General features: G+C 30.5%; 44 protein-coding genes and 1 tRNA gene. 22 read left to right on the top strand and 23 right to left on the bottom strand.

Features of this window, described 5'->3' with window-relative positions; genetic code table 11:
* The first annotated feature begins 34 nt into the window (after nucleotides 1-34).
* Entirely contained in the window at nucleotides 35-958 is a 924-nt protein-coding gene (locus tag AC1XJX_RS11825) for a LysR family transcriptional regulator (RefSeq protein WP_482004190.1), read from the top strand.
* A gap of 81 nt (nucleotides 959-1,039) precedes the next feature.
* Here the strand turns inward: AC1XJX_RS11825 and AC1XJX_RS11820 are convergent, their stop codons facing one another.
* The 5 genes from AC1XJX_RS11820 to tamL form a co-directional block, all read right to left on the bottom strand.
* Nucleotides 1,040-3,295, bottom strand: coding sequence for a polyribonucleotide nucleotidyltransferase (locus tag AC1XJX_RS11820; RefSeq protein WP_482004189.1), 2,256 nt, complete (start codon nucleotides 3,293-3,295; stop codon nucleotides 1,040-1,042).
* A gap of 254 nt (nucleotides 3,296-3,549) precedes the next feature.
* A complete protein-coding gene (gene rpsO / locus AC1XJX_RS11815; RefSeq protein ID WP_482004192.1) occupies nucleotides 3,550-3,819 on the bottom strand; it encodes a 30S ribosomal protein S15 in 270 nt (89 codons plus the stop codon).
* Nucleotides 3,820-3,972: 153 nt separating this feature from the next.
* Complete coding sequence (accD, locus tag AC1XJX_RS11810; protein ID WP_482004188.1) at nucleotides 3,973-4,830, bottom strand: acetyl-CoA carboxylase, carboxyltransferase subunit beta; 858 nt, start codon at nucleotides 4,828-4,830, stop codon at nucleotides 3,973-3,975.
* Nucleotides 4,831-5,055: 225 nt separating this feature from the next.
* Nucleotides 5,056-6,123, bottom strand: a complete 1,068-nt coding sequence (gene fbaA / locus AC1XJX_RS11805; protein ID WP_482004187.1) for a class II fructose-bisphosphate aldolase — start codon at nucleotides 6,121-6,123, stop codon at nucleotides 5,056-5,058.
* A 125-nt stretch (nucleotides 6,124-6,248) separates the two neighbouring features.
* The gene (gene tamL, locus AC1XJX_RS11800; protein ID WP_482004186.1) at nucleotides 6,249-8,774 is read right to left on the bottom strand and encodes a translocation and assembly module lipoprotein TamL; all 2,526 of its coding nucleotides are present in this window, start codon (nucleotides 8,772-8,774) and stop codon (nucleotides 6,249-6,251) included.
* A gap of 191 nt (nucleotides 8,775-8,965) precedes the next feature.
* Between tamL and AC1XJX_RS11795 the strand changes: the two genes are divergently transcribed.
* Nucleotides 8,966-9,685: a TrmH family RNA methyltransferase gene (locus AC1XJX_RS11795; protein ID WP_482004185.1), complete on the top strand. Its 720-nt coding sequence runs from the start codon at nucleotides 8,966-8,968 to the stop codon at nucleotides 9,683-9,685.
* Between the two features lie 2 nt (nucleotides 9,686-9,687).
* On the opposite strand, the gene porT is transcribed toward AC1XJX_RS11795, so the two are convergent.
* Together porT and ubiE are read right to left on the bottom strand one after the other, a co-directional pair.
* Entirely contained in the window at nucleotides 9,688-10,419 is a 732-nt protein-coding gene (gene porT, locus AC1XJX_RS11790) for a type IX secretion/gliding motility protein PorT/SprT (RefSeq protein ID WP_482004184.1), read from the bottom strand.
* A 4-nt stretch (nucleotides 10,420-10,423) separates the two neighbouring features.
* Nucleotides 10,424-11,149: a bifunctional demethylmenaquinone methyltransferase/2-methoxy-6-polyprenyl-1,4-benzoquinol methylase UbiE gene (gene ubiE, locus AC1XJX_RS11785; protein WP_482004183.1), complete on the bottom strand. Its 726-nt coding sequence runs from the start codon at nucleotides 11,147-11,149 to the stop codon at nucleotides 10,424-10,426.
* A 136-nt stretch (nucleotides 11,150-11,285) separates the two neighbouring features.
* Here ubiE and trkA point away from each other — a divergent pair, with 136 nt between their 5' ends.
* From trkA to AC1XJX_RS11770, 3 genes are all read left to right on the top strand, one after another.
* Nucleotides 11,286-12,635, top strand: coding sequence for a Trk system potassium transporter TrkA (trkA, locus tag AC1XJX_RS11780; protein ID WP_482004182.1), 1,350 nt, complete (start codon nucleotides 11,286-11,288; stop codon nucleotides 12,633-12,635).
* A 1-nt stretch (nucleotide 12,636) separates the two neighbouring features.
* The gene (locus tag AC1XJX_RS11775; RefSeq protein WP_482004181.1) at nucleotides 12,637-14,130 is read left to right on the top strand and encodes a TrkH family potassium uptake protein; all 1,494 of its coding nucleotides are present in this window, start codon (nucleotides 12,637-12,639) and stop codon (nucleotides 14,128-14,130) included.
* 497 nt (nucleotides 14,131-14,627) lie between these two features.
* The gene (locus AC1XJX_RS11770; RefSeq protein WP_482004180.1) at nucleotides 14,628-14,882 is read left to right on the top strand and encodes a hypothetical protein; all 255 of its coding nucleotides are present in this window, start codon (nucleotides 14,628-14,630) and stop codon (nucleotides 14,880-14,882) included.
* Nucleotides 14,883-14,940: 58 nt separating this feature from the next.
* Here the strand turns inward: AC1XJX_RS11770 and AC1XJX_RS11765 are convergent, their stop codons facing one another.
* Together AC1XJX_RS11765 and AC1XJX_RS11760 are read right to left on the bottom strand one after the other, a co-directional pair.
* Nucleotides 14,941-16,125, bottom strand: coding sequence for a pyridoxal phosphate-dependent aminotransferase (locus AC1XJX_RS11765; protein ID WP_482004179.1), 1,185 nt, complete (start codon nucleotides 16,123-16,125; stop codon nucleotides 14,941-14,943).
* A gap of 22 nt (nucleotides 16,126-16,147) precedes the next feature.
* Nucleotides 16,148-17,248, bottom strand: coding sequence for a fatty acid desaturase family protein (locus tag AC1XJX_RS11760; protein ID WP_482004178.1), 1,101 nt, complete (start codon nucleotides 17,246-17,248; stop codon nucleotides 16,148-16,150).
* Nucleotides 17,249-17,390: 142 nt separating this feature from the next.
* On the opposite strand from AC1XJX_RS11760, the gene rsmG reads away from it, so the two are divergent.
* Complete coding sequence (gene rsmG, locus AC1XJX_RS11755) at nucleotides 17,391-18,020, top strand: 16S rRNA (guanine(527)-N(7))-methyltransferase RsmG (protein WP_482004177.1); 630 nt, start codon at nucleotides 17,391-17,393, stop codon at nucleotides 18,018-18,020.
* Here rsmG and AC1XJX_RS11750 read toward each other — a convergent pair.
* From AC1XJX_RS11750 to pruA, 3 genes are all read right to left on the bottom strand, one after another.
* Entirely contained in the window at nucleotides 18,010-19,014 is a 1,005-nt protein-coding gene (locus AC1XJX_RS11750) for a tetratricopeptide repeat protein (protein ID WP_482004176.1), read from the bottom strand. The genes rsmG and AC1XJX_RS11750 overlap by 11 nt on opposite strands.
* A gap of 57 nt (nucleotides 19,015-19,071) precedes the next feature.
* Nucleotides 19,072-20,031, bottom strand: coding sequence for a tetratricopeptide repeat protein (locus tag AC1XJX_RS11745; RefSeq protein ID WP_482004175.1), 960 nt, complete (start codon nucleotides 20,029-20,031; stop codon nucleotides 19,072-19,074).
* Between the two features lie 67 nt (nucleotides 20,032-20,098).
* Entirely contained in the window at nucleotides 20,099-21,727 is a 1,629-nt protein-coding gene (gene pruA / locus AC1XJX_RS11740; protein WP_482004174.1) for an L-glutamate gamma-semialdehyde dehydrogenase, read from the bottom strand.
* Nucleotides 21,728-21,860: 133 nt separating this feature from the next.
* Here pruA and AC1XJX_RS11735 point away from each other — a divergent pair, with 133 nt between their 5' ends.
* On the top strand, nucleotides 21,861-22,604 hold the full coding sequence (locus AC1XJX_RS11735) for an NRDE family protein (protein WP_482004173.1): 744 nt from the start codon (nucleotides 21,861-21,863) through the stop codon (nucleotides 22,602-22,604).
* Entirely contained in the window at nucleotides 22,597-23,589 is a 993-nt protein-coding gene (locus AC1XJX_RS11730) for a DUF6695 family protein (RefSeq protein ID WP_482004172.1), read from the top strand. Before AC1XJX_RS11735 ends, AC1XJX_RS11730 begins: the two co-directional genes overlap by 8 nt.
* Nucleotides 23,590-23,615: 26 nt before the next feature.
* Here AC1XJX_RS11730 and AC1XJX_RS11725 read toward each other — a convergent pair whose 3' ends face one another.
* From AC1XJX_RS11725 to AC1XJX_RS11715, 3 genes are all read right to left on the bottom strand, one after another.
* Complete coding sequence (locus AC1XJX_RS11725) at nucleotides 23,616-24,020, bottom strand: Dabb family protein (RefSeq protein ID WP_482004171.1); 405 nt, start codon at nucleotides 24,018-24,020, stop codon at nucleotides 23,616-23,618.
* A 90-nt stretch (nucleotides 24,021-24,110) separates the two neighbouring features.
* A complete protein-coding gene (gene apaG / locus AC1XJX_RS11720; RefSeq protein ID WP_482004170.1) occupies nucleotides 24,111-24,497 on the bottom strand; it encodes a Co2+/Mg2+ efflux protein ApaG in 387 nt (128 codons plus the stop codon).
* 106 nt (nucleotides 24,498-24,603) lie between these two features.
* The gene (locus AC1XJX_RS11715) at nucleotides 24,604-25,854 is read right to left on the bottom strand and encodes a type IX secretion system plug protein (protein ID WP_482004169.1); all 1,251 of its coding nucleotides are present in this window, start codon (nucleotides 25,852-25,854) and stop codon (nucleotides 24,604-24,606) included.
* 166 nt (nucleotides 25,855-26,020) lie between these two features.
* On the opposite strand from AC1XJX_RS11715, the gene AC1XJX_RS11710 reads away from it, so the two are divergent.
* The 6 genes from AC1XJX_RS11710 to nqrF all read left to right on the top strand — a co-directional run bounded on the left by AC1XJX_RS11710 (nucleotide 26,021) and on the right by nqrF (nucleotide 32,100).
* Nucleotides 26,021-27,373, top strand: coding sequence for a Na(+)-translocating NADH-quinone reductase subunit A (locus AC1XJX_RS11710; protein WP_482004168.1), 1,353 nt, complete (start codon nucleotides 26,021-26,023; stop codon nucleotides 27,371-27,373).
* Complete coding sequence (locus AC1XJX_RS11705; RefSeq protein ID WP_482004167.1) at nucleotides 27,373-28,596, top strand: NADH:ubiquinone reductase (Na(+)-transporting) subunit B; 1,224 nt, start codon at nucleotides 27,373-27,375, stop codon at nucleotides 28,594-28,596. Before AC1XJX_RS11710 ends, AC1XJX_RS11705 begins: the two co-directional genes overlap by 1 nt.
* Before the next feature lie 2 nt (nucleotides 28,597-28,598).
* Nucleotides 28,599-29,345: a Na(+)-translocating NADH-quinone reductase subunit C gene (locus AC1XJX_RS11700; protein WP_482004166.1), complete on the top strand. Its 747-nt coding sequence runs from the start codon at nucleotides 28,599-28,601 to the stop codon at nucleotides 29,343-29,345.
* Nucleotides 29,346-29,348: 3 nt separating this feature from the next.
* Entirely contained in the window at nucleotides 29,349-29,996 is a 648-nt protein-coding gene (locus AC1XJX_RS11695) for an NADH:ubiquinone reductase (Na(+)-transporting) subunit D (RefSeq protein ID WP_482004165.1), read from the top strand.
* A gap of 75 nt (nucleotides 29,997-30,071) precedes the next feature.
* A complete protein-coding gene (nqrE, locus tag AC1XJX_RS11690; protein WP_482004164.1) occupies nucleotides 30,072-30,791 on the top strand; it encodes an NADH:ubiquinone reductase (Na(+)-transporting) subunit E in 720 nt (239 codons plus the stop codon).
* Nucleotide 30,792: 1 nt separating this feature from the next.
* A complete protein-coding gene (nqrF, locus tag AC1XJX_RS11685; protein ID WP_482004191.1) occupies nucleotides 30,793-32,100 on the top strand; it encodes an NADH:ubiquinone reductase (Na(+)-transporting) subunit F in 1,308 nt (435 codons plus the stop codon).
* Between the two features lie 193 nt (nucleotides 32,101-32,293).
* On the opposite strand, the gene AC1XJX_RS11680 is transcribed toward nqrF, so the two are convergent.
* Complete coding sequence (locus tag AC1XJX_RS11680) at nucleotides 32,294-32,602, bottom strand: hypothetical protein (protein ID WP_482004163.1); 309 nt, start codon at nucleotides 32,600-32,602, stop codon at nucleotides 32,294-32,296.
* A gap of 64 nt (nucleotides 32,603-32,666) precedes the next feature.
* Between AC1XJX_RS11680 and AC1XJX_RS11675 the strand changes: the two genes are divergently transcribed.
* Both AC1XJX_RS11675 and AC1XJX_RS11670 read left to right on the top strand, forming a co-directional pair.
* A complete protein-coding gene (locus AC1XJX_RS11675) occupies nucleotides 32,667-33,044 on the top strand; it encodes a Na(+)-translocating NADH-quinone reductase subunit F (RefSeq protein WP_482004162.1) in 378 nt (125 codons plus the stop codon).
* Nucleotides 33,045-34,019: an FAD:protein FMN transferase gene (locus tag AC1XJX_RS11670; RefSeq protein WP_482004161.1), complete on the top strand. Its 975-nt coding sequence runs from the start codon at nucleotides 33,045-33,047 to the stop codon at nucleotides 34,017-34,019.
* On the opposite strand, the gene AC1XJX_RS11665 is transcribed toward AC1XJX_RS11670, so the two are convergent.
* From AC1XJX_RS11665 to gpmI, 5 genes are all read right to left on the bottom strand, one after another.
* Nucleotides 34,016-34,783: a class I SAM-dependent methyltransferase gene (locus AC1XJX_RS11665; RefSeq protein ID WP_482004160.1), complete on the bottom strand. Its 768-nt coding sequence runs from the start codon at nucleotides 34,781-34,783 to the stop codon at nucleotides 34,016-34,018. The genes AC1XJX_RS11670 and AC1XJX_RS11665 overlap by 4 nt on opposite strands.
* Nucleotides 34,784-34,788: 5 nt before the next feature.
* Entirely contained in the window at nucleotides 34,789-35,106 is a 318-nt protein-coding gene (locus tag AC1XJX_RS11660; protein ID WP_482004159.1) for a cupin domain-containing protein, read from the bottom strand.
* A 2-nt stretch (nucleotides 35,107-35,108) separates the two neighbouring features.
* Complete coding sequence (gene map / locus AC1XJX_RS11655) at nucleotides 35,109-35,927, bottom strand: type I methionyl aminopeptidase (RefSeq protein WP_482004158.1); 819 nt, start codon at nucleotides 35,925-35,927, stop codon at nucleotides 35,109-35,111.
* 100 nt (nucleotides 35,928-36,027) lie between these two features.
* On the bottom strand, nucleotides 36,028-36,432 hold the full coding sequence (locus AC1XJX_RS11650; protein ID WP_482004157.1) for a BT0820 family HAD-type phosphatase: 405 nt from the start codon (nucleotides 36,430-36,432) through the stop codon (nucleotides 36,028-36,030).
* Between the two features lie 54 nt (nucleotides 36,433-36,486).
* On the bottom strand, nucleotides 36,487-38,004 hold the full coding sequence (gene gpmI / locus AC1XJX_RS11645) for a 2,3-bisphosphoglycerate-independent phosphoglycerate mutase (protein ID WP_482004156.1): 1,518 nt from the start codon (nucleotides 38,002-38,004) through the stop codon (nucleotides 36,487-36,489).
* Nucleotides 38,005-38,252: 248 nt separating this feature from the next.
* Between gpmI and AC1XJX_RS11640 the strand changes: the two genes are divergently transcribed.
* Entirely contained in the window at nucleotides 38,253-38,648 is a 396-nt protein-coding gene (locus AC1XJX_RS11640) for an ankyrin repeat domain-containing protein (protein ID WP_482004155.1), read from the top strand.
* An 84-nt stretch (nucleotides 38,649-38,732) separates the two neighbouring features.
* On the opposite strand, the gene AC1XJX_RS11635 is transcribed toward AC1XJX_RS11640, so the two are convergent.
* Complete coding sequence (locus AC1XJX_RS11635; protein WP_482004154.1) at nucleotides 38,733-39,137, bottom strand: GNAT family N-acetyltransferase; 405 nt, start codon at nucleotides 39,135-39,137, stop codon at nucleotides 38,733-38,735.
* Between the two features lie 609 nt (nucleotides 39,138-39,746).
* Here AC1XJX_RS11635 and AC1XJX_RS11630 point away from each other — a divergent pair.
* A tRNA-Gly gene (locus AC1XJX_RS11630) sits at nucleotides 39,747-39,819 on the top strand.
* 32 nt (nucleotides 39,820-39,851) lie between these two features.
* Here the strand turns inward: AC1XJX_RS11630 and pepE are convergent.
* Nucleotides 39,852-40,559 carry a dipeptidase PepE gene (gene pepE / locus AC1XJX_RS11625; protein WP_482004153.1) on the bottom strand — a complete coding sequence of 236 codons (708 nt, stop codon included), beginning with the start codon at nucleotides 40,557-40,559 and terminating at the stop codon, nucleotides 39,852-39,854.
* A 119-nt stretch (nucleotides 40,560-40,678) separates the two neighbouring features.
* Here pepE and AC1XJX_RS11620 point away from each other — a divergent pair, with 119 nt between their 5' ends.
* From AC1XJX_RS11620 to AC1XJX_RS11605, 4 genes are all read left to right on the top strand, one after another.
* Nucleotides 40,679-41,479 (top strand): carboxypeptidase-like regulatory domain-containing protein, encoded by an 801-nt coding sequence (locus AC1XJX_RS11620; protein ID WP_482004152.1) that lies wholly within the window; start codon nucleotides 40,679-40,681, stop codon nucleotides 41,477-41,479.
* 84 nt (nucleotides 41,480-41,563) lie between these two features.
* Nucleotides 41,564-42,376 (top strand): carboxypeptidase-like regulatory domain-containing protein, encoded by an 813-nt coding sequence (locus tag AC1XJX_RS11615; RefSeq protein WP_482004151.1) that lies wholly within the window; start codon nucleotides 41,564-41,566, stop codon nucleotides 42,374-42,376.
* Nucleotides 42,363-43,163 (top strand): hypothetical protein, encoded by an 801-nt coding sequence (locus AC1XJX_RS11610; protein ID WP_482004150.1) that lies wholly within the window; start codon nucleotides 42,363-42,365, stop codon nucleotides 43,161-43,163. The genes AC1XJX_RS11615 and AC1XJX_RS11610 overlap by 14 nt, the downstream gene beginning before the upstream one ends.
* Nucleotides 43,164-43,301: 138 nt before the next feature.
* Nucleotides 43,302-43,747: DUF6702 family protein (locus AC1XJX_RS11605; protein ID WP_482004149.1), on the top strand; the 446-nt coding region annotated here is incomplete at its 3' end.

Here is a 43,747-nt window from a genome sequence, read left to right as displayed (position 1 = left end):
TTTATATTTATTATCATATACATAAAAATAATTTATGAATTATACATTGCATCAATTAGAGGTTTTTTTAAAAATTGTCGTGTTACAGAGTGTTACAAAAGCTTCAGAAGCTCTATATCTAACCCAACCAGCTGTCTCAATTCAGTTAAAAAAATTTCAAGAACAATTTAAAATCCCTTTATTTGAAATTGTCGGCAGAAGAATCTATATAACTGAGTTTGGTGAAGAAATTGCTTTTGCTGCACAAAAAATTATTGATCATGTAAAAGCTATCAACTATAAGGCTTTAACTTATGAAGGAGAACTAGCAGGTAAATTAAGAATAGCCATTGTTTCGACAGCAAAATATGTAATGCCCTATTTTTTGACAGATTTTATAAATAATAATAAAGGGGTAGATTTAGTAATGGATGTTACTAATAAGGCATCTGTTTTGCAATCTTTAGAAAATAATGAAGTCGATTTTGCTATGGTTTCTACGATACCCAAAAAATTGAAAATTAATAGGATTGAGCTTATGCAGAATAAATTATATATGGTTGGTGGGAAAGATTTTAAACAATCTGGAACCTTTTTAACTAAAAGTGAATTTGAAAAATTACCACTTATTTATCGTGAGCAAGGTTCAGCTACGAGGTTAGCTATGGAAAAATTTATAAATTCTAGACAAATATCTACCTATAAGAAAATGGAGCTGACATCAAATGAGGCTTTAAAACAAGCTGTTATTTCTGGACTAGGTTATTCAATTATGCCATTAATTGGTTTAAAAAATGCTATCAGTATAGGAGATTTGCAAATTATTCCTGTAAAAGGTCTTCCAATTGTAACTAATTGGAATTTAATTTGGTTGAGTTCCAAAAACATGACAAACGTAGCAAAAAGTTTAATTGATCATATTAATAATAATAAAAAAGATATTACTAAAAAGCATTTTGATTGGTTAGAGAAGTATTAATTTTAAATAAAATAGGTGTTATTTAAAAAAGCCTGTTTCAAATTTGAGACAGGCTTTAAAAATTATAGATTTCAAAAAAACTTAATCTTCTTTTCTGTCTTCTCTCGGTCTTCTGTCATCACGACGATTGTCACGTCCGCGATTATCTCTACCTCTATTATTATCACGTCCACCACGATCATTATTTTCTCTCGGTGGTCTGGCAACATAACCTTCAGGTTTTTCTAATAATGCCTTACGAGATACTTTTTCTTTGCGTGTTTTTGGATCTACACCAAAATACTTCACATTAAAAACATCACCCATATTAACAACGTCTGTAACATTTTCAGTACGTTCCCAAGCTAATTCGCTTACATGTAATAAAACTTCGTTTCCTGGAGCTTGTATATATTCGACAACAGCACCAAAATCTAACATTTTAATAACTTTTACTTCGTAAGTGCCACCAACTTCTGGTTTAAACATTAATGAATCAATTTTGGCCAATACGGCATCTATACCATCTTGGTTTGTTCCCAAAATTTCAACAATACCCTCTTCAGTAATTGGGTCTTCATTAATTACAATAGTTGTTTTAGTAGCTTTTTGTAATTCTTGAATGACTTTTCCGCCAGGTCCAATTAAAGCACCAATAAAGGCATTAGGTATAATTTTAGTTATCATTTTAGGTGCATGAGGCTTAACATCTGCATTTGGTTGTGCAATAGTTTCTACTATTTTTTCTAAAATATGCAAACGTCCTGCTTGTGCTTGTTTTAAAGCATTTACAAGAATTTCATACGATAATCCTTTTACTTTAATATCCATTTGGCAAGCTGTAATACCTTCTGCTGTACCAGTTACTTTAAAGTCCATGTCACCTAAATGATCTTCATCACCTAAAATATCAGATAATACTGCATATTTTCCAGTTTCAGCATCCGATATTAATCCCATAGCTATACCAGAAACTGGTTTTTTCATGGGTACACCAGCATCCATAAGTGCCATAGTACCAGCACAAACAGTAGCCATTGATGATGAGCCATTACTTTCTAAAACTTCAGAAACAACTCTTACAGTATAGGCGTAATCATCTGGGATCATACCTTTTAAAGCACGTTGTGCTAAGTTTCCGTGTCCTACTTCTCTACGAGACGTACCTCTTAATGGGCGCGCTTCACCAGTTGAAAAAGGAGGGAAGTTATAATGTAAATAGAAACGCTCTTCACCTTCAAAAGATGGCATATCTATTTGGTTGGCTTCTCTAGAAGTTCCTAAAGTTACAGTGGCTAAAGCTTGAGTTTCTCCACGTGTAAATATAGACGAACCATGTGTAGATGGTAAATAATCAACCTCACACCAAATTGGTCTGATGTCAGTTGTTTTACGTCCATCTAAACGTAAACCTTCATTTAAAGTTAAATCTCTTACCGCTTTTTTCTCAGCTTTATAGAAATATTTAGAAACCATACCGCCATAATCAGCTAATTCTTCTTCAGTAAAAGTTGCCTTTACTTCTTCTTTAATGGCATCAAAAGCAGCGCTACGTTCATGTTTTGCTGATGCAGCTCTTGCTACAGCATACACTTTGTCATAAGTTAAATCGTGAACTTTTTTTGCTAGTGCTTCATCTTCAAGCTCTGGTTCATATTCACGAGTTTCTTTTTTTCCAAATGCTTCAGCTAACTTTACCTGTGCTGCACATTGTAATTTAATAGCATCATGAGCAAATTTAATAGCTTCAACCATTTCTTCTTCAGAAATCTCATCCATTTCACCTTCAACCATCATTACAGAATCTGCTGATGCACCGATAACCATATCAATATCAGATTGAAGAAGTTGTGCATACGTTGGATTGATAATAAATTGGCCATCAATTCTCCCAACTCTAACCTCAGAAATAGGCGTTTCAAAAGGTACATCGCTTAACTGAATTGCAGCCGATGCGGCTAACCCAGCCATGGCATCAGGCATAACTTCATCATCATGAGACATTAACTGAATCATAACTTGAGTTTCTGCATGGTAATCTTTTGGGAATAATGGGCGTAAAACACGATCTACCAAACGCATTGTTAAAACCTCACCATCGCTAGGTCTTGCTTCTCTTTTAAAGAAACCTCCTGGGTAGCGTCCTGCAGCAGCAAATTTTTCACGGTAATCTACAGTTAGCGGTAAAAAATCAACAGCACTCTGCTGGTAGTTTGATACTATTGTACACAATAGCATACATTTTCCGGATTGTACAACAACAGAACCATGTGCCTGTTTTGCTAATTTTCCGGTTTCGATGGAAATTGTACGTCCATCTCCAAGGTCTATAACCTCTTTAAAAACTTGTGGAATCATAATTTTTTTAAATCTAATTAAACAATGGTCGTTGTGTTGTTGTGTGTAGTTGTTGTGTGTTCGACCAATGAAAAACTATAATTAGCTTCTTCAATTCGAAAATTTATACTCTTTTTCGATAGAGTTGTTATGTATTTAGGCGTTACCCTAAAAGGGTAGGGCTTTACGCTACAATCTTTTGCAAAGGCAAAAGGATTTTCACTTCAATCCCTAACGCAAAAACAAAAAAGAGCCTGAAAAGCCTCTTTTTGTAATTATTTTCTTAATCCTAATTCTTTTACTATCGCACGATATCTTAAGATATCCTTCTTAATTAAGTAATCTAATAAAGAACGACGTTTTCCTACTAGTTTTACCAAAGAACGCTCTGTGTTATAATCTTTACGATTATTTTTTAAGTGCTCTGTTAAGTGGTTAATTCTGTGCGTAAATAACGCAATTTGTCCTTCTGCACTACCGGTGTCGTTTGCACTTTTACCGTGTTTTGAGAAGATTTCTGCTTTTACTTCTTTTGCTAAATACATGCTAATATTTTTGTAAATGATTTTTATGTACACGAAAGTCTTTCTTTCGAGTGCCAAATATACTGCTTTTAAGTTGAAAGTTAAAAGTTAAAAGTTAAAAATCTTATATTGTTTAATACTACTGAAAATCCTGGCTATAAACTAATTGAAAACCTAAGCTCTTAAAGGGTGATTTAATATTAAATCTAAATACTGATTCACTTTGTTTTTTAAGTCTTTACGTAGTGTAATAAAATCAAGAAAACCATGCTCTAATAAAAATTCAGAGGTTTGAAATCCTTCTGGTAATTCTTTACCAGTAGTGTCTCTTACAATTCTAGGTCCTGCAAAACCAATTAAAGCTCCAGGTTCGCTAATATTGATGTCTCCTAACATAGCAAATGATGCTGTTGTACCACCAGTTGTTGGATCTGTGCATAAAGAAATATAAGGAATCCCAGCATCAGCCAACTGCGCTAATTTCACTGAAGTTTTTGCTAATTGCATAAGTGATAATGCAGCTTCCATCATTCTAGCACCTCCTGATTTGGATATAACCATTAATGGTATATTCTTTTTTAAAGAATAATCTGCAGCTCTTGCAATTTTTTCGCCCACAACACTACCCATCGATCCACCAATAAAAGCAAAATCCATACAGGCTATTACTAAATCTTTTCCTTTAGATTTTCCAACAGCACATCTAACGGCATCTTTTAAGTTAGTTTTTTCTTGAGCAGATTTTAAACGGTCTGGATATTTTTTTGTGTCAACAAATTTTAAAGGATCTTTAGATTCTAGATTAGCATCTAATTCTTTAAATTTATTATCATCAAAGAGGATTTCGAAGTATTCTTTACTGCCTATTCTTACGTGATATCCATCTTCAGGACTTACATAAAAGTTTTTTTCTAACTCTTCTGCGTCCACTATTTTGCCAGTTGGTGATTTGTACCACAAACCTTTGGGAGTATCTTTTTTCTCTTCAGTTGTAGTTGTTATTCCTTTTGTTTTTCTTTTAAACCAAGACATATGATTTATAATTTTAAATAAACGATTTTAACAAAATCTTAAAATCGATGGTTTAGTTAGTTATTCTGCAAATGTAAAACATATAAAATTACTTTTTTTATTATTTAAAATCAAAATTTGTAAAACGTCTCTTAAGATTTGTTTCAATAAAAAATAAAATCTCGTTCAAACCTTATTATTCATTAAGTTTAAACGAGATTGTTTTTTAATTTTTATATATAAGTCTTATAAAGTATTTACATTATTTAAATCTTCAAAAGCCTTTTTTAAACGGTCTACAAAAGTTTTTTCACCTTCACGTAACCAAACTCTTGGATCATAATATTTTTTATTTGGAGAATCTTCACCTTCAGGATTACCAATTTGGCCTTGTAAATAATCTTTTTTATCATCCATATAGTCACGAATACCTGCCATAAAAGCATACTGTAAATCAGTATCAATATTCATTTTTATTACACCGTAGCTGATGCCTTCACGAATTTCTTCAACAGTAGAACCAGAGCCACCATGGAACACAAAATCAATATGATTGTGTTCAACGCCGTATTTCTTAGTAATATATTCTTGAGAATTTTTTAAAATTTTTGGTGTTAATTTTACGTTTCCTGGTTTGTAAACACCGTGTACGTTTCCAAAAGCAGCAGCAATGGTAAATTGCGAGCTTACTTTACTTAATTCTTCATAAGCATAAGCAACTTCCTCTGGTTGGGTGTATAATTTTGAATCGTCTACATCGCTATTATCTACACCATCTTCTTCACCACCAGTAATACCTAATTCAATTTCTAATGTCATCCCCATTTTGGACATGCGTTTTAAGTAGGTTTTGCATATTTCGATATTTTCTTCAATAGGTTCTTCAGATAAGTCAATCATATGAGAACTAAATAGTGATTTACCAGTTTCAGTAAAATGCTTTTCACTAGCATCTAATAACCCATCAATCCAAGGTAACAGTTTTTTTGCGCAATGGTCTGTATGTAAAATCACAGGAACACCATATGCTTCAGCAAGAGTGTGCACGTGTTTTGCACCAGCTATGGCACCAGCTATAGCTGCTTTTTGTCCATCGTTATTTAAGCCTTTACCAGCATTAAATTGTGCGCCACCATTAGAAAATTGGATGATAACAGGAGCATTTAAATCTTTTGCCGCTTCTAAAACACCATTGATGGTATCTGAACCTATAACGTTTACAGCAGGTAAAGCGTAATTATTAGCTTTTGCATGATTAAAAATTGCTTGAACTTCTTTTCCTGTTGCAACTCCTGGTTTTATGTTGTGTCCCATATTTTAAGTTAATTTTTTGATTTGTAATAACAAGTTTTCAAAAGTAATCAATTTTTGAATAAGTAGTTTCGATTTTATAGCTTGAAAACATTAAAAGTAGACTAAAACGTTATAGTAAAATTTATCTAGAATGGGTAATTAATACCTATGTTATAAACAGCCTTTGAAAAGTTATAATCGTTAAACCATCTATTTTCATTTTGGTAAGAAGGGTCGTATGTTTTAAAACCAATATCAAACCTAAAAACGAAAAAACTAAAATCATAGCGTAAACCAAAACCAGAACCTATGGCTATATCTTCTAAAGAACTAAAGTTATTAAAAGTAGCACGCTCATCTTCTACATTATCTAAGACATTCCAGATATTACCTGCATCAACAAATAAAGCACCATTTAGATTTCCAAAAAGATTAAAACGTTGTTCTGCACTTAAAGTTATTTTTAAGTTGGCTTCATTAAACTCATTAGTAGTTTCAAAGCTACCTGGCCCTAAGCTATAGGCTGTCCAAGCACGATTATCGTTGGGTCCACCTGCAAAAAAACTTTTTGCAAAAGGGATGTTGTTTGAATTGCCGTATGGAATAGCAATACCTAAAAAACTTCTAATGGCTAATACATTTTTACTGCCTAAATCCCAATGTTTTGTGTAATCTAATTCGGTTTTTATGAACTGAGAATAGGCTACATTAAAAAGTTCGTATCTGTTGTCATTATTCTTTGGTAATCCAATTAATGTGGCTGTACTAGATAACAAATTCCCTGCTATTTCTATTTTTGCTTTAAAAATTGAAAAATCGTTATCAATTAAATTAGTACGTTCATCATTGGTAAAACTTAAACTTGAAGATAAGATTAAGTTATTTTCAGTTAATCGTTGTTTTCTTTCATCAATTCCAGAAACTGTTTTGAATTCTTCATCAGTTTGATTTAGAGAAGTGTTATTTGTTAAAACTTCATTTATAAAAATATCAGTTTCGTTTAATGGATTATTAGCATTTGGTATATTTAAAAAAGCATCATTAGAAATATAATTGATATTCCTTGCTACTTGATTTAAAGTGTTGTATGAATTATCATAAATCCTAAAATAGTTTTCAATATTTAAATTTCTAACGTATTGAATATTAAATATATCAAGTTTGTTAGATACTTTTGAATTGGGATACCAATTATAGCTAAAAGCGCTACTAAAGGTTCGTTTATCTAGACCAATATTTGTTTGACTTGTGGTTGATAAATTGATTTTTGTATTGGGAGACATATATTTTGGGATAATGCCTTCTGTGTAAAATGGTGAAAATAATCTAGGAATGGTTAATTTGAAATCGACACCATATTCATTAATATCGAAAAATGGATCGCCAGCTTGTTTGCCATCTTTAGAAGCGCCAATTGATGCAATTCCAGATATTTCAAAAGTTTCTGCGCCTCGGAATATGTTTCTTATAAGTAAGCTAGGATTTAACGAAAATCCAACAGTTTGAATATTGCTTTGAGATACATCAGTACTAAAACCTAAACTAAACTTTTTTAGGGGTGTTAGCCTAATCGTACTAGAAAGCGTATTATCAAGATTTTCAACATATTCAATGTTAGGGTATTTAAAAGTGCGTAATTCGTTTAAATGTCTATAAGTTCTAGTTCTGTCAATATCTCTAAATATTTCACCAGCATTCATAAAAATAGCATCAGTTAGTGCTTTTGGTCTGTAACGTAATTTATTATAGCTGTATATTTTATAACCATTGTAGGATATGGAATCCTGAAAAGGTTTTCCTCTGTTTTCAAAAGCGTCGTCTGTAATTAAACTAATGTCACTTATTGAGTAAATTTTAAAAGGTTGATAGGTTGTAGAGTCTGTAGTTCTTATAGCTCTATTTTGGATGTTAATATCAACATTAACTTTTTTATGGGTTCCAATGGTATCCATTTCAAAAGTTACATAATCTGGTTTAAAATGATAAATTCCAGAATTTCTCAATTCACTAGAAATTCTATCGCGTTCTTGATTAAAATTAGCCGTTTTATATTGTTCATTCGGTTTTACTAATGTACTTTTTTTGATGTTTTTATATAGGGTATCAATAATGGGTGATTTTATATTTTCATTAATTGAATCTATATAAAAAGCAGGTCCTTTTTCAATTTTATAAACAACTTCAGATTGTTTAGTATCATTTTTTAGGATGTCATGTGTTGTATTTACATCAAACCAACCATTGTTTATATAATAATCTTGAATACGATTAACAGATCTTTTAGTTTTTTCCTCATCAACAATAATAGGAGCTTCACCAGTTTTTTTTAACCATGCATTAAAATCCCTTCGCGATTGTATGTATTTGTTTAATTGTTTTTTTGATAAAAGACGCTCATAATTTTCTTTCTTATTTGGTCTTTTGTTTAAATTATTTTTAATTATAGAGTCTATATTTGGACGTGCTGTATTATAAATATGCAATCGCAAAGGCGTATTTAAAAGTGGGATTTTGATATTTGGTTGCTGGTAAAGAAGGTTGTTTAAAGTTTCACTATTATCCTTTTCACCATCAACTAAAATGGTATTTTTTGTTAATAAATACTCATCTTTAGCAACTCGTTTAGTTGTGTCACAAGATGTGAAACATGTTATGAAACATATTGAAATCAATATTTTTGTGAGTTGTTTGTTCAATTGAAAAGGATAATTAATTTTTATTACTAGTGTTAAAGGTTAAAACTGAAAAGTTTAAAAACTTGCTCAAAAATACATTATTCTATCTGAAATAAATTTAAATATGGCTTCATAAACTTAATCTAAGTAATATTTTCTTTTCTTTATAAAAAAATAATAAAGAAGGCATGCTTTCTAAAAATCAAATAAAATTAATAACGAGTTTAAAGCAAAAAAAATATAGGCAACAACATGGTTTATTTGTTGTTGAAGGAATTAAAACAATTTCTGAATTGCTGAACTCTAATTTTTTGCTTTACGAATTATATACGACAGAACCTTTCAATTTTGATGCCAAAAAAGAAATTTTAATTTCTGATGGAGATTTAAAAAAGATTAGTTTTTTTAGAACTCCGAATAAAGCCTTAGCTATTTTTAAAATTCCTGATTTAAAGCCTATTGAAAATGAGGGATTGATTTTAGCACTTGATGATGTTAGGGATCCTGGTAACTTAGGAACCATCATTAGACTTTGTGATTGGTTTGGAATAACAAATTTAGTTTGTAGCAAAGAAACGGTAGATTGTTTTAATCCAAAAGTAATTCAGTCCACAATGGGTTCTATTACGCGTGTTAATATGAGTTATATTGATTTAAATAATTTTTTAAAAGAAACAGATTTGCCTATTTATGGAGCTTTTATGGAAGGTGAAAATATCTATAAAAAAGAAAATATAAAAACAGGTATTTTAGTTATGGGAAATGAAGCTAATGGTATTTCTGAAAACATAAAAGCTTTGGTTAATGAAAAAATAACCATTCCTAGATTTGGAGATTTACAAGCAACTGAAAGTTTAAATGTAGCGACTGCAACTGCAATATTATTGAGTGAGTTTAAGAGGAAATAAATTTACTGAAACGTAAAATTAATGAATACACCTCTAGTTCTCATGCCTGCAATATTACTTGTCCATGGGCTATTTGGATCTTTGTCTCTAATTAATTCATCATTCATTCCAAAAAGGCCCCGAATAGAAGGAGTAAACTTAAAGTTGTGTAAATAGAAATCAACCCCAAAACCAAGTTCATAAAAAAGTGAGTTTTTAGTTGTTCTAAATTGTCCGTTACTGTTATCTTCAGGATTATCTTGGTTACTAGATAAATTTAAAGCAGTTGAAAAGCCACCAACAATAAATGGTTTAAAATTATTTACACGCTTGGTAGAAATCTTTAATAGCAAAGGGAGGTGAATGTATGTAGATTTTACTTCTCTAACTAAATCAGAACTTCTAACATCTGGTGTGCCATTAAAGTAACTTTCACTGTAATACAATTCTCTTGTAGTAATGAGTAAACCGGGTTCTAAACGTAAATCGATGAAACTGTTTATACGTAAATTTCCTATTAAACCAACATTAAAGCCTGGGCCTCTTTTCACGTTAATATCTCGTAAATCTTCGTTATAATCAAAGTTAAAATCGTAATTGTTAATACCTAAAAAATAACCCCATCGCAATAAGTTGTTATCTGTAGAACCTCTACCTTGATTGGCATCATAAGACACTTTTTCTTTTTTAAAAAGTTGTGCATGTGATGCTTGAAAAACAAATAAAAACAAAATTATTGCAAAAAACTGCTTCATATAATTACTTAGATGATTTATAAATTGTTGCCACGCCAAAGGTTTGTGGAAAATCTTCAACATTAATAAACCCAATTTTACGTAAAATATTGTTTAGTTCCTCACCATAAGGAAAAACAGATGCCGATTCGCATAAATATTTGTAAGCACTTCTGTCTTTAGAAAAAGCTTTCCCTATGAGTGGTAAGATGTTTTTTGTATAAAAATTATATCCTTGTTTGTAGGGCGATTTGGTAGGAACCGATGTCTCTAAAATTACAAATGTACCATTTGGTTTTAAAACTCTATAAATTTCTTTTAAGCCGTTTTCTAAAGTTTCAAAATTACGTACGCCAAAAGCAACGGTTATTGCATCAAAACTGCTGTCATCAAAAGGCATGTTTTCACTATCACCTAAAACCATTTTAATTTTAGAGTCTAAAGCTTTCTTTTTGATTTTTTCCTTACCAATTTCAAGCATGCCACTACTAATGTCTAAACCAATAATATTTTTAGCGCGAGTTTCAGCCAAATTAATTGCTAAATCTCCAGTTCCAGTAGCAATGTCTAAAATACGCTCTGGATTACTATTTTTTACAATTTCAACAACTTTTTTACGCCATTTAATATCTATACCAAATGATATAACTCGATTTAAATCGTCATATTCTCCAGAAATGGTATCAAACATCTTTGTGACCTGTTCTTTTTTTCCTAAATCACTGTTTTTGTAGGGCTTTATTTTTGTCAAAACTTCAATTTTTTTTGCAAAGATAAACTTTTAAAAAAGCTTTACGCAATACCTCTATAATTAATTATAACCTCAAATCTATGTTGCAATGTGTTATTTATAGTATATTTGTGATACTTTTTATGATACTAAAATAATGAAGATTATTATTGCTGGTGCTGGTGAAGTTGGATTTCATTTAGCAAAATTACTTTCTTATGAATCTCAAGAGATTACTTTAATAGATACCAATAAAGATAGTTTAGTTTACGCTGATACACATTTAGATATTAAAGTTATTCGTGGTGATGCCACATCTATTGCCATTTTAAAAGATTCTAAGGTTGAAAGCTCAGATTTATTTATAGCGGTAACTGCTAGTGAAACAACCAATATTACCGCTTGTGTTTTAGCTAAACAGTTGGGGTCTAAAAAAACCATAGCTAGAATTACTAATACCGAATTTATTCATCATAAAGATGAGGTAGGTTTTACTAAATTTGGTATTGATGAGTTAATTTCTCCCGAATCTTTAGCGGCTTCAGAGATTGAATTATCATTAAAACAGTCTTCTTTCAATGATACTTATGAGTTTGAAGAAGGTGCACTTACCATGGTTGGTTTAACGCTATCTAGCTCTGCGTCATTTGTTGGTAAAACAGTAAAGGAAGCAGCAAAAATTTTTCCAGAAATTCATTTTATTCCAATTGCTATTCAGCGTTTTGGAACACAATTTACAATAATCCCAAGAGGTGATACCGAGTTTAAGAGAGGTGATAATGTGGTTTTTATAACTTCAGAAGGGGGTGGTGAAGAATTGTGTAGATTAACAGGTAAAGCAAATAAAGAGATTAAAAATGTGATGATTTTAGGTGGTAGCCAAATTGGTTACAAAACAGCTAGAGATTTATGTGAAAAAGGATTTAATGTTAAGCTTCTTGAAGAAAATAAAGAACGTGCTTTTGATATTGCAGATGATTTGCCAAATGTTTTAGTAATTCACAGTGATGGACGGAATGTTGATTTATTAGATGAGGAAAATATTAGCGAAATGGATGCTTTTATTGCTGTTGGTGCCAATTCAGAAACCAATATCATGTCTTGTTTGGTCGCTAAATCTAAAGGCGTTAGCAAAACAATTGCTTTGGTTGAAAATATGGATTATTTCGAACTATCGCATTCAATTGGTATTGAGACACTCATCAACAAAAAACTTTTAGCAGCCAATAATATTTTTAGATACATCCGTAAAGGGGAAGTTTTAGCTATGACGAAATTAAGCAACATGAATGCTGAATTGTTAGAATTTCAAGTAAAAGCAACATCAGCAATTTGCAATAAATATATAAAAGATGTTGATTTTCCTAGATCTGCTATTATAGGCGGTGTTATTAGAAATGGTATAGGTATTATAGCTTTAGGGAGTTTTAAAATACAAGAAGGTGATAGGGTAGTGGTGTGTAGCTTATTGCAATCAATAAAAGGTGTTGAAAAATTATTCCGTTAGGATGAAATTAAACTACAAAATTATTTTCCATTTCTTAGGATTACTGTTATTATTTAATGGTGGTTTTATGCTCTTATCAGCTCTGATAAGTTTGATATATAAAGATGGCGTTACACTAGAAATATTTTTAGCAGGGATTACCACATTAATAGCGGGTTTATTGGTTATGATTTTTACAAAAAACCATAACAAAGAAATGAATAAACGCGAAGGCTATATTGTAGTAACCTTTGGTTGGATTATTATGTCGCTATCAGGTTGTTTGCCTTATGTTTTAACTGAAAGTATCCCTAGTTTTACAAATGCATTTTTCGAAACTATTTCTGGTTATACAACAACTGGTGCTTCTATTTTAAATGATATTGAAGCTGTTCCAAAAGGTGTTTTGTTTTGGAGAAGTTTAACACATTGGATTGGTGGTATGGGGATTATTGTATTGGCCATAGCAATTTTACCATTGTTGGGAATTGGAGGTATGCAGCTTTTTGCTGCGGAAGCACCCGGACCAAGTGCTGATAAATTACATCCTAGAATTACAGATACAGCAAAGAGATTATGGCTTATTTATTTTGGATACACTGCAGCCGAAACCATTTTATTGCAAGTAGCTGGTATGTCTTTTTTTGATGCTATTAATCATGCACTTTGTACGTTATCAACAGGTGGTTTTTCTACAAAAAATGCCAGTGTAGCTTATTGGAATGGCAATCCAATTATTCAATATATTATCATATTATTTATGTTTCTAGCAGGGACAAATTTTGTTTTAAGCTATTTCGCATTTAAAGGGAAAGTGCAAAAAATTATTCATGACGAAGAGTTTAAATTGTATTTTAAGTTCATTGCTATTTTTACAATTATTGCAGCTTTAATCATATATTTTAGGGCTAATATTTCAGAATCTTCCATACCACATCCAATGGTATGGGGAAGAGCTGAGAGTTCTTTCAGACATGCATTATTTCAGGTTTTATCAATAGTTACTACTACCGGTTTTGTAACTGCAGATTACACATTATGGACCCCGTTTTTAATGGTTTTCTTTTTCGGATTAATGTTTTTAGGTGGTTCTGCTGGAAGTACCTCTGGAGGTGTTAAGGTTGTTAGGCACTTAATATTGATAAAAAATGGCTTTTTAGAGTTTAAACGTACGCTTCATCCAAATGCTATATTGCCAGTTCGCTATAATAAAAGAGCCATATCTGGTGATATTGTATTTAATATTTTAGGGTTCTTTATTCTGTACATGTTGTCATTTATTATTGGATCTTTGGGATTCTCTATACTTGGTATTGAATTTAGATCTGCTATTGGTTTAGCTGCATCCACATTAGGTAATGTTGGACCAGCTTTAGGGGATTTTGGACCGGTAAACAACTATTACGAATTGCCTGCTTTGGGTAAATGGTGGGCGTCTTTTTTAATGCTTATAGGTCGTTTAGAGTTGTTTACAGTTCTTATTTTATTAACACCTTTTTTCTGGAGGAATAGATAAATTAAAATATTAACTAAAATATTTTTTTTAGTTATCGTTTTTGTATAACACTAAATATTAGATAGTTACAAAAATACTATATTATCCACCATATAAAAATACAATTATTTTCAAAAAAACTTTTTACAGTAATACTTTTGCATTTTGGCTGTTATTACACTAAAAATACCCAATTTTATATCAAATGTAAACGTTACTGGTTTTAAAATTAATTGTGTATAATAATTTTTTTACTGTGTCTATCTGGATTTTTTTATTGAATAAAGAATCTTCTAGGATAAAATAACTCAATTTTGAGTCGTTAATTTGTATGTTTATTTTTTTAATTATATTTTTTTTTGGAGATCTAATCTAAAAGAATTATTAATTATTCATTACCAATATTGCTTGCAAATTCTTTTTAAGAAAATATTTTAACCTTTTTTATTCATTATTGAGATTGTAACATTTTGTTCGTATGAACGTCTTCTTTTTATAACAACCAAAAATAATTAATTATGGAATTAGTAATTACACTTCAAGAATTAGAGTCTTTACGTAAAAAAAATGAAGACTTAGTTAGTGAGCCTTTAGGTTTTTTAAATTCTGAATATAAGTCATTAGTAACTGAGAGTTTAAAAAATGTTTCTTCAAAATCAATATTTGGAATTCGTCAACGTGTAAAAAGTAGAAGTTATACTACTTGCTGTCATTCAGGCATAGCTTTAAAGCTATCTTTATTTCTTATTATCATACTTTTAATTTTCAATTAAAGATATTAAAAAAGCCACTAATAAATTATTAGCGGCTTTATGATTATGTTATTTATTTTTAGCTTAAAGCCTCTCTTATACGTTTTATTGCTTCAATAATTTGTTCTTGTGAAGCAGCATATGAAATACGAATACAATCTGGATTTCCAAATGCATCACCATCCACAGTAGCTACTAAGGCTTCTTCGAGCAAATACATTGATAAATCAGAAGCATTATTTATTTTTTTACCCCTAAGCGTTTTTCCGAAGTAATGTGTAATATTAGGAAATACATAGAAAGCACCTTCTGGGATATTGGTTTTAAAGCCCTCAATGTCATTTAATAATCCTAAAATCAAATCACGACGCACTTTAAACTCATCAATCATGTATTGCACTTTAGAAGGAGATGCATTTAAAGCGGTAATAACAGCGCGTTGTGCAATACAATTAGCACCACTTGTAATTTGGCCTTGCATTTTGTTACAAGCACGTGCTATTTTTTCAGGCCCACCAATATAACCAATACGCCATCCAGTCATTGCAAAGGCTTTAGAAACCCCGTTTACTGTAATGGTTCTATCATACATATCTTCAAATTCAGCTATACTCGCATGACCTTCACCATAATTTATATGTTCGTAAATTTCATCCGAGACCACATAAATATTAGGGTGTTTTATTAAAATATCTGCTAAAGCTCTTAATTCTTTTTTACTGTAAACAGAACCGCTTGGATTACATGGAGAACTAAACCAAATCATCTTAGTGTTTGGTGTAATGGCAGCTTCAAGTTGAGAAGGTGTCATTTTAAAATCGGTATCTATTGAAGTTTTTACTTCAACAGGAATACCATCATTTAGTTTTATTAAATCTGCATAACTTACCCAATATGGGCAAGGTAATATAACTTCATCTCCTTTGTTTGTTAATACCGCAGCTATATTTGCCAAAGACTGTTTCGCTCCGGTAGAAACTACAATTTGCGCAGGAGTATATGTTAAATTATTGTCTCGTTTAAATTTAGTTATTATGGCGTCTTTTAAATCAGCATAGCCGTCAACAGGTGAATATGAGTTGTAATTTTCATTAATTGCTTGAATAGCTGCATCTTTAATAAAATCAGGAGTATTAAAGTCTGGTTCTCCCAAACTTAAACCAATAATATCTTTTCCTTCGCCTCTAAGTTCGCGTGCTTTTGCAGCCATAGCTAACGTTGCAGACGTAGCCATGTTTAAAATTCTATCTGATAGTAATTGCATTAAATTATAATAAATAATTTGGTTAGACTTGTAAAGCTGGTTTCATTCCCATCTCTCTTAAGTATTTAAAATGAGCAATAATAGCCTTACGGGTTGTTTTATATTCGTTGTATGGTAAGTTAAATTCTTTCGCAGTTTCTTTAACTATTTTTGATATTTTAGTATAATGTACATGACTTATATGTGGAAAAATATGGTGCTCTACTTGATGGTTTAATCCACCAGTAAACCAATTAACAATTTTATTATTTGTACTAAAATTAATAGTTGTTTTTAATTGATGAATAGCCCAAGTATTTTTCATGGTACCATCTGGTTCTGGTAATGGCATCTCAGCATCTTCCATAACATGAGCTAGTTGAAAAACAACACTTAAAATTAATCCTGCAGTGTAATGCATAACAAAAAAACCTAATAAAATTTTCCACCAAGAAATTTCTAAAAACATCATAGGTAATACTATCCAAATTGCGACGTAAATTATTTTTGAAATTACTAATTTACTCCAATTCCAAACTGGATTTGGGAATTTTCCGTATGACAATTTGCGTTTCATATAACGACGCATTTGTTGCCAATCAGTTGTAATTGCCCAGTTTATTGTCAACAACCCATAAAGTAAAACAGAATAGTAATGTTGAAATTTATGATGCCATTTCCATTCAGAATGTTTAGTGAATCGTAATATGCGACCAGCATCTAAATCTTCGTCATGACCATGAATATTTGTGTAAGTATGATGTAAAACATTATGCTGTACTTTCCAATTATATGCATTTCCAGCAAGTATATATATACTGCTTCCCATTAATCGGTTAATCCATTCTTTGTTAGAAAAAGAGCCATGATTCCCATCATGCATCACGTTCATCCCAACACCTGCCATGCCAATTCCCATAACTACGGTAAGTAATAATTGAGCCCATCCAGGAATGTTTAGGGTTAAGATTAGAAAATAAGGCGTTAAAAATAAAGAAAACATTACAATTGTTTTTACCCAAATTTTCCAGTTTCCAGTACGTTTTACATTGTTATCTTTAAAATAATCATTAACGCGTTTGTTGAGAGTTCTAAAGAATTTTGCGGAGTCGGTTCTTGAAAATGATAATGTCTGTTTAGTCATGCTATTAAATTTAATATGCTATTCTGAAAATTCCGAATTAACATATTTGTTACAAAGATAGGTATATTCGAAGTTAAGTAATAACGTTTTTTTGTAAAATAATGTATTTAAAAAGTATATTTTTGTTGAAAATTTAACAAAAATGCAGCTCATTTTAAAGTATTTCCCTAATCTTTCTCAAGATAAAATTCATAAATTTAGTCTTCTGGAATCTCTTTATCAAGACTGGAATTTAAAGATTAATGTCGTTTCTCGTAAAGATATCGATGAGCTTTATTTGCGCCATGTCTTACATTCATTAGGTATTGCCAAAGTAATAAGTTTTAAAGATGGTAGTAAAATTCTAGATGTTGGGACAGGTGGTGGATTTCCAGGTATCCCATTAGCAATCATGTTTCCTGAGTGCTCCTTCCATTTAGTTGATAGTATTGCAAAAAAACTGAAAGTTGTTGATGAAGTAGTTGAGGGTTTAGGGTTAATAAATGTAAAAACCACGCATAGTAGAGTGGAAGAAATTAATGATACTTATGATTTTATTGTAAGTAGAGCAGTAGCAGCAATGCCTACTTTTGTGCATTGGGTAAAAGGAAAAATAGCTAAAGAGCAAAAGCAGGATTTAAAAAATGGCATTTTGTATTTAAAGGGAGGGGATTTGTCTGAAGAATTAAATGATTACAAGAATGCTACTATTTATAACTTAAGTGATTATTTTTCTGAAGATTTTTATGAGACAAAAAAAATGGTTCATTTGCCTTTAAAATTTAAGGGTTAACTTTTTTTAATTTCATTAATTCGTTAATATAATGGTTAAAATAAAAATATTCATTTTTAAACCAGAACGTATTCGAATAGTCCAGAATTGAATTTATAGTTTTATCAGGAGAAATTATTTGGTTTGCCATGTCGAAATTTTGTTTAGCTTTTTCTGAATCTTTTAATTTTTTATAGGCAATTGCTAAACCAAGATATGCATCAAAATCTGTGGAATCATATTTAATTACTTCCGAAAAATCAGAAATTGCTTTTAAAAAATCACCTAAATATAAGTTAGAAGCGCCTTTGTAAAAATAAGCAAATAAGTTTTTTTTGTTTAAGGATACAGATTTTTTAAAATCTTTATTTGCCTCAGCATATAGTTTTAATTTTATAAGTAATTCACCTCTGTTATAATAATTTTCAGAGGTATGGTCATAAGTTATAATGTTTGTATAATCTTTTAGGGCTTCGTAAGGCTGTTCCAAAGCCTCATATGTTAAAGCTCTCATCCATAACGATTTTTTGAAGGTGTCGAATTTTGAAAAATCTTTGTTGTTTGAATAAAAATTTGTGATTATTACATTGAAATCTAAAAAAGCGGCATTATAATCACCAGAGCCATATTTAATAGTTCCTAGGCCATACCGAGCTTCAACTAAACTCTTATCTAGTTCTAAAGCTTTCTTATAATCTAGTTTTGCACCTTCAATATTACCCATTTTATATCTAGCATCTCCTCTGTATAGGTAGGTATATGAATCTGGTGCTTCCATAATTATCTTTGAATAATCAAAAATAGCTCCTGAAAAGTCTCCTAAGTCATTTTTTATTTGACCTCTAACAGAATATGCATCTAAATTTTTTGGCTCTAAGGCTATTATTTGGTTTAAAAGTTCAATCTTTTTTGTTTGCGAGGTGTCTTCTCGTAATGCCTCGCTAAAAAGTTTATGGACTTGACTAAAAGTAAGCAAAGAACTTAGCGTAAGTGTGATGGTTAGTATAATTCTCATACTAGAATTACGAAAAATTATATTGTTTAAACTCCTTTTGTAATTCTTTTAAAATTTTTATTTTAATTTGATGAGCTCGTTAATACTGTTATTAAAATAAAAATATTGGTTTATGAACCAGAATGTGTTTCCGTATTGCTCAATACTTGAAATGGACTCATTTGGGGCAATTATAGAGTTAGCCTTTTCAAAGTTAGCTTTAGCGTTAACAACATCATTTACTTTATTATATGACATTGCTAAACCAAGATAAGCATCAAAATCCATAGCATCAAATTCTAAAGCTTTCGAGAAATCTGAAATAGCATCAAGAAATTTTCCTAAAAATAAGTTTGATGCACCTCTATAAAAATAGGCATAGGCATTATTTTTATCGGCTCTTAATACTATGGTAAAATCTCTAATAGCTTCTTTATAGTATTTTATATCAATAAAAAATAGCCCTCTACTGTAATATGAGTCAATTGTTTGTTCAATTAAAATAGCAGTGTTGTAATCCTCTAATGCATTTTGAAAATCCTCTAAAGCTTTATAAGCATTTGCTCTTAAAGTGTATACTTTAGATTCATTTGGGGCAACCTTAAGTACGTTTGAGAAATCCTTAATAGCATCTTGATATTCTCCTAAATCATACTTGACGCAGCCTAAACTATATAACGCATCTGTAAAATTTTCGTCTAGCATAAAGGCCTTAGCATAATCTTGTTTTGCTCCAGTAAAATCTTTTAAGCTATATCTAGAGTTGCCTCTATTATAATAGGTGTCTGCGTCCGGTTCTTCAACAATTATTTTAGAATAATCAACTATGGCTCCGAGATAATCACCTAAATCATTTTTAGCAATAGCTCTAAAAAAATAAGCATCTAAATTTTTTGGTTCAAGATCAATAACTTGTGTTAAAAGTAAGATTTTCTCGTTTAAATCTGTAGTTCTATTGGCTTGTCTAAAAATTTTATTTACTTGTGAAAAAACAAGTGTTGGAAATAAAATAAGCAGTAAAATAATTTTTTCTCTCATAGCTTTTTGAACAACAAATAATATGCCATTTTAGTGTTGGGGTAATGTTATTAAAGATAACTAATTTTTATTCACCTAAAAATGGATACCGGTAATCTGTTGGTGTTACAAACGTTTCTTTTATCATTCTAGGTGATACCCAACGTAATAAATTTTGTGAACTACCAGCTTTATCATTAGTGCCTGATGCTCTGGCACCACCAAAAGGTTGTTGCCCAACTACAGCACCAGTTGGTTTATCATTGATGTAAAAATTCCCAGCACAATTTTGAAGAGCTTCAGTAGCTTGAGTAATAGCATATCTATCTGTTGAAAGAATAGCTCCAGTTAAAGCGTATTCACTAGTTTCATTAACTAATTTTAAAGTTTCAGCGTAAGCATCATCTTCGTAAACATAAATAGTAATTACAGGTCCAAATAACTCGGTACTCATCGTTGTGTATTTTGGATCTTTCGCAACAATAACTGTAGGTTCAATAAAATATCCTATACTTTTATCATAACCACCACCAACAATAATTTCAGCATCATTATCCGCTTTAGCTTGATCAATGTATTTAGCTAATTTAACAAAAGAGCCTTCGTGAATTACGGCAGTAATAAAGTTACTCAAATCCTCAGGGGAACCCATTTTGAAAGATTTCACATCTTTAATTATCATATTTTTTACATCGCTCCATAAGCTTTTTGGTATGTAAGCTCTTGAAGCAGCACTACATTTCTGTCCTTGAAACTCAAAGGCACCACGAACAATAGCAGTAGCTACTTGTTTTGGATGAGCCGATTTGTGTGCTACAATAAAATCTTTACCACCAGTTTCTCCAACAATTCTTGGATAGGTTTTATAATTATGAATATTATTTCCTATTTGTTTCCATAGTTCTTTAAAGATGAAAGTAGAACCAGTAAAATGTAACCCAGAAAAATCTGGACTTGCCATCACAGTATTAGTAATCATAACAGCATCTCCAAATACCACGTTAATAACTCCAGCAGGAACCCCAGCTTCTTTAAATATGTCCATGATTACTTTTGCAGAGTACACTTGGCTATCACTAGGTTTCCAAACTACCACATTACCCATTAATGCCATACATGCAGGTAAATTCCCTGCAATAGCTGTAAAGTTGAAAGGTGTAACGGCGTAAGTAAACCCCTCTAGTGGACGATATTCAATTCGATTCCAAGCATCACTGGTACTTTTTGGCTGTTCATTGTAAATATCTGTCATGAACTGCACATTAAAACGCAAGAAATCTATTAACTCACATGCAGCATCAATCTCAGCTTGATGAACGGTTTTAGATTGCGCAATCATAGTTGCAGCATTTATTTTTGCTCTGTAAGGCCCTGCAATTAACTCAGCAGCTTTTAAAAATATAGCAGCACGTTGCTCCCAGGGCATTAAACTCCATGATTTTCTTGCTTCTAAAGCTGTTGAAATTGCTTCTTCTACATGAGATTTTTCAGCTAAATGATAAGTTCCAACTATATGTTTATGATCATGAGGTGGCGACATCGTTCTAGTATTTCCAGTTGTAACATCTTCACCGTTGATATATAAAGGAATGTCTATTTTACTATTAAACATTGTTTTATACGCTTCTAAAACGTTTGCTCTTTCTGGTGTTCCTGGAGCATAAGATTTTACAGGTTCATTTACGGCAATTGGTACATTAAAAAAGCCTTTTCCCATGATTTTTTGTTTTTTGTTATTAATTTATCATTAAATATATTACAAAACTACGAATTTTTAAATCAAATAAAGGTTTCTAGTTTTGTCAAATAAGTGTTAATATTTACTTTATTTTTGTAAGTTGTAAAACCGTTTGAAGACAATAATTTACATGTGTACAGTTACCATAATTCCAAAAAAAAATAACGATTTTGTACTCACATCTAATAGGGATGAAGCCCCTTGTAGAATATCTTTAGCTCCAGATTTTTATCATATTGATAATACGAAATTACTTTTTCCAAAAGATGTGATTTCTAATGGGACATGGATAGGGATAAGCGATAAAAATAGAGTAGTTTGTTTACTTAATGGGGGTTTTAAGTCACATATAAGAAAACAGTATTACATTAAAAGTAGAGGCTTGGTTGTAAATGATTTTATGACTTCAAGTGATTTGATTGAAACTATAGAGAATTATAATTTTACTGATATAGAGCCTTTTACAATGGTAGTTGTAGATTGGAATATTGATTTAAAGTTTTTTGAATTAGTTTGGGATGGTAATAGACAATACTTTACTAGATTACCTCTTGAGGCTAAGATTTGGTCTTCTTCTACTTTGTACAGTGAATTTATGAGAAATGAACGTTTAAATTGGTTTCAAGATTTTAAATCTGAAAATAATTTGGAATCTAAAACAATATTAAATTTTCATAAAAAAGCAGGTAGTAATAATGATGAATATGGTGTTATTATGAATCGTGGCTTTATAAAAACTACCAGTATTACTCAAATTACTAAAGAAAACAATACTCTAGAAATGCATTATGAAAGTCTTGAAAACAACATCATTTCTTCTAAAATTTTTAATCTCCCATTAACTATTAATGAGTAATTCTGGTATTATTTTAACCTTGGCATATCCAGAAACCATTGTTATGGTTGCTGATGAATGGTATTCCCCTTTTTTGAGGTATTTAGGTGTAGGTAAAAAAAATTATTTACGTGCTGGACATGCAGCTTTAGTTTTGATTAATAAAGAGACAGGTGTTTTAGAATATCATGATTTTGGAAGATATATAACCCCTGAGCCTTCTGGTAGGGTTAGAGGAAGAGATACCGATAATGAATTGCATTTCCCATTAAAAGCACAAATAGAAAACGATAAAATTCAAAATTTAGAGGCAATTTTAAAATTTTTAGCAACACACCCAAAAATAACCCACGGAGACGGAAAGCTTGTTGCTTCTGTTTGTAATGCTATTGATTATACGCATGCCCGAGCGCACATAACTACTATGCAAAATAAACATTTTATAAGGTATGCAGCTTTTATAAAAGATGCTTGTAATTGTGCTCGTTTTGTTACTGATAGTTTGATAGCTTCAGTTACAGATTTAAATATTAAAAATAAATTAGAAAAATCTAAATGGTTTACTCCTAGTACAGTAGGTAATGTTTTATTGGCTGATACAGAAAACTATGTTTATGAAGTTAATGATACTGGTGTAATTTCAAAATTTGAAGGTTCACAAAAAACTGAAAATTTACGATGTTTTTTAGATAAATTAAAAGATCATAAACCAAATTTTAGCGGTACTTTAGAACCAAAGCCGGTAGATAATTTGCATGAAAAAGCGCAATGGTTATCTGGTATTGCAGCTGGTGCATGGTTTGAATTACATAAAATTGGGCATCATGTAGAATATCATTTCAAACGAATTTCACCGCATGGGCATATTGATGTTCATGATACTTTTGTGGTTGATGATGCTTCCTTTAACTACGATTTAGAATTTGAGTTTATTCATTATTCAAACTGCAAATTCTTCCATGTAAAACAGAATGAGAAAATTTATAGGTTTGATAAAGTATCTTAAATATTTTTTAAGGAACATTTTTTTTATTAATTCCAATAATCAACAACAAGAACATCTTCAAGGTGAGGTGTTAATAGTTTTCCAAACTGGATATGTTCAGGGTGAGGAAGGTAAATATCTCTAGATGCTTCACTATCAAATGTTAGTAAAAAGCAATGTGTAAATTTTTTATTTAAGTCTTCAGGACTATTATTTATACCCCATTCAAAATCCTTAATCTCTGATATTTTGGATGGTAATTCTATGAAGGCTTTTTCTATCATTTTTATTTTTGTAGATGAAGTTGAATCTTTAAACTTAAACATTACAACATGTCTTAAAAGTTTAGATGTGTTTTCTGTTTTCATTAACTCTGAATCTTTATTCGTGATTTTTTTATTACAATTTAAAAATAATAAAAGTGCTAATAATAAAAGTGAATAAATTTTCATATGGATTTATTTTGAGATTTTAAAATCGATAATTAGCTAAAATGCAAAATCAAAGCAATAAAGTTTAATTTATTATAAATTACTAATAAATTAATTTATGGCAAAAGTGGCACTTAACTTGAAAGCGGGGATATTAACTTTGAACTTTTTGGTAGTTGTAAAATTCACCATACTGTAATGACCTTGCATGGCACCAAAAGGTGATGTGAGTAAACAACCTGATGAATAGGTGTGAGATTCTCCAGGTTTTAAAACCGGTTTTTTCCCTATAACGCCTTCACCTGAAACGATTTCAAGATTATTTAAAGCATCAAGGATTTCCCAATGTCTGGCATTTAGTTGAACGGAGTCTTTACTCTGGTTTTCTATAATTACAGTGTATCCAAAAGCGTAATGTATTTTATAATTTTTATAAAATGAGCCTTCGTAGTTAGTTTCTACTGAAATTTTTATACCGCTTGTTACTTGTTCAACCATGTTAACTATAAATAAACCATATATTTATGTTTACAAAAATAAGCAATATTAAGTTTACGGCGTTACATTTTAACTACTTTGATTAAAATATTAGTTAAACGGTAGTTTAATTCGAGATATTAACAGAATTACCTTCGCCAATGCCAATAATTTTGTCGAAACGCTCTCCTAAATTTCTGTAGTAAATAAGTACTTTATAATTATTTTCAGTTTGATAAAAATTGCCGTCTATAAAACCTTCATCAATAGTATTATCGGGACTTAATATCACATATTTGTAATTATAGAATCCTTGTTTTAATAATAGAGAGCAGTAGTAAATATTTTTAGCTTCATCAAATTGCATTAAATTAGAGTGATCTAGAGAGTAATTGTTAAAATTCCCATAAACGTGAATGTTTTTATCTTTCAAAGCTTCAATTGATTTTAATGAAAAATGAATCCAGACATAATCTGCTTCAATACTGGGGTCTTCAGCATCAATATTTAAAATAACATAATTACCATTTATATCTGGATTGTAGGTATATGGACTGCTAGCTCTTCCAATATTAGTGTATAAATAATTGTTATACAAATCTTGCAAATCTATATATTGTATACCCGTATTAGCTGCTCTAATATCTTTGTTTTCAAAATAATAATATTCATTACCGCCCCAAAAACTAGTTTCGCTATCATATTTATAAATAAGTTGATTTCCAATAGTGTATTGAGGTTTTATATTTGAAATGGATGTTTTTAAATTGTTATTTTGAATAATAACAGTATTAATAGTTTGCATTGGGTTATTAATAAGAATATTGTTTGATGCAACAACAATTTCTACACGCTGTTTTTCTTCTACATATTTAACGTCTCTAGCTCGTTTGATGGCAACACCTACATTAACCTTATCCTCGTAAATCATAAATTTTCTTGAGAAAACTAACTCATTATCATCATTGAAAATGGAAATCATATAGTTCCCAGAAACTCGAAGGCCTTTAGTAAACTGATTTGGGATAGTAAGTTTGTAGTGAGAATAAATTTGATAGGTGTTAAATGAATTTTCGTAATCTCTTATTCTTTGGTTATCAAAACCATCTAAATACTCAGATTTTATTAATACTGAAGGCGTCCAATCATAATTAAAATGTTCAATTTTATAATAATAATCTTCTTCATCTCCATTTAAAGCATCAAATTCCATAACCACATATTCACCTAATTTTAAAATAGGTAATTGTGTTTCGGGTGTGTTTGATTTAAAATTAATTGTTTTAATATAATCTGGTGGATCAGTTTCATCAATTTGAGAAAAAGAAATTATTGGGATTAAAACAAAAATGACAATTTGTTTAAACTTTTTTAGCATTTTTATTGTGTTTTTATTGTAAAGATAAACAAAATCTATACTTAAAAGTATTTGATTATTTAGAATCAATATAAATAAATAAGTTGCAAATAATTGAATCAATTTTATGTCTATTTATTCGTATTTTTGCACCGATTTTTAGACAATTAATTTCAATAAAGATAATATGTCAAACGACATTCGTATTAAAAAAGGTCTGGATATTAAACTTATCGGTGAAGCTGAAAAAACTGTTGAACAAGCAGTTGTAAGTAACTACCACACGATAAAGCCAGAAGATTTTCACGGTGTTATTCCAAAACTTGTTGCAAAAGAAGGTGTGGCTGTTAAAGCAGGCTCTACTTTGTTTTATGATAAATCTCATGAAGCTGTTAAGTTTGCCTCTCCAGTTTCGGGTAAAGTTATAGAAGTACTTCGTGGACCAAAAAGACGCATTGATGCCATCAAAATTGAAGCAGACAAAACTCAATCTTTTGAGGATTTCGGAAAGTTTAATTTAGAAAGTGCAACTGCTGAAAGTGTTAAATCTCATTTGTTGACTTCTGGATGTTGGCCTTTTGTTAAGCAACGTCCTTATGATGTTATTGCAAATCCTGATAAATCGCCAAAAGCTATTTTTATATCTGGGTATGCAAGTGCTCCATTGGCTGCCGATTTAGATTTTACTTTAAAAGGGAAAGAGCTAGAATTACAAGCGGCAGTAAATGCTTTGACAAAACTTACTGATGGTAAAGTACATGTTTCTATAGGGACTTCTAGTTCTCCATTTGCTAATTTGTCTGGTGTTGCAATTCATAAAGTTTCAGGACCACATCCTTCTGGAAATGTTGGAACTTTAATTAATAAAATTGATCCTGTTAATAAAGCAGAGGTTGTTTGGACTGTTAATGCACAAGACTTGGTAATTATTGGTGAGTTACTTATAACAGGTAAATTTAACCCAGAACGTGTTTTAGCCTTAGTTGGTTCTTCAGTAGAAAAACCTAGATATTTTAAAACAATAATTGGTAGTGAAATTGCAACAATTATTTATGATAAAGGTATTTCTAAAGACGCTCACGTTCGTATCATTTCTGGTAACGTTTTAACTGGTAAAGAAATACGTCCTGATGGTGTTTTAGATTATTACAGCAATGTTGTAACTGTAATACCTGAAGGTGATGATTATGAGTTTTTTGGATGGAATAAACCTATTTTTGATAAAGTGTCTACATCTAGAGCCTTGACTTTCTCTTGGTTAACACCAAACAAAAAATACGATTTAAATACAAATACAAATGGAGAGCACCGTGCTTTTGTGGTAACAGGAAGTTACGAAGCTGTTTTTCCTCTAGATATTTATCCAATGCAAATCTTGAAAGCTTGTATGTACCAAGATTTAGATGAAATGGAAGCTTTAGGGATGTACGAAGTAGCACCTGAAGATTTTGCATTAACGGAATTTATTTGTGTGTCTAAACAACCACATCAAAAAATCATAAGACAAGGTTTAGACTTAATGCTTAAAGAGATAGGATAATGGGTTTAAAAGAAAATTTACATAATTTTAAAGAAAAGAATAAAGGCAAAAAGTGGTTGCCTGCATTTTCTGCACTTCATACTTTTTTGTATTTACCAAATGAGACAACTCATGGTGGTACGCATATAAAAGCTGCTGATGATTTAAAACGTACCATGAATACAGTTATTATGGCTTTAGTGCCATGTTTAATTTTCGGTATGTTTAATGCTGGTTATCAACATTACTTAGCTTTAGGTGAAATAGGATCTGCTAAAGGATTTTTAGGAGCGTCATTTTGGACTTTAGATAATCTTATAGTTGGTTTATGGCAAGTATTACCATTAGTAATAGTCTCTTATGGCGTTGGTTTAGCGGTAGAGTTTGTTTTTGCTATTATTAAAGGTCATGAAGTAGAAGAAGGTTATTTAGTAACTGGTATGTTAGTACCTTTAATTGTTCCTGTTGATATTCCTTTATGGATGTTAGCAGTCGCTGTAATTTTTGGTGTAATAATTGGTAAAGAAGTTTTTGGAGGTACAGGTATGAACATCTTAAACCCTGCATTAACTATAAGAGCATTTTTGTTCTTTGCATATCCAACTTGGATGTCTGGTGATAAAGTATGGGTACATGGAGCTGTAGAACGTGATCAAATGATCGCTGCAGGACAAAATTTGGATGCTATTTCTGGGGAAACTATACTTGGAAGTTATGCTCAGGGTAATTCTGTAGCTTATGATTATTGGGATATGTTTTGGGGTTTAATTCCTGGTTCGGTAGGTGAAACCTCTAAGTTCTTAATCATTATTGGTGCTTTATTTTTGATTTTTACTAAAATAGGTAGTTGGAGAATAATAGTGTCAACTTTAATAGGAGCTTTAATTATGGGATTAATATTTAACCTTGTTGTAGACGCTGGTATTATATCTGAATCAAGTAAATTTTACGGATTAATGAGTGTTCCTTTTTGGCAACATTTAATCATCGGAAGTATATTATTTGGGGCTGTTTATATGGCGACTGATCCTGTAACGGCATCACAAACTAATAAAGGAAAATGGATTTATGGATTTTTAATTGGATTTATTTCCATTATGATTCGCGTATTCAATCCTGCATATCCAGAAGGTGTATTTCTAGCCATTCTTTTAATGAATGTTTTCGCACCAACTATTGATCATTATGTGGTGCAAGGAAATGTTAATAGAAGAATGAAACGTTTAAAAGTTAAAACAGCATAATTATGTCAGTTAACACAGATAAAAATTCATATACCATGATTTTTGCCATAACGATGGTATTAGTTGTGGGATCATTATTAGCATTTACAGCGTCGTCTTTAAGTCCTAATATTGATGAGAATAAACGTTTAGAAAAGCAACAAAATATTTTGTATGCTATGGGTGTAAACGAAAATGATGAAAGTAGTGCTAATTTCGTTTCTACTGCTGATGCTCCTGAGTTATTCAAAAAATACATAAAAAAGCAATTGGTAATCCAAGATGGTGAAGTTACCGAAAATGATAACGCTTATTTAATTGATGTAAAGAAAGAACAAACTAATGCCAAAGCAGGTGTTGCAAGAAAGTTACCTTTATTTGTTGGAGAGAAAGATGGTAAAGTATACTATATAGCACCAATAAGAGGTAAAGGCCTTTGGGATGCTATTTGGGCTTATGTTGCTATGGATGAAGATATGATAGTGCAAGGTGCATATTTTGATCATAAAGGAGAAACGCCAGGTTTAGGTGCTAACATAAAGCAGCGTTTTTTTATGGATGATTTTATTGGAGAGCATTTATTAGCAGATGGTACTTTTAAAGGTATTACTGTAGCCAAAGGAAATGCAGATCCAAAAAATGAAAATAAAACTGACAACGAAGTTGATGCCATTGCCGGAGCAACTATTACTGGAGATGGTGTATCAGCAATGATTAAGAGTGATTTAAAGCTATACGTATCCTACTTTAAAAATTTAAAAAATAATTAATTTATGGGTTTACTTTCAAAAAAAGACAGCAAATTAATACTAGATCCATTAGCAGATAATAATCCAATTACCATTCAAGTATTAGGTATTTGTTCTGCTCTAGCGATTACTGCAGAGTTAAAAGCCTCTATAGTAATGGCAGTATCTGTATTATTTGTTTTAGGAATTGGAAACGTAGTTATTTCTTTAATGAGAAATATCATACCATCAAAAATCAGAATTATTGTTCAGCTTATTGTTGTTGCAGCTCTAGTAATTATTGTTGATTTAGTTTTAAAAGCGTTTGCTTATGAATTGAGTAAAACACTTTCAGTTTTTGTTGGATTAATCATCACTAACTGTATCATCATGGGACGTTTTGAAGCGTTTGCCTTAGGAAATGGTCCTTGGCGTTCATTTCTTGATGGTATTGGTAATGCTGCAGGATACGGACTTATTCTTATAATTGTAGGTTTCTTCAGAGAGCTTTTAGGTTCGGGAACACTTTTAGGATTTAAAGTTTTAGGAGATCCAATTGAAAAATCAGGTTTATATGCTATAGGATATGAAAACAACGGTTTTATGTTATTGTCTCCCATGGCTTTAATAGTTGTAGGGATTATCATTTGGGTACAACGTAGTAGAAACAAAGCATTAATAGAAGATCATTAAATAGTTTATAGTTGATGGTTTTTGGTTGATATTAAATCACCAAAATTAATAACAAACAACTAAAACAAAAAAAATATGGAACATATAGAATTATTTTTTAAATCAATATTTATAGATAACATGGTTTTTGCTACATTCTTAGGAATGTGTTCTTACCTAGCAGTATCTAAAAAAGTTAGTACAGCCGTTGGTCTTGGAGCTGCAGTAATTTTCGTATTAGCTATTACAGTACCTCTAAACTGGTTATTAGATCAATATCTTTTACAACCTGGAGCTTTAAAATGGTTAGGGACAGAATATGCAGATTACGATTTAAGTTTTCTATCATTTATTATGTTTATTGCAACCATAGCAACTATGGTGCAATTGGTAGAAATTGTAGTGGAAAAGTTTTCACCTTCTTTATATAATTCATTAGGTATATTCTTACCGCTTATTGCTGTAAATTGTGCTATTTTAGGAGGTTCTTTATTTATGCAATCTCGTGAAATACCAACTTTGGGATTAGCTACAATATATGGTATAGGTTCTGGAATTGGATGGTTTTTAGCTATATTAGCTATAGCAGCTATCCGTGAAAAAATTAGATATTCAAATGTGCCACCAGCCTTGAGAGGTTTAGGTATTACATTTATTATTACTGGTTTAATGGCCATTGGTTTTATGAGTTTTGGTGGTATGTTAACTGGTGGTGATGAAGAAGCTCCTAAAGAAGAAAAAACTGCAAAAGTTGAAGCTTATAAAGAAGATTCAAATAAAAAAGTGATAGCTAATAACACAAAAGTAAATGAATAGTATGATTTTAGCAGCAGGCACATTAGGAACAGTCATTGCAACAGTAACAGCCTTTTTATTAATCACGTTGTTATTAGTAGCATTATTATTAGTAGTTAAGCAGAAATTGTCACCTTCAGGTCCAGTTAAAATAACTATTAACGGTGAAAGAGAAATAGAAGTAGCTTCAGGAAGTAGTTTACTTTCTACATTAGGTGGAAATAAGATTTTCTTACCATCCGCTTGTGGTGGTGGTGGTACTTGTATCCAGTGTGAATGCCACGTATTATCTGGCGGTGGAGAAGCCCTACCTACTGAAACACCTCACTTTTCAAGAAAAGAATTACAACATGGAGCTCGTTTGGCATGTCAAGTAAAAGTTAAACAAGATATGAATATCACTATACCTGAAGAGGTTTTTGGTATAAAAAAATGGGAAGCTACTGTTGTTCGTAATTATAATGTAGCATCTTTTATCAAGGAATTTGTTGTTGAAATTCCAGAGGATATGGGTTATAAAGCAGGTGGGTATATTCAAATTGAAATACCAGAATGTGAAATTAAATATTCTGAAATTGATATTACTGCGCATCCTGAAGAACATGAAACAGCAGATAAGTTTCAAGCCGAATGGGATAAATTTGGATTATGGCCATTAATAATGAAAAATTCTGAAACTGTTGAGAGAGCCTATTCTATGGCTTCTTATCCAGCAGAAGGGAGAGAAATTATGTTGAATGTTCGTATTGCTACACCGCCTTGGGATCGTACCAAAAATGGTTGGATGGATGTAAATCCAGGTGTTGCTTCATCTTATATCTTTGCTCAAAAACCTGGTGATAAAGTAATTATTTCTGGTCCTTATGGTGAATTTTTCATTAATGAGTCAGAAAGTGAGATGCTTTACGTAGGTGGTGGGGCTGGTATGGCACCCATGCGTTCACATTTATATCACTTATTTAGAACAATTAAAACAGGTCGTAAGGTTACTTATTGGTACGGAGGACGTTCTAAAAGAGAGTTATTCTATTTAGATCATTTTTATAAATTAGAAAAAGACTTTCCTAATTTTAAATTTTTCTTAGCATTATCAGAGCCTTTACCAGAAGATAACTGGAAAGTTAAGGTTGATATTGATGCACCTGGTGATGGTTTTGTCGGTTTTATACATAACTGTGTAATTGATAACTACTTAAGTAAGCATGAGTCGCCAGAAGATATAGAATTATATTTCTGTGGACCACCTTTAATGAACAAAGCTGTTCAAAAAATGGGAGAAGATTTTGGTATTCCAGATGAGCACATAAGATTTGATGATTTTGGAGGATAATCTTTAGATCATTATAAATAAAAAGCCAACTATTAAGTTGGCTTTTTATTTATAAAATATTTGATAATTTGTATTTTGGTTTTTAAACTCAAATAGTTTAGTGTAATCCATAACATTTTTTATATCATCTAATTCGCATAAAAATGCAATGACAGCTTGAAGTCCTTCAAATAAAACATCTTTATCATAATTATTAAGAGGTTTTTTTGTTTTTATGATGAAGTGGTAATTGGTAATTACAACCTCTTAAAAAGATAGCTTCAATTTTTAATAATTCTAAAGGTGTATAACCATTAAACTTGCTACCTAGTGTTTGATGTACTTTTCCAAGGTAATTTAATTCAGTAGAACCATGATCGTCAGAAAAATGTTTCCAGCTATCCTTTTTGTCTAAAATATTTCCAACAGCCCATTTTTTGCAACATTCTGGGTTAAGTTCATTATTATGAAAGGCGATATAAAGTTTTTGAATAGCGTTTACTAAACGAATTGAAGTTTTCATATAAAATTGATTTTTGACTTTAAATTACAAAATATATCTAAATTATTAATATTATTTTTGCAATATGAATATACCACTTACTGATCAAGAATTACACAATCTTGCAATGAACTATGTTGGAAAAGATTTAGAGCAACGTGGTTTTGAGTTTATAGCGGTTAATAGCAAACTTAAAAAGCATCCTCAGTTTGTTTGTATGGATAAAAACAAGCAATATTATTTTGTTATCGTTAAAGCTATTATGCTACCTGAAAACCCAAACAATTATGATGTAGTTTGGATGGAAAGTTTCAAAAAACACGCCAGAGAAAAGGATGCTAAAGTATTGTATGCAGGTGTTGGTTTAGGAAATCCAAATCATAAAAGTTTACCTATTTATCTTAATCAAGAGTATTTAATTGAGTATAATGGTATTCAAGTTTTAGAAACTAATTTAAATTAAATGAAACAACTACTAATCTTATTTTTTACAATTAGTTTTTTAGCTTGTAAAAAGGATGTAGTAAACACAAAATTACAGGGGTCTGTTTTTGGAACGGGTTATTCCATTATTTATGGTTCTGATGTTGATTTTCAAAATGATATTGATAGCTTATTTTTTGTTATAAATAACTCCATGTCTACTTATCAAACTAACTCTATTATTTCTCAGTTAAATAGAAATGAAAACAATAAAGTGGATAATCATTTTATAAAAGTTTTTTCGGCGTCAAAACAAATTTTTCAGCAAACTAATGGTGCTTTTGATCCTACAATTGGTGTTTTAGTAAATGCTTGGGATTTTGGTCCTGAAGGTAAAATTGAAAACTTAGATAGTTTAAAAATTGATAGTTTAATGACTTCAGTTGGTTTCGAAAAAGTTAAGTTTTTTAATGATAAAATCCAAAAACCAAAAAAAACTTTTATTGATTTTAATGCCATTGCAAAGGGTTATGGTGTTGATGTTATTGGAGAGTTTTTAGAGTCAAAAAATGTTAATAATTATTTAGTTGAAATTGGTGGTGAAATTAGAGTAAGCGGCCTTAATGCTGAAAAACAAAGTAATTGGAAAGTTGGTGTTGAAATGCCTGAGTTTGATGGTTCGCAATCTATATTAAGCGTTATAAGTTTGAAAGATGAAGCTATGGCAACATCTGGTACCTATAGAAAATTTAAAATAGATGAAAACGGTTATAGATATGCACATATTATTGATGCAAAAACCGGTTATCCAAGTAAAACAAATTTGTTAAGTATTTCAGTAATTGCAGAAAACTGTATGATTGCAGATGCTTATGCCACGGCGTTTAAAGCTATGGGTATTGAAAAAGTAAAAGCTTTTTTGAATAATCATCCAGAATTAAAGGTTTTTTTAATTTTTGAAAATGATAAAAACCAATTGGAAACACTCTCATTAAACAATTTCCCTAAAAGCTAGTTTTTATAAACTACAGGAATAATTTCTCCTTTTGCTAAGCAATATTTTGTAATATCTGCTTCTGAAAGTTTTGCAGTATAATCAACTTCTTCAACTTTAAAACCGATATTCCGAAGTTTTTCAAAATAATCTCTACCGTAGATTCGTACATGATCATATTGCCCAAAAATTTTAGCACGTTCTTTTCTGTCTATAATTAAATTATCTTCAAAAGTTTTATCTCTTTTTAAATCTTGCGGAATCTGAAAAACACCAAATCCGCTAGGTTTTAAAACACGATATAATTCTTGCATAGCTTTTGTATCGTCTGGTATATGTTCTAAAACGTGATTACAAAGTATAATATCAAATTCATTATCCTTAAACGGTAAATTACAAATATCAGCTTTAACATCGGCTAAGGGAGAATTCAAATCAGTAGTTACGTAGTTAAGATTTTTCATTTTTCTTAACCGTTTATAAAAAGCTTGTTCTGGAGCAAAATGAAGCACTTTATGGTTTGCTGAGAAGAAATTAGTCTCATTTTTTAGGTACAACCAAAGAAGTCTGTGGCGCTCTAAGGAAAGGGTAGAAGGCGATAAAACATTATTACGTTGTTTTCCGTATCCGTAAGGTAAAAATGATTTAAAGCTTTTCCCATCAATAGGATCTGTGTATTTATCACCTTTTAAAAAGAAAGCTAAAATGGGTCTTATTAGATAACTAAGCCTAATAAGAATGGGCCTTGGGATTATGTTTAAGATAAATTTGAAGAGCTTTTTCAAAAGGATTATTTATAATCTTCTCTAACAGGATAAAAAGTATCAGTTACCTCACAATCAGTCAATGCATTAGCACTATGAACGACGTTTGATGGTATAATTGTTACAGAACCTGGTTCTAAAATTTTGGTTTCACCACTTATTGTCATCTCTAATTTGCCAGAAATAATTTGTGTAGTTTGCTCATGAAAATGAGAATGTGAAGGTAATATAGCACCCTTTTCTATGGTAACAAAACCAATAGTCATGTTGTTAGAATGTACATATTTACCAGTAATTCCTTTTGCTAATTCTTTTGGTTTTATATCTTCAATTTTGTAATTCATTTTTATAAAACTAAGCCTTCTTTACGAAATTCATTTTCTTCGTCACTTTCAATTCCCAAAGCATCATAAATATATGCAAAAGTTGAAAGCAACTCTGGTTTGCCATCAATAATAGCAACATCATGCTCAAAATGAGCACTTGGTTTATCATCTAAAGTAGTGATAGTCCAGCCATCTCTGTGTTGTTTTATGCGGTGTGTACCCATATTTATCATAGGTTCGATAGCAACTACCATACCTTCAACAAATTTTTTACCTCTACCACGTTTCCCATAATTGGGCATTTCTGGATCTTCGTGCATTTTTTTGCCTAAACCATGACCTACTAATTCTCTTACAACACCGTAACCATGGTCTTCACAATATTTTTGAATGGCATAGCCAACATCGCCAACTCGGTTATTAGATTTAAATTCTCTGATACCTACGTATAAAGATTCTTTAGTTACTTGCAATAATTTTTCGGTTTCGGGAGCTATTTCACCAACGGGAAATGTATATGCATGGTCTCCATAAAAACCATTTTTTAAAGCACCACAATCTATTGATATGATATCTCCGTCAGTTAACGGAACCGCATTAGGAATGCCGTGAACCACTTGAGTATTTGGGCTCATACAAAGTGTGTTAGGAAAATCATATAATCCTAAAAAACCAGGTATGGCATCATGGTCTCTTATAAACTCTTCAGCTATTTTATCTAATTGTAAAGTAGTAACTCCGGGTTTTATAGCTTTAGCTAATTCTCCTAAAGTTTTTGAGACTATTAAAGCGCTTTCACGCATTAATTCAATTTCTTCTCTTGTTTTTATAACAATCATATTATAAAATATTATCAAATATAATTAAAAAGGAGTATTGTACTTTTGTTTATAATAAATGCTTTTTTGATGAATTAGGTAGATTTTATAGTGAATCAGATTATTTTAAAAAATCAAAAAATCCTTTTTTCTTATCACGAATTTGTGGCGTTTCATTAGTCAGTATTTGATAAATTTCTCCCCATCCAACAAGACCACCTATGTTTCTGTCATCAATAAATAAATCAGCATGTATTTTTCTGCTCATATCATTGTTAAACTCTTCTTCTGGGAAACTTCTATTCACTGCATAAAAAACCACACCATTTTCTTCACAAAATTTCACAGCTTCATCTAATCTATTACCACATCTATAAGTCCATAAAATAAGTCGATGACCATCTTCTTGTAATTTTTTTAAAGTTTCAAAAGCAAAAATCATAGGCTTTCCAATGTTTGGGTAAGCATCTTCTACAATGGTGCCATCAAAATCGACAGCTATAATTAAATGTTGATCAAAGTTCATTTATATTTTGACTTGGGTTTAATGCAAAAATACAACAATTTATTTTTTTAAAGGTCATACAAGTGCATGCTGCGTCATAACTTTTGGTTGAGGAATGCCCATAAGTTTTAATATGGTAGGTGCCATATCTCCTAAAATACCGTCTTTAATTTCTGTTAGTTCATTATCAATTAAAATAACAGGCACAGGATTTGTTGTATGTGCTGTATTAGGTGAACCATCAGGATTTATCATCGTTTCACAGTTTCCATGGTCTGCAATTAAAAGTGTAGTATAACCATTTTCTAATGCAGTTGTAATAACATCTTTTACGCAAGTATCAACAGCTTCACAGGCTTTGATTGCTGCATCCATAACACCAGTATGCCCAACCATATCGCCATTAGCAAAGTTTAAGCATACAAAGTCAACTTCACCTTTTTGTAATTCTGGTACTAATGCATCGCGTAATTCGAAAGCACTCATTTCTGGTTTTAAATCGTAAGTAGCTACTTTAGGGGAGTTTCTTAAAATACGACTTTCACCTTCAAAAGGTTTTTCTTGCCCGCCAGAGAAAAAGAAAGTAACATGCGGGTACTTTTCAGTCTCGGCTATTCTAATTTGTTTTTTGTGGTGTTTCTCTAAAACTTCTCCAAGGGTTTGGTTTAAATTATCCTTATTAAAAATAACATTAACATTTTTATAAGTATCATCATAATTTGTAAGCGTTACATAATGCAAATCAAGTTTATGCATATTTTGCTCATGAAAATCTGTTTGAGATAATGCTTCGGTTAATTCGCGTCCACGATCTGTTCTAAAATTAAAAAAGATAACAACATCACCATTTTTTATTTTTGTAACGGTCTCGTTAGAGTTGTCAATCATTATTACTGGTTTTATAAACTCATCAGTTATGTCGTTATTATAACTTTTTTGAATAGTTTCTAATACATTATGAGATTTTTCTCCAAAACCATTCACCATAGCATCATAAGCTATTTTAACGCGTTCCCAACGTTTGTCCCTGTCCATAGCAAAATATCTACCTGTAACGGTAGCCAATTTACTATTCGTTTTTTTAAGTTGAGATTGTAATTCGGTTAAAAAACCATAACCAGATTTTGGGTCTACATCACGCCCATCAGTAAAAGCATGTACATAGGTTTTGGTAAGGCCATAATCATGAGCAGCTTCCAATAATCCAAAAAGATGATTAATGTGAGAGTGTACGCCACCATTACTAAGTAATCCTAAGAAATGAACATCTTTATTATTGGTTTTGGCGTAATCAAAAGCATCAACCAGAACTTTTTCGGTATTCAAAGTTTTGTTTTTTACAGCTAAATTTACTTTTACTAAATCCTGATATACAATTCTTCCTGCACCTAAATTCATGTGCCCAACTTCACTATTTCCCATTTGGCCTTCAGGTAAACCCACATGCAAACCATCTGTGCGCAATGTCGCAAAAGGGTATTTTTTATACAGCGAGTCTATAAAAGGTGTATTGGCATGATCGATTGCAGAAACTTTCGGGTCTGGAGAATTTCCCCAACCATCAAGTATCATCAAGATTACTTTTTTATTCATTTTTTAAAAATTTTAATGCTAAACAAAGATAATTAAGTTTGATATAATAACAGGAAAATTATCTCTGAAATACTAGAGTTTTAAAGGCTTTTTAAGTTTGTTTAAAAAAGTAATGGTTACGTTAATTAATTACGAATGAAACGTTAAAAATTTGTTATAACTAATTTTTAGTGTAACATATTTAATTTTTGAGAGTCTTTTAAGTATATCAAAAAACGAACGAATAAATTAATTTAAAATCTTTCATCATGAAAAAAACAATCATTATTTCCACAATCGCATTATGTTTTTCAATCATAAATGTTAATGCAAAACCAATTACAAAAAACATTGAAATAAATAATTCTGGGTATTTATTTAAAGTGAACTCATTTTGTGTTTCAATTGCTAAAGGTGATTTAGAAACTGTTCAAAAGTTGATAGCTCGGGGAACTGATGTGAACGAGATTTCTAACGGAATGACACCTATAATGTATGCTGCTAAATTTAATAGAACAGATATTTTAAATCTTTTAATTATTCATGGTGCCGATTTAAATGCTAAATCTGATAAAAAAATGACAGCTTTAGATTATGCTAAGTTGCATGGTGCTGTGGATGCTGCTAATATTTTAAAAGAAGCGTTGTCAAAAAATGAAAAATAATTATTTAAACATATAATTATTTGAGTTAGTCACTCACAAAAAAGCCTTGAAAATCAAGGCTTTTTTTATAAAATTTCACAAATATCAATATATATTTAAATTTTTATACATCATATAATGTATGCCTATATCTTTAATATTAAAAGTATTACCAATAGTTTTGTATCCAGTTTTTAAGTAAAAATTAACAGCAACTTCTCTAGCATTACACCAAATTACTTGTGTGTTTTGTTCTCTTAAAAGGTTTTCTCCAAAATTTAAAATAATGTTTCCCAAGCCTTTGCCTTGAAATTCTTTTAAAATAGCCATACCTCTTAATTGGTATTGGTTTTTACTTGTAATACAATTATGATTACTTTTAAAAAAAGAACAAATACCCAATAATTCTTCATTTAAAAAAATCCCTAGATGAAACGTAGTTTCTAAATCATCTCCAGCAAAATGGCAAGTATCTATATGTTTACCAGCTCTTAAAACTGGATGCCTCACTTTGTAAGTTTCTAAAGCACTAATTTTGCTAATTTTATAATCAGAAGTTTTGATAGGGATTAAGTTTAGAATTTAATAATTCAAACTTAAAAATATTTTCCATAATTATTTACTTCAGATAAAAAAATTATTAAATGTCTTTTGTACTTAAAATTATAGATAAAGAGTAAATACATAGTGTAATTTCTTTAGTTCAAAAATTAACCGGTTATAAAGTATCAAATGAATTGCTCGAACAAAGATTTCCAGAAATGATTATACAGAATTATGAATGCGTAGGTATTTTTGATAATGAAGAATTAATTGGTGTTTGTTGATTGTTGTTTTGTACAAGACATTATTCAGGCAAAAGTGTTTAGCCAGATCAAGTTTTTTATCAAGATTCTTATTGAAGTAATGTTTTAGGTAAACATTTTTTTGAGTGAATCTGTAATTATAAGTATAGTAAAGGTTGTGAAGCTGTAGAATTTAATGCCTATGTTGGTAATCCTCAGTCGTATAAATTTTATTTAAATTAAGGCTTTTAAATTTAAGGTTTTCATTTTTTAAAAAAGCTATAAATTTTTTGCAGATGAACAAACACTTTATATATATTTGTACACGGTTATTGCGGGAGTAGCTCAGTTGGTAGAGCGTCAGCCTTCCAAGCTGAATGTCGCCGGTTCGAACCCGGTCTCCCGCTCAATAAAGCTTCATCATTTGATGAGGCTTTTTTTATTTTAAGTAATTTAATTCTGTTCCAGAATCTATTTCGTAAGGTGTTTTATTGTATTCAAAAACTCTAGCAGTTAAACGACCTTTTAAAATAATTGAATGTCGTTCAACTTTTAACCAACTTCCCTCACGCAAACCTATTACAGGAGGTGAATTATAATGATGAAATTCATCTATACGAGTTTCCCTGGTTTCACCCATATGTTTACTGCTAGTATCTTGGTCTAAATAATGCGGATTAATATTAAATGGAACAATACCTAAAGCATTAAAACTAGGAGGGTAAACTATAGGCATATCATTGGTGGTTTTTATAGTCAAGCCGCAAATGTTACTTCCTGCGCTAGTTCCTAAATAAGGAGTGCCTTTTTTAAGGCTTGTTTTTAAAGCATCAATTAAATTGTTTTTATAAAGTTGATAGGTAAGAACAAACGTATTGCCACCACCAACAAAAATGGCATCAGCTTTATTAATTGCTTCTACAGGGTTTTCAAAAGAATGAATTCCCTTTACAGATTTTCCAATTTTGCTAAAAGCTTCACCTACTTTTTTTGTATATTCAATATGAGAAATACCACCTGGTCTTGCATAAGGGATAAATAAGATAGTATCCGAATTTTCAAAAAACACCTTTAATTCATCAAGGATGTAATCTAAATAACCACTTCCGTGGATTGTTGAGGTGCTTGCAATAATTAAGTTTAACACGAAATAGAGATTTTCTTGGTAAAATTAATCAAAAATCAATCAAAAAGTAATATCATAAAAAAAATATAAATTATACATTACAATAAAATTAAAGTGGTATTTTGAAATAAAAAAAAGCCATGAAAAAAATTATTATTTTTTTAGCATTTATCACCTCTACTTTTTCAATTTCACAAACTATAAATAGATTAGAAGTTTTAGGAAAAATTATTGTTGAAGGCAATGATATTTCAGGAATTACTATTTATAACACAACTTCCAATAGTGGTGTTATTTCCAATGAAAATGGAGAATTTACTATACAAGTTGCTTTAAATGATATTATTGAAGTTAGCGCATTACAATATGAAAATATTAAATTTAACGTAAATCAAGATATTTTGAATTCAAAAAAAATTAAGCTTTTTTTAATAGAGGAAATTAATCGTTTAGATGAAGTGGTTGTCTTGAAAAAAGGACTTACATCTAACTTGAAAAAAGATATTGAATCTGTAAATTCATTTAAGGCAAAATTAGATGCTTTATATTTTGGAATAAAACAAAATGAAGTCCTTAATTTTGATAAAGACTATAAATCTGAAATAACAAATGATGCCATAAGTACTCAACAACAAACGATGGTTAATGGATTAAATATTGTTAATGTAGTAGATCAGTTATTATTGCCACTTTTTAGATCTGAGGTTAAGGATAAAAAGAAAGTTGGTGTACCTGATGTTCCGGTTGAAAATATTAAATACTACTTTGGATCTGAGTTTCTTGTAGATAATTTTAATATTCCAGAACATCGTGTTGAGGAGTTTATAAGATTTGTTGAAAGCGATGATTTTGATTTTTCATTACTCAATTATGGAAAAGAAATGGAGTTTTTGGAAGTTATAAATAAAAAAAGTATCATTTTTTTAAACTCAAAAGAATAAAATTTTGTTTTAACAAAAGATTAATGGCTATTTACATTTTCTTTAAGATTTGAAATGCGTTCTTTAAGCTTTAAATTAAATAACTTGAAAAGAACCATACTATTTTTTACTCTTATTTTATTTGTTATTTCACATTTAAACTCCCAAATTATTAAAAGGGTTGAGGTTAAGGGGGTTATTTTATCAGCAACAAATGAGGTTGAGGCCGTTACTGTTTTTAATAAATCCTCAAATAGAGGCACTATAACTGATGAGAAAGGTTTTTTTTTATTAGAAGTTGCGCTGAATGATATTATTGAAATTACTGCTTTACAGTTTCAAACAGTTACAGTTACTATTGATGCGCCTATTATAAAATCAAACACTTTGAAAATTCAATTGATAGAGCAGGTTAATCAGTTAGATGCGGTAACCCTATCATCAGGTCTTACTGGTAATTTGGGTACCGATACTCAAAATGTTAAATTCGTTAAAATTAAACCTATAGATTTAGGTAATTTAGATGCTTTAATTATGAGTGAAGATAAAGTATTTGATAGAGGTGTTATTCAAGATCATTTAGAGGCTACTTTAAATCCAAATGCACGCTTTTATCAACCAGATTTAGTTAAGATTTTGAGATTATTTTTTAAATCAAATAAAAAATCTGTATCTCAGAAAAATAATGATTTTGATGATAAAAAAAAGCAACCAAAATCCATATATAATGTGTATTCTCATCAATATATAAGTGAAGCGTTTAATATGCCTAGTGAACAAGTTGAAGGTTTTATTGCATTTATACAAAATGGCGGTATAGATTTGGAGCTTTTAAAACCAGAAAACGAAATCGTACTTATTGAATTTTTAAATGAACAAAAGGGAAAATTCCTGAAGCTTAAAAATGTTAAAAATTAAGTGCTTTTTAATACTATTATTTTTATTTGGAAGGCAACAAATTCAAGCACAATCCATTGAAATAACAGGGGAAATTGAAGGTAAAACAGATGTTGAAAATATTCATGTCATAAACAAAACATCTAAAGTCTTTACAATTACAGATAATTTGGGAGGTTTTGTTATAACAGGAAAATTAAACGATACCATTCTCTTTTCCTCAATTCAGCACTTAAAAAAAGAAATTATAGTTTCTAGAGAAATCATGGAATCTAAAGCTATTTTTGTTGTCTTACAAGAACAGATAAATGAACTTGATGAAGTTTTAGTTGGAAAAGTATTGACTGGCGATTTAATGTCAGATATTTATAATACAGAAGGCGAACCGCCAATAAATTTTTACGATGTTGGTATACCTGGGTATACAGGTAAAATAGCTACTCAAAGTGAACGTAGGCTGGCAGAAGCTGGCGATTTTAAACCCAAAATGCTTTTTGGTCTATTTGCTGGAGGTTTACCACTTAACCCTATTTTGAATGGTATTTCTGGAAGAACAAAAATGCTTAAAGAACTTGTTAAAAAAGAAAGAAATGCTGATTTGCTTCGAAAAATAAAAGTAGATTTGTCTGAAGATTTTTTCAGTGTTTACAAACTTGAAGAGGGTTTAAGAAACGATTTTTACTTTTTTTGCGAAGAAGATCCAGATTTTAATTTGAGGTGTCAAAATAAAGGACCTATCGAAATATTTGAATATTTAAAAGAAAAGCTCGTTCAGTATAAAGAAAACCTAAACTTCAAAAAGCAGTAAGTTTTTTATGGAATACTTTTTGAATCACAATAATAATTACTTTAGCAAAAAGAAAACACATCTATTCTAATTAATAATAAGTGTTAGTAGCAAATACCAAAAAATATTTTTTGAGTTGAAGGGCGTAAATTAAATTATATGAAACTATATAAATTACTTTTTTTATTTTTAATAATCCCATTTTTTTCATTCACAAGTTTACACAAATATTACATAAGTGTTTCTCAAATAAACTACATTGAAGAGAAGGCATCACTTCAAATAACAACCAGAATTTTTATTGATGATTTTGAAAATTTATTAAGAACACGCTATGATGAAACTATTACTTTAGCAGGAAAGGATGAGCCTGAAATTGCCAATACATATATTGAAAAATACTTAAAAGATAAGTTAACTATCAAAATAAACAATGAAAGTGTAAGTGTTAATTTTATTGGTAAAGAATACGATGGAGATATTGTGCGTTGTTATTTAGAAGTTGAAAATGTAAAAAACATAAAAAACATAGAAATAAGCAATCAAGTTTTATTCGATTTATTTGATGTACAACAAAATATTAATAAAACAAAAATAAAATCAAA

Source organism: Flaviramulus sp. (assembly GCF_982512915.1).
The sequence above is the reverse complement of the archived record's forward strand: the minus strand, read 5'-3'. Positions and strand labels throughout refer to the sequence as shown.

Bases quoted from the DNA above. Each gene is read 5' to 3' on its own strand.
- AC1XJX_RS11825 (WP_482004190.1), top strand. From the start codon at position 35: ATGAATTATACATTGCATCAATTAGAGGTTTTTTTAAAAATTGTCGTG.
- AC1XJX_RS11820 (WP_482004189.1), bottom strand. From the start codon at position 3,295: ATGATTCCACAAGTTTTTAAAGAGGTTATAGACCTTGGAGATGGACGT.
- rpsO (WP_482004192.1), bottom strand. From the start codon at position 3,819: ATGTATTTAGCAAAAGAAGTAAAAGCAGAAATCTTCTCAAAACACGGT.
- accD (WP_482004188.1), bottom strand. From the start codon at position 4,830: ATGTCTTGGTTTAAAAGAAAAACAAAAGGAATAACAACTACAACTGAA.
- fbaA (WP_482004187.1), bottom strand. From the start codon at position 6,123: ATGGGACACAACATAAAACCAGGAGTTGCAACAGGAAAAGAAGTTCAA.
- AC1XJX_RS11795 (WP_482004185.1), top strand. From the start codon at position 8,966: ATGCTTTCTAAAAATCAAATAAAATTAATAACGAGTTTAAAGCAAAAA.
- porT (WP_482004184.1), bottom strand. From the start codon at position 10,419: ATGAAGCAGTTTTTTGCAATAATTTTGTTTTTATTTGTTTTTCAAGCA.
- trkA (WP_482004182.1), top strand. From the start codon at position 11,286: ATGAAGATTATTATTGCTGGTGCTGGTGAAGTTGGATTTCATTTAGCA.
- AC1XJX_RS11775 (WP_482004181.1), top strand. From the start codon at position 12,637: ATGAAATTAAACTACAAAATTATTTTCCATTTCTTAGGATTACTGTTA.
- AC1XJX_RS11770 (WP_482004180.1), top strand. From the start codon at position 14,628: ATGGAATTAGTAATTACACTTCAAGAATTAGAGTCTTTACGTAAAAAA.
- AC1XJX_RS11765 (WP_482004179.1), bottom strand. From the start codon at position 16,125: ATGCAATTACTATCAGATAGAATTTTAAACATGGCTACGTCTGCAACG.
- AC1XJX_RS11760 (WP_482004178.1), bottom strand. From the start codon at position 17,248: ATGACTAAACAGACATTATCATTTTCAAGAACCGACTCCGCAAAATTC.
- rsmG (WP_482004177.1), top strand. From the start codon at position 17,391: ATGCAGCTCATTTTAAAGTATTTCCCTAATCTTTCTCAAGATAAAATT.
- AC1XJX_RS11750 (WP_482004176.1), bottom strand. From the start codon at position 19,014: ATGAGAATTATACTAACCATCACACTTACGCTAAGTTCTTTGCTTACT.
- AC1XJX_RS11745 (WP_482004175.1), bottom strand. From the start codon at position 20,031: ATGAGAGAAAAAATTATTTTACTGCTTATTTTATTTCCAACACTTGTT.
- pruA (WP_482004174.1), bottom strand. From the start codon at position 21,727: ATGGGAAAAGGCTTTTTTAATGTACCAATTGCCGTAAATGAACCTGTA.
- AC1XJX_RS11730 (WP_482004172.1), top strand. From the start codon at position 22,597: ATGAGTAATTCTGGTATTATTTTAACCTTGGCATATCCAGAAACCATT.
- AC1XJX_RS11725 (WP_482004171.1), bottom strand. From the start codon at position 24,020: ATGAAAATTTATTCACTTTTATTATTAGCACTTTTATTATTTTTAAAT.
- apaG (WP_482004170.1), bottom strand. From the start codon at position 24,497: ATGGTTGAACAAGTAACAAGCGGTATAAAAATTTCAGTAGAAACTAAC.
- AC1XJX_RS11715 (WP_482004169.1), bottom strand. From the start codon at position 25,854: ATGCTAAAAAAGTTTAAACAAATTGTCATTTTTGTTTTAATCCCAATA.
- AC1XJX_RS11710 (WP_482004168.1), top strand. From the start codon at position 26,021: ATGTCAAACGACATTCGTATTAAAAAAGGTCTGGATATTAAACTTATC.
- AC1XJX_RS11705 (WP_482004167.1), top strand. From the start codon at position 27,373: ATGGGTTTAAAAGAAAATTTACATAATTTTAAAGAAAAGAATAAAGGC.
- AC1XJX_RS11700 (WP_482004166.1), top strand. From the start codon at position 28,599: ATGTCAGTTAACACAGATAAAAATTCATATACCATGATTTTTGCCATA.
- AC1XJX_RS11695 (WP_482004165.1), top strand. From the start codon at position 29,349: ATGGGTTTACTTTCAAAAAAAGACAGCAAATTAATACTAGATCCATTA.
- nqrE (WP_482004164.1), top strand. From the start codon at position 30,072: ATGGAACATATAGAATTATTTTTTAAATCAATATTTATAGATAACATG.
- nqrF (WP_482004191.1), top strand. From the start codon at position 30,793: ATGATTTTAGCAGCAGGCACATTAGGAACAGTCATTGCAACAGTAACA.
- AC1XJX_RS11680 (WP_482004163.1), bottom strand. From the start codon at position 32,602: ATGAAAACTTCAATTCGTTTAGTAAACGCTATTCAAAAACTTTATATC.
- AC1XJX_RS11675 (WP_482004162.1), top strand. From the start codon at position 32,667: ATGAATATACCACTTACTGATCAAGAATTACACAATCTTGCAATGAAC.
- AC1XJX_RS11670 (WP_482004161.1), top strand. From the start codon at position 33,045: ATGAAACAACTACTAATCTTATTTTTTACAATTAGTTTTTTAGCTTGT.
- AC1XJX_RS11660 (WP_482004159.1), bottom strand. From the start codon at position 35,106: ATGAATTACAAAATTGAAGATATAAAACCAAAAGAATTAGCAAAAGGA.
- map (WP_482004158.1), bottom strand. From the start codon at position 35,927: ATGATTGTTATAAAAACAAGAGAAGAAATTGAATTAATGCGTGAAAGC.
- AC1XJX_RS11650 (WP_482004157.1), bottom strand. From the start codon at position 36,432: ATGAACTTTGATCAACATTTAATTATAGCTGTCGATTTTGATGGCACC.
- gpmI (WP_482004156.1), bottom strand. From the start codon at position 38,004: ATGAATAAAAAAGTAATCTTGATGATACTTGATGGTTGGGGAAATTCT.
- AC1XJX_RS11640 (WP_482004155.1), top strand. From the start codon at position 38,253: ATGAAAAAAACAATCATTATTTCCACAATCGCATTATGTTTTTCAATC.
- AC1XJX_RS11620 (WP_482004152.1), top strand. From the start codon at position 40,679: ATGAAAAAAATTATTATTTTTTTAGCATTTATCACCTCTACTTTTTCA.
- AC1XJX_RS11610 (WP_482004150.1), top strand. From the start codon at position 42,363: ATGTTAAAAATTAAGTGCTTTTTAATACTATTATTTTTATTTGGAAGG.